At 64.2% G+C, this 54,633-nt stretch carries 59 protein-coding genes and 1 pseudogene (2 of these 60 cut by a window edge); 40 read left to right on the top strand and 20 right to left on the bottom strand.

What is annotated here, in order from left to right:
- The 16 genes from CV_RS10480 to CV_RS10415 all read left to right on the top strand — a co-directional run.
- Positions 1 to 197, top strand: partial view of a DUF3486 family protein gene (locus CV_RS10480; RefSeq protein ID WP_011135689.1) — the 3' portion only. 373 nt of this gene lie to the left of the window's left edge; the window shows 197 of its 570 coding nt (coding positions 374–570); the start codon falls outside the window, past its left edge; its stop codon occupies positions 195 to 197.
- Complete coding sequence (locus CV_RS10475) at positions 194 to 1,798, top strand: hypothetical protein (protein ID WP_227590080.1); 1,605 nt, start codon at positions 194 to 196, stop codon at positions 1,796 to 1,798. The genes CV_RS10480 and CV_RS10475 overlap by 4 nt, the downstream gene beginning before the upstream one ends.
- The gene (locus CV_RS10470; protein ID WP_011135687.1) at positions 1,795 to 3,261 is read left to right on the top strand and encodes a DUF935 domain-containing protein; all 1,467 of its coding nucleotides are present in this window, start codon (positions 1,795 to 1,797) and stop codon (positions 3,259 to 3,261) included. The genes CV_RS10475 and CV_RS10470 overlap by 4 nt, the downstream gene beginning before the upstream one ends.
- Positions 3,254 to 4,090 (top strand): phage head morphogenesis protein, encoded by an 837-nt coding sequence (locus CV_RS10465; protein WP_011135686.1) that lies wholly within the window; start codon positions 3,254 to 3,256, stop codon positions 4,088 to 4,090. The genes CV_RS10470 and CV_RS10465 overlap by 8 nt, the downstream gene beginning before the upstream one ends.
- Positions 4,087 to 4,545, top strand: a complete 459-nt coding sequence (locus CV_RS10460; protein ID WP_011135685.1) for a phage virion morphogenesis protein — start codon at positions 4,087 to 4,089, stop codon at positions 4,543 to 4,545. The genes CV_RS10465 and CV_RS10460 overlap by 4 nt, the downstream gene beginning before the upstream one ends.
- Before the next feature lie 82 nt (positions 4,546 to 4,627).
- Positions 4,628 to 4,750, top strand: a complete 123-nt coding sequence (locus CV_RS24245; protein WP_256595639.1) for a hypothetical protein — start codon at positions 4,628 to 4,630, stop codon at positions 4,748 to 4,750.
- Between the two features lie 191 nt (positions 4,751 to 4,941).
- Positions 4,942 to 5,541, top strand: a complete 600-nt coding sequence (locus CV_RS23495; protein ID WP_011135684.1) for a hypothetical protein — start codon at positions 4,942 to 4,944, stop codon at positions 5,539 to 5,541.
- A 74-nt stretch (positions 5,542 to 5,615) separates the two neighbouring features.
- Positions 5,616 to 6,746, top strand: coding sequence for a phage protease (locus CV_RS10455; RefSeq protein WP_043597823.1), 1,131 nt, complete (start codon positions 5,616 to 5,618; stop codon positions 6,744 to 6,746).
- Between the two features lie 12 nt (positions 6,747 to 6,758).
- Positions 6,759 to 7,685: a hypothetical protein gene (locus CV_RS10450; RefSeq protein ID WP_011135682.1), complete on the top strand. Its 927-nt coding sequence runs from the start codon at positions 6,759 to 6,761 to the stop codon at positions 7,683 to 7,685.
- A 10-nt stretch (positions 7,686 to 7,695) separates the two neighbouring features.
- Positions 7,696 to 7,941: a hypothetical protein gene (locus CV_RS10445; RefSeq protein WP_011135681.1), complete on the top strand. Its 246-nt coding sequence runs from the start codon at positions 7,696 to 7,698 to the stop codon at positions 7,939 to 7,941.
- Complete coding sequence (locus tag CV_RS10440) at positions 7,938 to 8,270, top strand: capsid cement protein (RefSeq protein ID WP_011135680.1); 333 nt, start codon at positions 7,938 to 7,940, stop codon at positions 8,268 to 8,270. Before CV_RS10445 ends, CV_RS10440 begins: the two co-directional genes overlap by 4 nt.
- Position 8,271: 1 nt before the next feature.
- The gene (locus CV_RS10435; RefSeq protein WP_011135679.1) at positions 8,272 to 8,721 is read left to right on the top strand and encodes a gp436 family protein; all 450 of its coding nucleotides are present in this window, start codon (positions 8,272 to 8,274) and stop codon (positions 8,719 to 8,721) included.
- Positions 8,721 to 9,185 carry a Gp37 family protein gene (locus CV_RS10430; RefSeq protein WP_011135678.1) on the top strand — a complete coding sequence of 155 codons (465 nt, stop codon included), beginning with the start codon at positions 8,721 to 8,723 and terminating at the stop codon, positions 9,183 to 9,185. The genes CV_RS10435 and CV_RS10430 overlap by 1 nt, the downstream gene beginning before the upstream one ends.
- Entirely contained in the window at positions 9,182 to 9,490 is a 309-nt protein-coding gene (locus CV_RS10425) for a hypothetical protein (RefSeq protein ID WP_210562989.1), read from the top strand. Before CV_RS10430 ends, CV_RS10425 begins: the two co-directional genes overlap by 4 nt.
- A gap of 1 nt (position 9,491) precedes the next feature.
- Positions 9,492 to 10,922 carry a phage tail sheath subtilisin-like domain-containing protein gene (locus CV_RS10420; protein WP_011135676.1) on the top strand — a complete coding sequence of 477 codons (1,431 nt, stop codon included), beginning with the start codon at positions 9,492 to 9,494 and terminating at the stop codon, positions 10,920 to 10,922.
- A 2-nt stretch (positions 10,923 to 10,924) separates the two neighbouring features.
- Positions 10,925 to 11,449 (top strand): phage major tail tube protein, encoded by a 525-nt coding sequence (locus CV_RS10415; protein ID WP_011135675.1) that lies wholly within the window; start codon positions 10,925 to 10,927, stop codon positions 11,447 to 11,449.
- Positions 11,450 to 11,514: 65 nt separating this feature from the next.
- Here CV_RS10415 and CV_RS10410 read toward each other — a convergent pair whose 3' ends face one another.
- From CV_RS10410 to CV_RS22860, 3 genes are read right to left on the bottom strand one after another with little or no spacing between them, the layout of a single operon-like run.
- Positions 11,515 to 12,171, bottom strand: coding sequence for a hypothetical protein (locus tag CV_RS10410; RefSeq protein ID WP_011135674.1), 657 nt, complete (start codon positions 12,169 to 12,171; stop codon positions 11,515 to 11,517).
- Entirely contained in the window at positions 12,168 to 12,776 is a 609-nt protein-coding gene (locus CV_RS10405; RefSeq protein ID WP_011135673.1) for a hypothetical protein, read from the bottom strand. Before CV_RS10405 ends, CV_RS10410 begins: the two co-directional genes overlap by 4 nt.
- The gene (locus CV_RS22860) at positions 12,773 to 13,291 is read right to left on the bottom strand and encodes a PAAR domain-containing protein (protein ID WP_080508978.1); all 519 of its coding nucleotides are present in this window, start codon (positions 13,289 to 13,291) and stop codon (positions 12,773 to 12,775) included. Before CV_RS22860 ends, CV_RS10405 begins: the two co-directional genes overlap by 4 nt.
- 144 nt (positions 13,292 to 13,435) lie before the next feature.
- Between CV_RS22860 and CV_RS10395 the strand changes: the two genes are divergently transcribed.
- Positions 13,436 to 13,705 (top strand): phage tail assembly protein, encoded by a 270-nt coding sequence (locus CV_RS10395; RefSeq protein ID WP_011135671.1) that lies wholly within the window; start codon positions 13,436 to 13,438, stop codon positions 13,703 to 13,705.
- A gap of 95 nt (positions 13,706 to 13,800) precedes the next feature.
- Here the strand turns inward: CV_RS10395 and CV_RS10385 are convergent, their stop codons facing one another.
- A complete protein-coding gene (locus CV_RS10385) occupies positions 13,801 to 14,052 on the bottom strand; it encodes a hypothetical protein (protein WP_011135670.1) in 252 nt (83 codons plus the stop codon).
- A 29-nt stretch (positions 14,053 to 14,081) separates the two neighbouring features.
- Between CV_RS10385 and CV_RS10380 the strand changes: the two genes are divergently transcribed.
- The 13 genes from CV_RS10380 to CV_RS10320 all read left to right on the top strand — a co-directional run bounded on the left by CV_RS10380 (position 14,082) and on the right by CV_RS10320 (position 24,818).
- Positions 14,082 to 16,877 carry a phage tail tape measure protein gene (locus CV_RS10380; RefSeq protein ID WP_011135669.1) on the top strand — a complete coding sequence of 932 codons (2,796 nt, stop codon included), beginning with the start codon at positions 14,082 to 14,084 and terminating at the stop codon, positions 16,875 to 16,877.
- On the top strand, positions 16,877 to 17,770 hold the full coding sequence (locus tag CV_RS10375) for a phage tail protein (protein WP_011135668.1): 894 nt from the start codon (positions 16,877 to 16,879) through the stop codon (positions 17,768 to 17,770). The genes CV_RS10380 and CV_RS10375 overlap by 1 nt, the downstream gene beginning before the upstream one ends.
- Positions 17,770 to 17,976, top strand: coding sequence for a tail protein X (locus CV_RS10370; protein WP_011135667.1), 207 nt, complete (start codon positions 17,770 to 17,772; stop codon positions 17,974 to 17,976). The genes CV_RS10375 and CV_RS10370 overlap by 1 nt, the downstream gene beginning before the upstream one ends.
- Positions 17,964 to 19,136 carry a phage late control D family protein gene (locus CV_RS10365; protein ID WP_011135666.1) on the top strand — a complete coding sequence of 391 codons (1,173 nt, stop codon included), beginning with the start codon at positions 17,964 to 17,966 and terminating at the stop codon, positions 19,134 to 19,136. Before CV_RS10370 ends, CV_RS10365 begins: the two co-directional genes overlap by 13 nt.
- Positions 19,133 to 19,741: a phage baseplate assembly protein V gene (locus tag CV_RS10360; protein ID WP_011135665.1), complete on the top strand. Its 609-nt coding sequence runs from the start codon at positions 19,133 to 19,135 to the stop codon at positions 19,739 to 19,741. Before CV_RS10365 ends, CV_RS10360 begins: the two co-directional genes overlap by 4 nt.
- A gap of 31 nt (positions 19,742 to 19,772) precedes the next feature.
- Positions 19,773 to 20,054: a CV_2116 domain-containing protein gene (locus CV_RS24400; protein WP_370448035.1), complete on the top strand. Its 282-nt coding sequence runs from the start codon at positions 19,773 to 19,775 to the stop codon at positions 20,052 to 20,054.
- A 52-nt stretch (positions 20,055 to 20,106) separates the two neighbouring features.
- Positions 20,107 to 20,451 carry a GPW/gp25 family protein gene (locus tag CV_RS10350; protein WP_043596021.1) on the top strand — a complete coding sequence of 115 codons (345 nt, stop codon included), beginning with the start codon at positions 20,107 to 20,109 and terminating at the stop codon, positions 20,449 to 20,451.
- Complete coding sequence (locus tag CV_RS10345) at positions 20,448 to 21,554, top strand: baseplate assembly protein (protein WP_011135663.1); 1,107 nt, start codon at positions 20,448 to 20,450, stop codon at positions 21,552 to 21,554. Before CV_RS10350 ends, CV_RS10345 begins: the two co-directional genes overlap by 4 nt.
- The gene (locus CV_RS22160; RefSeq protein WP_080508977.1) at positions 21,547 to 22,209 is read left to right on the top strand and encodes a phage tail protein I; all 663 of its coding nucleotides are present in this window, start codon (positions 21,547 to 21,549) and stop codon (positions 22,207 to 22,209) included. The genes CV_RS10345 and CV_RS22160 overlap by 8 nt, the downstream gene beginning before the upstream one ends.
- Positions 22,206 to 22,922, top strand: coding sequence for a phage tail protein (locus tag CV_RS10335; RefSeq protein WP_011135662.1), 717 nt, complete (start codon positions 22,206 to 22,208; stop codon positions 22,920 to 22,922). The genes CV_RS22160 and CV_RS10335 overlap by 4 nt, the downstream gene beginning before the upstream one ends.
- The gene (locus CV_RS10330) at positions 22,919 to 23,644 is read left to right on the top strand and encodes a hypothetical protein (RefSeq protein WP_011135661.1); all 726 of its coding nucleotides are present in this window, start codon (positions 22,919 to 22,921) and stop codon (positions 23,642 to 23,644) included. The genes CV_RS10335 and CV_RS10330 overlap by 4 nt, the downstream gene beginning before the upstream one ends.
- Before the next feature lie 9 nt (positions 23,645 to 23,653).
- On the top strand, positions 23,654 to 23,887 hold the full coding sequence (locus tag CV_RS10325; RefSeq protein ID WP_011135660.1) for a hypothetical protein: 234 nt from the start codon (positions 23,654 to 23,656) through the stop codon (positions 23,885 to 23,887).
- Positions 23,888 to 24,041: 154 nt separating this feature from the next.
- Complete coding sequence (locus CV_RS10320) at positions 24,042 to 24,818, top strand: DNA adenine methylase (protein ID WP_011135659.1); 777 nt, start codon at positions 24,042 to 24,044, stop codon at positions 24,816 to 24,818.
- A 130-nt stretch (positions 24,819 to 24,948) separates the two neighbouring features.
- Here CV_RS10320 and CV_RS10315 read toward each other — a convergent pair.
- From CV_RS10315 to CV_RS10275, 9 genes and pseudogenes are all read right to left on the bottom strand, one after another.
- A pseudogene (locus CV_RS10315) lies at positions 24,949 to 25,197 on the bottom strand (DUF2269 family protein); the annotation flags it as partial.
- Positions 25,194 to 25,562 (bottom strand): DoxX-like family protein, encoded by a 369-nt coding sequence (locus CV_RS10310; protein WP_011135657.1) that lies wholly within the window; start codon positions 25,560 to 25,562, stop codon positions 25,194 to 25,196. The gene CV_RS10310 and the pseudogene CV_RS10315, both read right to left, overlap by 4 nt.
- Complete coding sequence (locus CV_RS23800) at positions 25,559 to 26,392, bottom strand: complex I NDUFA9 subunit family protein (protein WP_011135656.1); 834 nt, start codon at positions 26,390 to 26,392, stop codon at positions 25,559 to 25,561. The genes CV_RS10310 and CV_RS23800 overlap by 4 nt, the downstream gene beginning before the upstream one ends.
- Complete coding sequence (locus tag CV_RS23795) at positions 26,389 to 26,757, bottom strand: hypothetical protein (RefSeq protein WP_011135655.1); 369 nt, start codon at positions 26,755 to 26,757, stop codon at positions 26,389 to 26,391. Before CV_RS23795 ends, CV_RS23800 begins: the two co-directional genes overlap by 4 nt.
- Positions 26,758 to 26,891: 134 nt before the next feature.
- Complete coding sequence (locus CV_RS10295) at positions 26,892 to 27,434, bottom strand: GbsR/MarR family transcriptional regulator (RefSeq protein ID WP_043596020.1); 543 nt, start codon at positions 27,432 to 27,434, stop codon at positions 26,892 to 26,894.
- 87 nt (positions 27,435 to 27,521) lie between these two features.
- Positions 27,522 to 28,598: a sulfotransferase family protein gene (locus CV_RS10290; RefSeq protein ID WP_011135653.1), complete on the bottom strand. Its 1,077-nt coding sequence runs from the start codon at positions 28,596 to 28,598 to the stop codon at positions 27,522 to 27,524.
- On the bottom strand, positions 28,582 to 29,241 hold the full coding sequence (gene cysC, locus CV_RS10285; protein ID WP_011135652.1) for an adenylyl-sulfate kinase: 660 nt from the start codon (positions 29,239 to 29,241) through the stop codon (positions 28,582 to 28,584). Before cysC ends, CV_RS10290 begins: the two co-directional genes overlap by 17 nt.
- 214 nt (positions 29,242 to 29,455) lie before the next feature.
- The gene (locus tag CV_RS10280; RefSeq protein WP_011135651.1) at positions 29,456 to 31,273 is read right to left on the bottom strand and encodes a DUF1302 domain-containing protein; all 1,818 of its coding nucleotides are present in this window, start codon (positions 31,271 to 31,273) and stop codon (positions 29,456 to 29,458) included.
- Positions 31,274 to 31,330: 57 nt separating this feature from the next.
- A complete protein-coding gene (locus tag CV_RS10275; protein WP_011135650.1) occupies positions 31,331 to 32,509 on the bottom strand; it encodes a M20 aminoacylase family protein in 1,179 nt (392 codons plus the stop codon).
- A 285-nt stretch (positions 32,510 to 32,794) separates the two neighbouring features.
- Here CV_RS10275 and CV_RS10270 point away from each other — a divergent pair, with 285 nt between their 5' ends.
- A complete protein-coding gene (locus tag CV_RS10270; protein WP_011135649.1) occupies positions 32,795 to 33,856 on the top strand; it encodes a GlxA family transcriptional regulator in 1,062 nt (353 codons plus the stop codon).
- Between the two features lie 27 nt (positions 33,857 to 33,883).
- Here the strand turns inward: CV_RS10270 and CV_RS10265 are convergent, their stop codons facing one another.
- From CV_RS10265 to CV_RS10245, 4 genes are all read right to left on the bottom strand, one after another.
- Positions 33,884 to 34,399 (bottom strand): hypothetical protein, encoded by a 516-nt coding sequence (locus tag CV_RS10265; RefSeq protein ID WP_139791256.1) that lies wholly within the window; start codon positions 34,397 to 34,399, stop codon positions 33,884 to 33,886.
- Positions 34,400 to 35,383: 984 nt separating this feature from the next.
- Entirely contained in the window at positions 35,384 to 36,826 is a 1,443-nt protein-coding gene (gene tldD / locus CV_RS10255; protein WP_011135646.1) for a metalloprotease TldD, read from the bottom strand.
- An 8-nt stretch (positions 36,827 to 36,834) separates the two neighbouring features.
- Entirely contained in the window at positions 36,835 to 37,644 is an 810-nt protein-coding gene (locus tag CV_RS10250; protein WP_011135645.1) for a carbon-nitrogen hydrolase family protein, read from the bottom strand.
- On the bottom strand, positions 37,641 to 41,480 hold the full coding sequence (locus tag CV_RS10245; RefSeq protein ID WP_158303313.1) for a YhdP family protein: 3,840 nt from the start codon (positions 41,478 to 41,480) through the stop codon (positions 37,641 to 37,643). Before CV_RS10245 ends, CV_RS10250 begins: the two co-directional genes overlap by 4 nt.
- A gap of 100 nt (positions 41,481 to 41,580) precedes the next feature.
- Between CV_RS10245 and glnE the strand changes: the two genes are divergently transcribed.
- The 6 genes from glnE (at position 41,581) to CV_RS10215 (ending at position 48,062) form a co-directional block, all read left to right on the top strand.
- Entirely contained in the window at positions 41,581 to 44,265 is a 2,685-nt protein-coding gene (gene glnE, locus CV_RS10240; RefSeq protein ID WP_011135643.1) for a bifunctional [glutamate--ammonia ligase]-adenylyl-L-tyrosine phosphorylase/[glutamate--ammonia-ligase] adenylyltransferase, read from the top strand.
- A 111-nt stretch (positions 44,266 to 44,376) separates the two neighbouring features.
- Positions 44,377 to 45,300 (top strand): branched-chain amino acid transaminase, encoded by a 924-nt coding sequence (locus tag CV_RS10235; protein ID WP_011135642.1) that lies wholly within the window; start codon positions 44,377 to 44,379, stop codon positions 45,298 to 45,300.
- 97 nt (positions 45,301 to 45,397) lie between these two features.
- Positions 45,398 to 45,598, top strand: coding sequence for a zinc-finger domain-containing protein (locus CV_RS10230; RefSeq protein WP_043596019.1), 201 nt, complete (start codon positions 45,398 to 45,400; stop codon positions 45,596 to 45,598).
- A 117-nt stretch (positions 45,599 to 45,715) separates the two neighbouring features.
- Positions 45,716 to 46,753 (top strand): lipopolysaccharide heptosyltransferase II, encoded by a 1,038-nt coding sequence (gene waaF, locus CV_RS10225; RefSeq protein ID WP_011135640.1) that lies wholly within the window; start codon positions 45,716 to 45,718, stop codon positions 46,751 to 46,753.
- 1 nt (position 46,754) lies between these two features.
- On the top strand, positions 46,755 to 47,345 hold the full coding sequence (locus tag CV_RS10220; RefSeq protein ID WP_043596016.1) for a TetR/AcrR family transcriptional regulator: 591 nt from the start codon (positions 46,755 to 46,757) through the stop codon (positions 47,343 to 47,345).
- A 72-nt stretch (positions 47,346 to 47,417) separates the two neighbouring features.
- Positions 47,418 to 48,062, top strand: coding sequence for a hypothetical protein (locus tag CV_RS10215; RefSeq protein WP_011135638.1), 645 nt, complete (start codon positions 47,418 to 47,420; stop codon positions 48,060 to 48,062).
- 257 nt (positions 48,063 to 48,319) lie between these two features.
- Here CV_RS10215 and CV_RS10210 read toward each other — a convergent pair whose 3' ends face one another.
- The 3 genes from CV_RS10210 to CV_RS10200 all read right to left on the bottom strand — a co-directional run bounded on the left by CV_RS10210 (position 48,320) and on the right by CV_RS10200 (position 52,029).
- The gene (locus tag CV_RS10210; protein ID WP_043596007.1) at positions 48,320 to 50,269 is read right to left on the bottom strand and encodes a helicase-related protein; all 1,950 of its coding nucleotides are present in this window, start codon (positions 50,267 to 50,269) and stop codon (positions 48,320 to 48,322) included.
- 168 nt (positions 50,270 to 50,437) lie between these two features.
- A complete protein-coding gene (locus CV_RS10205) occupies positions 50,438 to 51,622 on the bottom strand; it encodes an acetyl-CoA C-acyltransferase (RefSeq protein WP_011135636.1) in 1,185 nt (394 codons plus the stop codon).
- Positions 51,622 to 52,029, bottom strand: coding sequence for a MerR family transcriptional regulator (locus CV_RS10200; RefSeq protein ID WP_011135635.1), 408 nt, complete (start codon positions 52,027 to 52,029; stop codon positions 51,622 to 51,624). The genes CV_RS10205 and CV_RS10200 overlap by 1 nt, the downstream gene beginning before the upstream one ends.
- 135 nt (positions 52,030 to 52,164) lie before the next feature.
- Between CV_RS10200 and CV_RS10195 the strand changes: the two genes are divergently transcribed.
- The 3 genes from CV_RS10195 to CV_RS10185 all read left to right on the top strand — a co-directional run.
- Positions 52,165 to 53,013, top strand: a complete 849-nt coding sequence (locus CV_RS10195; RefSeq protein WP_011135634.1) for a 3-hydroxybutyryl-CoA dehydrogenase — start codon at positions 52,165 to 52,167, stop codon at positions 53,011 to 53,013.
- A gap of 39 nt (positions 53,014 to 53,052) precedes the next feature.
- Complete coding sequence (locus CV_RS10190) at positions 53,053 to 54,555, top strand: CoA-acylating methylmalonate-semialdehyde dehydrogenase (protein WP_011135633.1); 1,503 nt, start codon at positions 53,053 to 53,055, stop codon at positions 54,553 to 54,555.
- 70 nt (positions 54,556 to 54,625) lie between these two features.
- Positions 54,626 to 54,633: the beginning of an acyl-CoA dehydrogenase family protein gene (locus CV_RS10185; RefSeq protein WP_011135632.1), read on the top strand. 1,153 nt of this gene lie beyond the right edge of the window; the window shows 8 of its 1,161 coding nt (coding positions 1–8); it begins with the start codon at positions 54,626 to 54,628; its stop codon lies off the right edge, out of view.

Raw genomic sequence — 54,633 nt, 5'->3', positions numbered from 1 at the left:
AGAACATCGCCACGCTCGCCCGCGCCAGCGTCAACCAGAAGAAATTCCGTCTGGACGAGCAGGCCCGCATTGAGCGCGAAGTCCGCGCCAAGCTGCTGGCCGAACAGGAAGAAAAGCTGGAAGAACTTCGCGGTGCCGATGGCATGAGCGAGCAGATGGAATCCCGTATTCGTCGCATCCTGCTGGGGAAAGAATGATGGCCCAGCCACCGCTCAAGCCGCTGGGCGCGCCGCGCAAGATCGACCTGGCCGAAGAGATGGAGCTGGCCGGCGTGGTGGTGCCGCAGGACGTGGCCGATGCCATCCCGGCCGAACAGCCGGTGTTTCTGCCGTACCAGCAGCGCTGGTTCGAGGACGAAGCCCAGATCATGTTCGCGGAGAAGAGCCGCCGCACCGGCCTTACCTGGGCGGAGGCCGGCCGCAACGTGGTCAAGGCCGCCCGGCCGCGCCGGCGCCAGGGCTGCAATACCTTTTACGTGGGCAGCAAGAAGGAAATGGCGCTGGAGTACATCGCCGCCTGCGCACTGTTCGCCAAGGCCTTCAACGAGCTGGCCCAGGCCGATGTCTACGAGCAAAGCTTTTGGGACGAAGGCAAGCAGGAGGAAATCCTCACCTACATGATTCGCTTCCCCAAGAGCGGTTTCAAAATCCAGGCGCTGTCCAGCCGGCCGTCCAATCTGCGCGGCCTGCAGGGCGATGTGGTGATCGACGAGGCGGCTTTCCACGACTCGCTGGAGGAACTGCTCAAAGCGGCGCTGGCGCTGACCATGTGGGGCAACAAGGTGCGGCTGATCAGCACCCACAACGGCGTCGAAAACCTGTTCAACCAGTACATTCAGGAAGCGCGCGAGGGGCGCAAGGACTACAGCATTCACCGCATCACCCTGGATGACGCCATCGCCGATGGCCTGTACCAGCGCATCTGCTACGTCACTGGCCAGATCTGGTCGCCGGAGGCGGAAAAGAAATGGCGCGACGACCTGTACCGCAATGCGCCGAATAGGGAGTCGGCCGACGAAGAATATGGCTGCATCCCCAAGCACAGCGGCGGCGCCTGGCTGTCCAGAGCACTGATCGAATCCCGCATGTCAGCCGATACGCCGGTATTGCGCTATGCCTGCCCGAATGGCTTCGAGCTGCTGTCTGACCATGTCCGCCATGCCGAGTGCAGCGACTGGCTGGAGGTCAACTTGGCGCCCTTGCTGACCCAACTGCCTGTCGACGCCATCAGCTTCAACGGCGAAGACTTCGGCCGCACCGGCGACCTGTCGGTGCATGTGCCGCTGATCCAGCAGCAGAACCTGGTGCGCCGGGTGCCGTTCATCCTGGAGCTGCGCAATGTGCCGTTCCGCCAGCAAGAGCAGATCGCCTTTTACCTACTGGACCGCCTGCCGCGCTTCATGGGCGGCGCCTTCGACGCCCGCGGCAACGGTCACGCCTTGGCTGAGTTCGCCATGCAACGCTACGGCGCCAGCCGCATCCAGCAAGTGATGTTGACCGAGAGCTGGTACCGCGAGCATATGCCGCCGCTGAAGGCGGCGCTGGAAGATGGCGACCTGGTAGACCTGCCCAGGGACGCCGACATCCTGGCTGACCTGCGCGCCGTCCAGGTCATCAAGGGCGTGCCGCGCATCCCGGATGTGCGCACAACTGGCGAAGACCAGGGCAAGCGCCACGGCGACGCCGCGGTGGCGCTTGCCCTGGCGTACTACGCCAGCCGTGAACTCAACAAAGGCCCGGTGTCGGTGAAGTCACGCCGCCGCCGCACCGCCACCCGCATCACACAGGGGTACGCATGAAAGCAAAGGGCATGTGGGTCAGCCCCACCGAGTTCGTCCAGTTCGGCGAATCGAGCTCCAGCCTGTCCAGCCAGATCGCCACCCGCTCCAGGAGCATCGACTTCTACGGCCTGGGCATGTATCTCCCCAACCCGGACCCGGTGCTGAAAGCGTTGGGCAAGGATATCAAGGTCTACCGCGAGCTGCGCGCCGACGCGCATGTGGGCGGCTGCATCCGGCGCCGCAAGGCGGCGGTGAAGGCGTTGGAATGGGGGCTGGATCGTGACCAGGCCAAGAGCCGGGTAGCCAAGTCTGTGGCGTCTATCTTCAACGACCTGAACCTGTCACGCATCATCGGCGAGATGCTGGACGCCATGCTCTACGGCTACCAGCCGATGGAGATCATGTGGGGCAAGGTGGGCAGCTACCTGGTGCCGGTGGACATCGTAGGCAAGCCGGCCGACTGGTTCATCTACGACGAGGGCAACCAGCTGCGCCTGCGCACCAAGCAAGCCCCGCTGAAGGGCGAGGAATTGCCCGCGCGCAAGTTCCTGGTACCGCGCCAGGACGCCAGTTACGACAACCCCTACGGCTTCCCCGATTTGTCCATGTGCTTCTGGCCCACCACTTTCAAAAAAGGCGGCCTCAAGTTCTGGGTGCAGTTCACCGAGAAGTACGGTTCGCCCTGGCTGGTCGGCAAACACCCGCGTTCGGCATCGACACAGGAAACCGACCTGCTGCTGGATAGCCTGGAAGCCATGGTCCAGGACGCCGTGGCGGTCGTCCCGGACGACTCCAGCGTGGAGATCAAAGAGGCCGCCAACGGTGCCAACAATGCCGACGTCTACGAGCGCTTGCTCCATTTCTGCCGCTCCGAGGTCTCCATCGCGCTGCTGGGCCAGAACCAGACCACCGAGGCCAGCGCCAACCGCGCCTCGGCCCAGGCCGGGCTGGAGGTGACCCGCGACATCCGCGACGGCGACAAAGAGGTGATCGAGGAGGCGCTGAACCAGCTGGTGCGCTGGGTCTGCGAGCTGAACTTCAACGGCGGCGACCGCCCGCGGTTCGAGATGTGGGAACAGGAGCAAGTGGACGAAGTCCAGGCAGGCCGCGACGAGAAGCTGACCCGCGCCGGCGCCACGTTCACCCCGGCCTATTTCAAGCGCGCCTACAACCTGCAGGACGGTGACCTGGTGGAGACCGCCAAGCCAGAGACCAGCGCCGAGTTTGCCGAAGCCGACGAAGAAGCGCCGGACCAGGACGCGCTGGACGCGGCGCTGGATGCGCTGTCGGCCGACGAGCTGCAGGCGGACGCCGCCGCCATGCTGCAGCCCTTGTTCGACCGCATCCAGGCCGGCGCGCAGCCGGACGAGCTGCTGGGCAGCCTGGCCGAGCTATACCCGGACATGGGCGCCAGCGGCCTGCAGGAGCGCCTGGCGCGCGCCATCTTCACCGCCAAGGTCTGGGGACGGCTGCATGGCTAAGGTCGATCTCGCCTACTGCATGAAATTGCCCCCAGAGCAGGCCATCCGTTACCTCAAAGCCAAAGGATTCGCCATCACCTGGGACTGGGAGGAGCTATGGCAGGACGCCCAGGCCCAGGCGTTCACAGTGGCCAAGGTGACGCGGCTGGACATCCTGCAGGACATCCGCGACGCCGTGGAGAAGGCGCTGGCCGAAGGCAAAACGGTTGCCTGGTTCAAGAAAGAGCTGACACCGGTCCTCAAGGCCAAGGGCTGGTGGGGGAAACAGGAAGTGCTGGACGAAGACACTGGCGAAGTGCGCGAGGTGCAGCTGGGCAGCCCCAGGCGGCTGGAAACCATCTACCGCACCAACCTGCAGACCGCGTACATGGCAGGCCGTTGGCAGATCCAGATGGAGAACGTGGCCGACCGGCCGTACTGGATGTATGTCGCCATCCGGGACAGCAAGACCCGCCCCAGCCATCGCGCTTTGCATGGCCGCGTGTTTCGCTACGACGACCCGTTCTGGCAATCCTATTACACGCCGAACGGCTGGGGCTGCCGTTGCCGGACTATCGCGCTGTCGGCCGACGATCTGGAAGCGCGCGGCATTCAGGTTGAGTCCTCGGCCGGCCGGCTGGGCACCGCGCTGCGCACGGTATCCGAGCGAACCGGCGAACAGCGAGAGGTGGCCACCTTCCGCACCATAGACCCGCTTACCCGGCGCGAAGTCAGCATCTCACCCGATGTGGGCTGGAGCTACAACCCCGGCGCAGCGGCCTGGACGCCGGACCTGTCGCGCTATACCGGAGACCTGGCCAAGCTGGCCGGAAGGGAACTGAGGTCATGAGCGACTTTGTCAGCATCGTCATCCAGGACGACCAGGTGCAACGCGCGCTGCGCCGGCTGGAGTCATCGGTGGCCGACATGACGCCGGCCATGCGCGCCATCGCCGCCTCGTTGGCGTTCATCACCGAGGAAAACTTCGAAGCGGAGGGCCGGCCGAGCTGGACGCCCAGCCAGCGCGCCACCAACGATGGCGGCGTCACGCTGCAGCACCGTGGCCAACTGGCGGCCTCGGTGGTGACTGCCTACGACGCCTACTCGTCGCAGATCGGCAGCAACCTGGACTACGCCCGCATTCACCAGCTGGGCGGCCACGCTGGCCGCAACCAGGCGGTGGAGCTGGAGCCGCGGCCCTACCTGCCGATGAATGAGGACGGAGAGCTGCAGCCGGAGGCTGGCGAGGCTGTCATCGGCGCGGTGATGCGCCACCTGCAGCGGGCCGCAGGTACTGGCATGTGATAGTTCTTACACGAAGCTGTTGTGCATCGCCCTATACGAGGTCATGGGGCATTCCGCCCTGACTCGCAAATAGGAGATGCACATGAAGTGCGTAGTAGCAGTAACTGGCGGTGTGGTGGCATTGGCTGCGTTGACCAAGTGGCGCTGGCTCTGGGTGTTGGCTGCGTTGCTGTGGCTCGGACTGCTGGCGATGGCGCCAGATTAAGTCAAACCGCCTCTGCGGTGTAAAAGCCGCAGGGGCGGTTTTTTATTTTCCTGCGCCCGATGATGGCCCACAGCTGGCGCAGTGAAGGTGTAAAGCTTTATAAAGGCTTTACTGATTGGAGATGAGGCCCACGGTTTCCTACAAGTGAGGCCGACCACGATAGTGCTTCACAACTAAGGAGGTGAGCCATCATGAGCAAGACAGACCAGGTCTTTGTCGAGACAAAAAAAGAACGACAGATGATCATGTATGCAGAGCTTTGGCATGCAAGCGATTGCGTATTGGAAAAAGCGCGGCAGAGCCCTGAGGGCTCTTCGTGGCAATTTCTCTCATCAATATTGTTGACAGCCTTTGCCTTTGAGGCCTACCAAAATCATATAGGACCGAGACTGTTCGCTCATTGGGACCACCTGGATCGACTTCCACCCCTTGCCAAATTTGACCTGATCATTGACCGGCTTGAAATTGATGTTCCAAATGCAAAGAGCGGACGTCCTTGGCAAACGCTGCGTAATCTATTCGAATTCAGAAATACGATTGCGCATGGCCGATCCAAGAACCTCAAAAGAGTGACCAGGAAAACCAAAAACGCTTATCAGGAAGCCTTTCATGATTTGCGGGATGATTGGGAGTTACGTATCAAAGATGACAAGTTTGCACTGCGCTGCCGTGAGGATGTCGAAGCGGTGCTTCGCATCATTCATGCACAGTTGCCAGGAAAGCCAGAAGGGTTATTTACATTTGGGCTGGGTTCCTTTTCAGTAACCACCCTACCTCAAGCTCCGCGTTGACTCATTCGTATCTCGCCAAAAACTTTAAAGCCGATTAAACGTCCCACCCGCTGACGCCGTTCACCATGAACGGCATGAACGCGACCAAACCCCTGCACGTATTCAAGTCCGGCCGCCAGACAGCGATGTCTGGCGCCGTGCTGGACTTCTCCGAGTCCGATCTCGCGGCCTGCGCCCGCGCCTACGATCCGGCCCTGCATGAAGCGCCTATCGTCATCGGTCATCCCAAGCACGACGCGCCGGCCTATGGCTGGGTGAAGTCTCTCGCCGCCCGCGACATTGGCCTATTGGCCGAACCGCGCCAGGTGGACCCGGCCTTCGCCGAGCTGGTGGAAGCCGGCCGCTACAAGAAAATCTCCGCTTCCTTCTACCGTCCCGACTCGCCGAACAACCCGGTGCCTGGCGTCTACTACCTGCGCCATGTCGGCTTCCTGGGCGCGCAACCGCCTGCCGTGAAAGGGCTGCGTCCGGTGGAGTTCGGCGAGGCCGACGACGACGTGGTCGAGTTTGGCGACTGGAGCGACGTCCAGAACGCCAGCCTCTGGCGCCGCATGCGCGAGTGGCTGATCAGCCAGTTCGGCCTCGATGCCGCCGACAAAGTTATTCCCGATTACGCCGTGGCCAGCCTGGAGGACGACGCCCGCCAGGACAACTCCCCATCTTTTGCCGATCCGGCAGACCGTTCCGAACCTCAACCCAAGGAGACCCCTGAAGTGACCCCTGAACAGCAAGCCGCCCTGGAGGCGGAAAACGCCAAGCTGAAGCAGCAGCTGGCGACGGCCGCGGCCGAGAAGAAGGCCACGGCCGCCGCGGCGCGCCACAGCGAACACCTGGCCTATGCCGAGCAGTTGATCGGCGAAGGCAAGCTGGCACCCAAGCACAAGGACGCCGTGGTGGCTTTCCTGGATTTTGCGGACGGCGAAACCTCGGTCGAATTCGGCGAGGGCGACGCCAAGCAACCGCTGGCCAGCGCGTTCAAAGGCTTCCTGGGCGACATGCCGAAGGTGATCGACTTCGGTGAGACCGCCACCAAGGACAAGACCAACCAGGGCGATCAGTGGACTCAGGACGGCTCGCTGGAGTTTGGCGAGCATGCCGATCCGGAGCGGCTGCAGTTGCACAACCGCGCTACCGCCCTGGCCGCCGAGAAGGGCGTTCCCTACGAGCAGGCCGTGCGCCAGCTGCTGAAATCCCGTTCCAACTGATAAGGAGCCGCCATGAGCGACCGTTTGAAGAAACTCCGGGTAGTCGACCCGGTACTGACCAGCCTGGCGCGCGGCTATCGCAACGCGCAATACATCGGCGAGAGCCTGTTTCCGATTGCGCCGATGGACAAGGAGGCCGGCATCATCCCGCAGTTCGGCAAGGAGGCCTTCTTGTTGTGGGAAACCGAGCGGGCCATCCGCGGCAAGACGAATGTGATGACTGCCGACGACGCCAACACCATGGACGTGGTGCTGCGCGAGCATGACCTGGCCTATCCGGTGGACTATCGCGAGCAAGCCGAATCGATGTTCAACGAAGAGGCCAAGGCCGCCAAACGAGTCAAAGATGCCATCGACCAGCGCCGTGAAGTCGCTGCGGCTGTCTTGGCGCAAAACCCCAAGACTTACCTACCCGGTGCCAAGGTAGCGCTGTCCGGCACCAGCAAATGGATAAGCGGCGGCGGCGATCCGATCAAGGATGTGGAGGACGGTAAAGAGGTGGTGCGCCAGCGTACTGGCATGCGTCCCAACACCGCCGTCATCGGGGCATCCGCCTACGCCACGCTGAAGTTCCACCCCAAGCTGGCCAACGCCCTCGGCACTCAAGAGCGCAAGCTGATCACGCTAGAACATTTGAAGGCGTTGTGGGGTGTAGAAGACATTTACATCGGCGAAGCGCTGGCAGCGGATGGCCGCGGCGCGATGGGCGACATTTGGGGCGACAACGTGGTACTGGCCTATGTGGCCAAGCCGGCCGCAGGTAGCGAAAACGACTCTGACATCCCGTCCTTCGGCTACACCCTGCGCAAGCGCAACATGCCGGAAACCGACAAGTACGACGGCGAAGGCGGCAAGGTGCGTTACGTGCGGCACACCGACATCTACAAGCTGGTGGTGGTCGGCGCCGATGCTGGCTATCTGATCGCTGACGTGGCGTAACGGGGGATATATGCCGAGCTATCGCATTGGCGGCATCGCCATCAAGCACAACGGGGAGTTGCTGACCGAAGGCCAAACCATTGAGCTGGACGAACTGGAGCCGTCTCCTTGGTTAGGGCTGACTGAGGTGAAAACCGCCCCGGCCAGCGAGCAGAAGGCCGACAGCAAAACCGACCAGCAGACCCACACCGAGAGCGAAGACACGCCGCCTGCAGGCGACACCGCCAAAACGGGCAAGAAAGGAGAAGGCAAATGAAAGGACAAAACGTCGTTTTGACCCTGTCGGTGCTGGCCGTGACTGACCTGCAGGCTCGCCGCTTTGTTGGCCTGGACGGCAAGCCCTGCGGCGACGGCGCCAAGGCCCTGGGCGTGGTGGAAGTGGACACCGAGGCCGACAACATGGCGCCGGCCAACGTGCTGGGCGCCATCCTGGTTGAAGCCGGCGGCGCAATCGCGGCCGGTGCTGACGTGCAGTCGAACGCGGCCGGCCAGGCCGTGGCCAAAGCGGCCGGCCTGTCCAACGGCATCGCCCTGGACGCCGCCACCGCGACCGGCGACGTGATCCGCATCCTGCGGGGCATCTGACATGCGCTACTGCACCCTGGCCGACCTGCAGCTGGCCATCCCGCAGGCCACCCTGACCCAGCTCACCAACGACGTCCCCGCCGATTACAGCGTGGCCCAGGAGCCGAACCTGGCCGTGGTGGAGGAAGCGGTGCGCCAGGCCGAGGAGCTGGTGGACGCGCATCTGCGCGGCCGCTACGTGCTGCCGCTGGTCACGGTGCCGTCGGTGATCAAGGACAACACCGTCAACCTGGCGCGGCACTGGCTGTATGCGCGGCGGCCGGAGGGGAACGAGCTGCCGGACGCTGTCACCCGCACCTACAAGGCGGCGCTGCAGATCCTGGAATCCATCCGCGATGGCAAGCTACATATCGGCGTGCCTACCGGCGAGGCCGCTCCGGAGCCGGGCGAGGTCCGAGTCCGGGCGCGGCGCCAGCTGTTCAGCGCATCGATGCTGGAGCGCTACCGCTGATGGCCGCCACCGTCGAGATCATCGACGCCCTGGTGGCGCGGCTGCAGGCCAGGTTGCCCGGTTTGCAGGTCGAGTATTTCCCGGAACGGCCGGCCGAATATCGGCTCAATCACCCGGCCGGCGCGCTGCTGGTCAGCTACCTGAGCAGCCAATTCGCCGCGCCGGTGGATGCTGGCATCGTGGCCCAGCCGCGCACCCTCAAGCTGTCGGTGACCGTGGTGCTGCGGCAACTGAACGGCCGCACGGGCGCGGTGGCGGTGCTGGACGATGTCCGCCGCGCGCTGGTGGGTTACCGGCTGCCGGATTGCCGCAAGCTGCAGGCCGCGGGCGAGCGCTTCCTGGGGCAGAACAGCAACCTGTGGCAATACGCCACCGACTTCACCGCATTGGCGATGCAGGTCGAGGAGGACGAGGTCGACGCCGATCCGCGGCTCTCCCAAGTCAACCATGAGGAACACCCATGAAAACGAGCAACGCGAGTTTCACCGAGACGCCGACGACGAATGTCGTCATGCCGGCCATAGCCGGCACTGCGCCCAGCGCAGCGCGGTTCGGCCAATACCTGTACTCCGGCCCCGTGAGCGGGGTCACCCTGGCAGACGGCCAGGAAATCATGCTGTTCCCCGGCAAGGAAGTGGAGCTGCCGGTGGAGCACGAATACACCCAGACGCTGCTGGCGCTGCAGTACTTGGTACCGGCCCAGGAGCCGACCAAGACCAAGGCCGCGCGCGCGACTGGCGATGACGCGCCCACCGAGAAAGGAGCCTGACATGGCGGCAAACTACCTGCATGGCGTCGAAACCATTGAAGTGGAGCGCGGCCCGCGCCCGGTGCGCACCGTCAAGTCCGCGGTGATCGGCCTGATCGGCACCGCGCCGGCTGGCGCGGTCAATGTGGCCACCCTGACTTTGTCGGAGAAGGATGCGGCGGCCTTTGGCCCGCAGCTGACCGGCTTCACCATTCCGCAGGCCCTGGACGCGATTTACGACCACGGCGCCGGCACCGTCATTGTGATCAACGTGCTGGACCCGGCGCTGCACAAGAGCCCGGCCAAGGACGAGGCCGTGACCTTGGACCCGGCCACCGGCCGCGGCAGGCTGGCGCGCGGCGCCATCAGCGGGCTGACGCTGAAAAGCGCCGATGGCGGCACCGTGTATACCGAGGGCGCCGACTACACCGTCGACGCCCTGGCCGGCGTGGTGACGCGGCTGGCAGCCGGCAGGATCGCGGTGGGCGCCACGCTCAAGGCAAGCTACGACTACGCCGATCCGGCCAAGGTGACCGCCGCCGACATCATCGGCGCCGTCAATGCGGCCGGCGTGCGCACCGGACTGAAGGCGCTGAAGGACACCTACAATCTGTTCGGCTTCTTCGCCAAGCTGCTGATCGCGCCCGGCTTCTGCACCCAGAACTCGGTGGCGGCCGAGCTGATCGCCATGGCGGACCAGCTGGACGCGGTGGCCTACGTCGATGCGCCCATCGGCACGACCTTCGCCCAGGCGCTGGCCGGCCGCGGCCCGGCTGGCACCATCAACTTCAACACCTCCAGCGACCGCGTCCGCCTGTGCTACCCGCATGTGAAGGTGTATGACTCGGCAACCAACGCCGAGCGCCTGGAGCCGCTGTCCGCCCGCGCGGCCGGCCTGCGCGCCAAGGTGGACAACGACAAGGGCTTCTGGTGGTCCAGCTCCAACCAGGAGCTGGCCAGCGTCATCGGCGTGGAGCGCCAATTGTCGGCGATGATCGACGACCCGAATTGCGAGGTGAACCTGCTCAATGAACAGGGCATCACCACCGTGTTCAGCAGCTACGGCTCGGGCTTCCGCCTGTGGGGCAACCGCACCGCGGCCTGGCCGACCGTCAGCCACATGCGCAACTTCGAGAACGTGCGCCGCACCGGCGACGTGATCAATGAGTCGATCCGCTACTTCAGCCAGCAGTTCATCGACATGCCGCTGAACCAGGCCACCATCGACGCGCTGGTGGAATCGGTGAACGGCTACGGTCGGAAGCTGATTGGCGACGGCGCGCTGCTGGGCTTCAAGGCCTGGTTCGACCCGGCCCGCAACCCGGCCACCGAGCTGTCCGCCGGCCATCTGCTGATCAGCTACAAGTACACAGTGCCGCCGCCGCTGGAGCGCCTGACCTTTGAGACCGAGATCACCTCGGAATACCTGCTCAGCCTGAAGGGAGGTAACTGACCATGGCCGGCAAGATTGAAATCAACCGCATCACCAACGCCAACATCTACATCAACGGCAACTCGCTCTTGGGTCGCGCCGAGGAAATCAAGCTGCCGGACGTGTCCGCCATCATGCAGGAGCACAAGGCGCTGGGCATGGTGGGCAAGATCGAACTGCCGGCCGGCTTCGACAAGCTGGAGGGCGAGATCAAGTGGAACTCGCTGTACAAGGACGTGGCCAAGATCATCGCCAATCCGTTCCAGGCGGTGCAGCTGCAGGCCCGCTCCAGTATCGAGACCTACGGCTCGCAAGGCCGCCTGCAGCAGGTGAGCCTGGTCACCTTCCTGACCGTGATGTTCAAGAAGAACCCGCTGGGCACCTTCAAACAGCACGACAATGCCGAGTTCGCCTCTTCGTTCACTGCCACCTATATCAAGCAGGTAGTGGACGGCGAGGAGATGCTGGAGCTGGACTACATGGCCAACATCTTCCGTGTCGGCGGCGAGGACATGCTTTCCATCTACCGCAGCAACATCGGCGGCTAACCGTCGCTTCCAAGACACAGGCCCGCAGTTGCGGGCCTTTTGCATTCGGCAGTGCGGCGGATGCCTTACGGTCCCAGCGTAAACTTGTAGACATTGCCAGCTTCGACAAAGGCCGCACTGCGCACATTGCCGGCCTCGACATACATGCCGCCCTTGATTGCATACTCGGTAAAAGTCACGCCAGCAGGCTCGTCATTGCCGTCCTGGTAGCGGTATTGCACCTTGTCGAAAGCAGGCAAGCCCGCCTTGATGCGCACGCCCAGGCAGGAGGCAAAAAGGGTCGGCAATTTCCACGCTTGGCGCTTGCGCAGTTGGATGAGATAGACCGACTTGTGGCGCGCGGCAGTGCCGGACGCAGATGGCGGCGTGCCCTCAATGCAGGCCCAGCCAGGGGCGAAATAGGCCTCCGCGCCACGGCCAAGGTCACCCGCATTAACTACCTCGTCTGGAAACGGTTTGACCGAGCGTACCGGAAAGGCCTTTCCATCGATCTTGATTCGTCCGTCGCGCAGCTCCACGGCATGCTGCTGGCCAGCATCGCGCCCCTTCCAGCCATAAATGACGTCCTCGGAACCTTCCCGACTGAACGGTTCCAGCTCATGGCTTCCGCCGCGGAACAGTTGGCCTGGCAGTGAGGTGTAGTAGGCCTCGTAGCCATCGAAAAGGTTGCCGGCCTGCGCCCCAAAGGGCAGACAGAGAGCAATCCAGGCCAGTCTTCTCATCGGTATGCCTTTCCGCCAGTGGCTTTGATGTAGTCCGCGTCGTGCTTCCAGAATATGGTGCTGCCGTAGGCCGCTGTGGATTCCCAGACAAACTGGAACTTGCCCCGAACCTTGGAGTTGACCTCTTTGCCCGTCTTCTTGTCTCTCACCTTCCAGTAGATTGTCGTCGGGTGGGCCACGTCCTTTACATCGAAGATGTTGTGCTTGGGGTCGGTGATATGAAAACCATCCTTCACCTTCGGGTGGTTGTCGAAGTTGCTCTTGAAGTCCTTGCCATCCCACCAGTAAGCACCATTTGACGGATCGTTGCCCGAGTTGGCAAGGGCCGCCTTCGCGCTCTCCACCGCCAGCTTCATGCCTGGATCAGCGGCTATTGCCGCCTCGGTCGCCTTCATCAGCTTGGCGTATCGCTGGTTACCGTCTTTGACGGCGTAGGTATAGTTGGGATCGGCGGCAAGAAGACCATCAACCGTCTTGCCTCCCCAGGCGCGTGCGCGGTTTGCGACAGCCCACGCGATGCCGCCTATCTCGTTTGCGTCATTTGCTCCTGATGCTTCCCCGTAGGCAATCGCAGCGAGCTTTCTTGTTTGTGCGTCCAGGCTCATACCATCGGAATCCAAAACGTTGGCTCGCCAGCCTTGTTCATCGGGAATGCGGAGGTTTTGCCTTCACCGCAAAGCTCCCCCTCATGCAGTTTTTCGTCCCCGCTGTCGATGCGGTAGGCCAGTTTCGCAGGCGAGCCATCGTCACGCTGCGCCACGAAGAAGTATTCCAAGTCCTCGTCCTTGCTCTCGGCCAGCTGGATTGCTGCTGAGGTGCTGGCCGCCGCCCCAACGATTGCCGCGCCGCTCCCCTCATAGCTGCGCATCACAGAGCCGAGCGTGCTGATCAGCTTGGCGCCGCAGCTGACGGCGTGGCCATCCAGCGCCACGCCTTTGCCGCCCACCGTCCAGGTGGGATCGCCTTCCACAATCACGCAATTGGTATGGCCCTGTTGCGGGCAGGTGACCGAATCGCCTACCAAGGCGACAGCCTTGCCGAACATGGTGGTGGTGCTGGAGGCGCTGACCACTTTGCCGCCGTGGCTGGTGGGATCGCCCAATCGAATAACGGGTTTCATGGCCGCGGAAATTACCACGATGCCTTGACGTTTTCGACTGGCCAAATGTGCAAGCCTTTCTTTAAAGCCCTTTAACGGCGTTATGGATCGCCTCTGGCCACAATCCTTTCGTGGTTCCCAATCAATTAAACGGAAGGATGCTCCATGGACAAGATCAAGCTGCAGTACCCGTTCACCAACGCCGCCGGCCAGCACATCGAGGCGCTGGACATCCAGCGCCTGAAGCGTGCGGACCTGAAAGCGGCCAGCCGTCACAGCCCGGATGACGCCGACCAGGAAGACTTCCTGTTTGCCCGCATGACCGGCCTGACGCTGGAAGATATCGACCAGCTGGACATCGCCGACAGCAAGGCATTGTCCGATTGTTTTCGCCAAATGTTGGGCATCGGAGACCAGCCTGCAGCCGCTGGATGAGGTGCTGCTGATTGTGTTGCGGATGCAGCCCTCCGAGATCGACGGGCTGGAGATGGTGGATTACTGGTGGTGGGTGGAGGTGGCCGAGCGGGAGCTCAGGCGCCGGAGTGCGTAGCGCGGCGGTACGCGGCCAGCACGGCCGCTACCAACACGCCAGCCGCAAAGGATGCGCCGGCCGCCAAGGGCGCGCCGGCCATCGCTGCCAGGGGCAATACGATGGCGAACAGGATAACCGCGGCCCACAGCGGCAGATTGGCAAAGCAGACCCAAGCGAGCCAGATGGCTCCGCTGCAGATGACCAGCCAGTAAATGGCTTTGGCGGTAGTGAGGGCGGTTTTTTCAAACATGTTTACAGCATAGCAAAAGGTCGCATGGCATGGCCAATGAACTGCTGATCGGGGTAAAAATCGGCGCGGCGCTGTCCGGCACGTTTCAGTCTGCGTTCGCATCGGCACGCGGAACGGCTGCTCGGCTGGGCCAGGTCGCCGACGAGCTGCGTCTCAAGCACAACCGGCTGGGCGATGCGATGGCGCGGGCGATGTCCCACCCCACGCGCAATGTCGCGGAGCTGAAGCGTCAATATGACCGGCTTGGCCTGACCCTGGATCAACTCCGCAGTAAGCAAGAGCGCCTGACAGCCAGTCTGGCGCGGGGCGAAACGCTCAAGGCAAACCGTTCTGAGTTGCGTGGTCAGGCAATGGAGACGGCAGGAACCGCGTTGGCCTTGATGGCGCCAGTGGTCAAGTCGGGCAACGTGGCGATTGATTTCCAGGACCAACTGCGTGATGTCGCCATTACTGGTGAATTTTCGAAGGCAGAGGAAGCCAAGCTCGGCTCAACGATCCGTGATGCTGCACTCAAGTGGAATCAATTCCAGGATGAGATTGCGCGCGGAACCTCGGTGCTGGTAGCCGGTGGCATCCAGGACGCCAAGGCATTAGAGAAGTACGCGCCGGTGATGGCCAAGGCGGCTACTGCGACCCGAGCCAGCATGGACGACTTGGGCAGCGTGGCCATCGCGTTGAAGGACAACCTCAAGGTAGGTGAAGACGGCTTCGAAGGCGCGCTCAATATGCTGGCTTACGCCGGTAAGCGCGGCCAGTTTGAAATTCGAGACATGGCCAAGTGGTTGCCGGCGCTGTCGCCGTCATTCCAAGCGCTCGGGGTCACTGGCAAGGAAGCCGTGGCAGAGATCGGCGCTGCGTTGCAGATTGCTCGCAAGGGGGCTGGCTCAAACGACGAAGCGGCCAACAACTTCAAGAATTTCCTTCAGAAGATCACCGCTCCAGACACGCTAAAAGACTTTGCCAATGCAGGCATTGATCTGAAAGCCAGCATGATGAATTTGCGCGCACAAGGGCTGTCGCCCGTGCAGTCTATGTTGGCCATCATTACCCAATATATGCAGTCCAAAGGCCCAGAGGCTGCGGGGCAATTTAAACAAGCCATGGCCATTAAAGACGATAAAGAACGAGCAGTAGCGCTTCAGCGTCTGTCTGAGGCTTATAAGCTTGGCGAACTGTTCCAAGACATGCAGGCAATGTCATTTATCCGCCCGGCCATTGCGAATCAGAAAGAAATGAAAGACATCCAGCAGGGTAGCATGGGCGCCGCAGACAAGGGCTTGCTAGACCAGGATTGGAAGAAGCGGATGGAAACCGCGAAGTCCCAGATCGACAAGTTCAAGATTGGTATAACCGAACTGGGACTCACGATAGGCAACACCCTGCTGCCTCCTATTTCTGAGGCGATTGTCGAGATCATGCCGGTTGTGAAGGCATTTGGAGAATGGGCCAAAGCACATCCAGGGGTGATTAAAGGTGTGATCGGCCTAGTAGGCGGCCTCCTCGCCGGCAAGATGGCCTTCATTGGCATCAAGTACGGTATCAATTTGGTCCTGTCGCCGTTCAATGCACTCACCACCTCGATCACTACAGTCTCAGGCAAATGGACTTACTTCAAGGGGCTATGGCAGGCCGGGCGCTTCGCGCCGCTTATTTCTGGACTGCGAAGTGTTGGCGGCGGTGTCATGGCGGTTGGGCGCTTCCTGCTTCCATTTGGCCGTGGTTTGGCGATGGCCTTCGGTTCGCCTTTGCTGCTGGCCGCGCGCGGTGCGCTGGCGCTGGGCCGTGTGCTGAGCGGGGGCTTGCTGGGCGGTATTCGCCTGGTCGGCCAGGCGGTGCTGTGGCTGGGCCGGGCCGCGATGATGAACCCGATAGGCCTCGCCGTGATGGCGATAGCCGGCGCGGCTTACCTGATCTATCGGTATTGGACGCCCATAAAGGAGTTCTTCGTCAAAGTATGGTCTGCAGTGGATGCGGCGTTTACCCGTTATCCCATCCTGAATTACCTGGTGCCCATTATTGGCATCCCGCGGCTGATCATCGCCAACTGGAGCCGCATTAAGTCCTTCTTTACCCAAGCGTGGGCCGGAGTCTCCGCCGCTTTCCAGCGCTACCCGGTGCTGAACTACTTGTTCCTCATCATCGGCATTCCGCGGCTGATCATCGCCAACTGGGGCCGCATCAAGACCTTCTTCAGCGGGCTGTGGGAGAGCGTGAAGCAGTCCATGGCCAGCGCCTGGAGCTGGATGAAAGCCAAGGTGGTCAGCTGGATCGTGTTTTGGTTGCCGGTGTTCAAGTTTGCCGGTGAACTGCCGGGCAAATTCCTGCAGACGGGCAAAGACCTGGTGATGGGGTTGGTGAACGGCATCAAGTCCAAACTCGGCGCAGCCAAGGACGCCATCCTGGGCTTGGCCACGGACGTCAAAGGCTGGTTCGCCAATACCCTCGGCATTAAGTCGCCATCGCGGGTCTTCATGGGATTCGGCGACAACATCGCCCAGGGCGCGGCCATCGGCATAGACCGCAGTGCTGCCCACGCCGCGCGCGCGACCGGCGCCATGGCCCGCGCCGCGACCAACGCCTGGGGCAAACCACAGCTGCGCACGCAGGTTGCGGCCGAGGGGCTGCAGCGCCTGCAAGCGGGTGGCAAAGGCGCGCCTGCAGGCGGCGGAATGGTGATCCACTTCAGTCCGGTCATCAATGTGCCTGCGGGAGCGCCGGAGGCTGTCAAGGCCGCTGTCCAGTCCGGGCTGCAGCTGTCGATGCATGAGCTGGAGCAGATGATGCGCCGCGTCTGGGCGCAGCAGGAACGGAGGGCCTTCAAATAATGTTTGCGCTCCTGGGCGAGGTCCAATTCGACCTCATCACCTATTTCGACGGCTTCGAGTCGCAGTTCGGCGCCGACTATGCCGAGCACGCGCTGATTGAGGGTAAGCCGCGGCTGCAGTGGATGGCGGACAAGCTGGATGAAATCCGCATCCAGTTATCGTTCCACAGCCAGTTCTGCGATCCGGAAGCCGAGCTGCTGAAGCTGCGCCAGGCGCAGGCAGACCACAAGGCCATGGCGCTGGTGCTGGGCAACGGTGACTACAAGGGCTGGTTTGTCCTGACCGATTTGCAGGCCACCAGCAAGCAAACCGACAAGGCCGGCACGCTGCTGGCCCTGGAGGCCAGCATCACCTTGCGCGAGTACGTGGGCGACAAGAAGAAGCCGCTGCCGCCCGCAGTGCAGCCGGCGCAGCCACCGGCCGCGGCCGTCGCCTCTCCGGTGGGCCAGGCCGCCGGTAAGCTGAAGACAGCCACCTCGTCGGTGCGGGACAACATCCGCCAGGCGGTGGCCTATGCCAACCAGGGCCAGGCCGCCATCCGCCTGGCGCGCGACTCGGCCCAGCTGGCCCGGCAGATGGCCAGCAATCCGCAAGCCGCCCTCGGCCGGATGTCCGGCTTGCTGGCCGATGCCCAGCGCGCGGCAACGCCGCTGCAGCAACTGGCCGAGGTGAGCGGCAAGCTGCCCGAGGCCGCCGGCATCGCCCGCGCCGGCGCCAATGCCCTGGCCGCGGTGCGCAGCGCGCAGAACACCCTGGGCTCGGTCAACGCCGGCAATCTGGCCGGCAAGCTGGATATCTACGCGGGCTACCTGGGCGCGGCCGGCAGCGTGCTGGATGCCGCGTCGCCGGCCATCAGCAAGCTGGCTGCCAAGGTCATCACGAGGGCCATCTGATGTTCCTGAACCACATTACCCGCGAGGGCGAGCGCTGGGACCAGATCGCCTGGCACTACTACGGCGACGCACTGGCCTACGAGCAGATCATCGCCGCCAATCCGCACGCGCCGCTGGGCGTGGCGCTGCCGGCCGGGCTGACCCTGTCCATCCCGGTGATTGAACAAGCCGATCTGGCCGAGGAGCTGCCGCTATGGATGCGCTGAATACGGTGCCGCACCCGGTGTTCCAGCTGGCCTATGGCCAGCACAACATCACCAGCGACATCACGCCCTACGTGCTGTCGGTGACGTATACCGACTATCTGTCCGGCCAGTCTGACGAGCTGGAGGTGGCGCTGGAGGACAGCGACGGGCGCTGGATCAACGTCTGGTATCCGCGCCAGGGCGACAAGCTGAAGCTGAAGATCGGCTATGCCGGCGAGCCGCTGCTGCCCTGCGGCGAGTTCGAGATCGACGAGGTCGAGTTTGCGTTCCCGCCGTCCACGGTGTCGATCAAAGCGCTGGCGGCCGGCGTGAAGAAGTCGGTACGCACACGCGTCGGCCGGGCCTACGAGAACACCACGCTGGCGGCCATCGCCCTGCGCATTGCCAAGCGCAACCACCTGGTGCTGGTCGGCAAAATCCGCGACATCCGCATCGACCGGGTGACGCAGTACCAGGAGCGTGACGTGGCGTTCCTGGTGCGCCTGGCGCGGGAGTTCGGCTACGTGTTCAAGATCACCGGCAACAAGATGGTGTTCAGCGAGCTGGCCGACCTGCGCGACGGCGCGGCGGTGCTGACGCTGCAACGGACCGATCTGACCTCGGTCCACCTGCGCGACAAGATCAAGGAGGTCTACCAGGAGGCCAAGCTCAAGCGCCACAACCCCAAGACCAAGAAGCTGGTGGTGTACGGGATGAAGGCTGGCCAGGTGGCTGAGGTCGGCCATACCACCCAGACCAACAAGAAAGGCGGCCATACGCCCAGCACCAGCGGCGACACGCTGAAGATGGCCGGCCGCGCCTCATCCAGGGCGACGGCCCATGCCAAGGTGAAAGCGGCGATGGACAAGAGCAATTTGGAGCAGACTTCCGGCAACCTGGCGCTGCCAGGCCAGCCAAAGCTGGTGGCGGGGACTACGTTCGACCTGGCCGGCCTGGGCAAGCTGGACGGCCGTTACCTGGTGGAATCCGCCCGCCACCGCATCGACCGCAGCAGTGGGTATTCCACCGAGCTGGAAGTGAAGCGCGCCAGCCTGCCGGTGCAGAAAGGCTCCGGCCGCACCGGCAAGAAGGCTGCCGGCAAAGGGCTGAAGGTCTACGGCATGAAGAATGGCCAAGTCGACGTGGTCGGCACCACGCCGCAGAAAGGCAAGAAGAAATGAACGAGACCCTGGACGAATTTGGCGCCACCATCAAGTACGGCACCGTCAGCGCCAGCAAACCTGGCTTCGCCCGCGTGCGCCTGCCGGACATGGACAATATGCGCACCATGTGGCTGCCCATCGCCTACCCGAAAACCCAGGACGACCAAGCTTGTTGGTCCTACGACAACGGCGAGCAAGTGGCGGTGCTGCTGGATGCCCACGGCGAGGATGGCGTGATCCTGGGCGCGATCTACTCCGAAGCCGACCCGCCGCCGACCACCAGCCGCGACAAGTTCATGGTGCGGTTCAAGGACGGCGCGCTGCTGGAATACGACCGCGGCAGCCACACCCTGACCGTGTCCGGCGTACAGAAGGTGGTGATGCAGGCCAGCGCGGACATCCAGCTGCAGGCCGGGGGCAAAGTGACGGTGGACGCGCCGGATTCCGAGTTCTCCGGCAACGTCCTGGTGAAAGGCAAACTGGTGGGGCAAGGCGGGATGGCGATGTCTGGTGGGGCCGGTTCGGCGGCGGTGATCAGCGGGAATGTGCAGGTGGATGGCAATGTGAGCGCCAGCGGCTCCGTGATGGACGCTGGCGGGAACTCAAACCATCACTCTCACTAATCATCACTTTTGGTCGTGACAACATAATGGGATGGTTTCCAACCCGACTCAAAAGGAGTCAAAAATGAATGTTGCTCACTACCGAGGGTACGAAATTGAACCCGGCCACCAATACCGCGACGATATTCGGAAATACGTCCCCTATGCCTTGATCCGGAAAGTTGGCGTTCCTGATCGGACGCCAATCCCTGCTACTTATCCGGAATTTTACGATCTGGAGGCGGACGCTGAAAGGGTAAGCATCGCGTGTGCCAAAATCATAATAGATAGCCACCTCGACAGGCATGATCAAGGGCTAGCTGACCTGGGGTAAGCATTAAACCCCTTTAAAGTTCACCTTCCGGTTCGTGCGGCAACATAGTCGCATGAACCGGCTATCTGACTCCCTTCACTGGCAACCCGCGCTAAATCGCCCCTATCTGGTCGAGGCCGAGGCGGACATCAACCAGTGCATCCGCATCATCCTGACCACACCCAAGGGCGGCGATCCGCATCGCCCGGAATTCGGTTCCGACATCCATCTGTATATCGACCACCCGGTCAGCCAAGCCGTGCCGCATGTGGTGCGCGAGGCGGTGGAGGCTATTCGGCAATGGGAGCCGCGCTGCCAGCTGGTGAAGGTGACGCCGTTGATCGACGGCGCCCGCATCATCCTCCGCGTGACCTGGCGCATAGCCGCAGGCGTGCGGGAAACGGAGGTGCGGCTGTGACACTGCCCGAACCCGACTTCATCGCGCGCGACCCTGCAGTCATCACGGCCGAGCTCATCGCTCAGTACGAGCAGATGAGCGGTAAGACGCTGTACCCGGCCCAGGTGGAGCGGCTGCTGATCGACCTGATGGCCTACCGCGAAACGCTGGTCCGTGTAGGCATTCAGGAAGCGGCCAAGCAGAACCTGGTGGCCTACGCCCGCGCGCCGATGCTGGACTACCTTGGCCAACTGGTGGGCGTCACCCGCCTACCGGCCCAGCCCGCCCGAGCTACGCTGCGTTTTACCTTGGATGCGCCGCTGGCCAGTCCGTTACCAATCCCGGCCGGCACCCGAGTGGAAAGCGGCGACGGTGTCGTGGCCTTCGCCACCGACGAGGCGGCAACGCTGCCTGCCGGCCGCACATCGCTTGAGATCGCCGCCACCTGCCAGGATGCCGGCAGCGCTGGCAACGGCTGGCAGCCTGGCCAGATCGTCAACCTGATGGACGACCTGGGCGACATGGACGTGGTGGTGACCAACACCGCGGTGACGGCAGGTGGCGTGGACGAAGAGGACGACGAACGGTTGCGCGAGCGCATCATGCTGGCGCCGGAGTCATTCTCCAATGCCGGCAGCCGCCAAGCCTACCGTTTCCACGCGCTGCGCGCGCACCAGAGCATTGTCGACGTGGCTGTACTGTCGCCCACGCCTGGCGTGGTCCAGCTCTACCCGCTGCTGAAAACCGGCTTGCCGGACGCCAACATGCTCGCTCTGGTGCAAGCCACCTGCTCGGCCGAGCGAGTACGGCCGCTGACTGATTATGTGGAGGCACTGGCGCCAACGGCTATCGACTACGCCATCGATGTCCGCCTAACGGTATACCCGGATGTGGATGGCAAGGCAGTGAAGACGCAAGCCCAGGAGCGGCTGCAGGCGTATGCCGCAGAGCGCGCTGGCGCGCTGGGACGCGATATTGTCCCCAGCCAGATCATTGCAGCCGTCCAGGTGCCAGGCGTGTACCAGGCAACAGTGGCCAGCCCTGGCTTGCAGCAGGTACCGGAGCATGGCTGGGCACGTTGCACGGGTGTCAGCGTGACGCTAGAGGGGGTGAGCCATGGTTGATCTGCCGCTGCCGCCCGCACTGGCCGGCGACGAGAGGATGCGCACACTTGCAGCATTGAGCGCCCGCATCAGCGCGGTCGAGCTGTCGCCGTTGCTGGTCTATCTGATCGACCAGGTCAGCCGCTCGGCGCTGCCCGTGCTGGCAGAGCAGTTTCATATGCAAGGCGATGAAGGCTGGCTGTTGGCTGCGGATGATGAACAACGGCGCCAGCTGCTCAAGCGCGCCATTGAATGGCATCGCTATAAAGGCACACGCTGGGCTTTGGATGAAATCTTCCGAGTGCTGGGCATAAACGTCGAACTGGTGGAGTGGTGGCAGCAAAAAAAGCCATCGGTAGTGCATACCTTCCGCCTGATCGCCTGGGCGAACGACAACCGCCGGTCGGGCCAGCCGCTCTTGAATGCCGAAATGTATCGCCGCCTGCAGCGCATGGTAGATCACACCAAACCAGGACGCAGCCATTACGAATTCCGGCTGGGCGCGGCATTTGACCAGGTGATGGTGATGGCCAGCGCCGGGCAGTCCCAGGCGGTGAAGCGGGACACGGCGCAATGCCAAGCCGCCCCCGCACAACCCATCAACCACCCCGTGCAGTTCGCCAGCGCTAACCGCGCCCAGGCCATGCTGCGCCTCACCCTGGAGGGCAAACGATGAGCGCCACACTCATCCCTCAAATGCTGGACGTGGGTCTGGCCGCGATTCAACTGGCCAGTTGCGACGGTGTTCGGCTGCGCGTTACTCACGTCGCACTGGGCGACGCCGGCTACACCCCCACGGCAGACCAAGTCGGCCTGCGTCACGAAATCGTCCGCTATCCCATCGCGGACGGCAAAACCGTCGGCCCCCGCCAGTTGCATCTAACGGCGCTGGCTGACGACAGCGCCGAGTTCTGGGTCCGCGAGGTCGGTTTCGTGCTGGAGAACGGCGCATTCCTGGCTGTATGGAGTGATCCGGCGCGCGCGCTGGCCTACAAGCAGGCAGGGCTGGAGCTCTTACTGGCCTACGACCTGACCCTGGCTGGCGTACCGCCAGATAGCGTGGTCGTGCAATCGACCGGCGCCGGGCTGAATCTGCATCTGGCCGAAGAACTGGCCAGCCTGGCCAGTGCCGTTGTCGCCGGCATGCAAGCCGATCTGCATCAGGACGCGCAGCTGACCGAGCACAACCGGGCTCTATCTGCGCTGCGCACCGATCTGGCCAAGCTGGGCGTGTACGCAGGTCGGCTGGACACCCAAACGGCACAGCGCTTCGAGCAACTGGCCGGCCAGCAGGCGGCCAAGCACGACAGTCTGCTGGAGATTCAGGTCGCCAGCGCGGCGGCCATCGTCGATTTGCAAAACTATTACCTGAAAGGAGCAGCTGTATGAGCCTGGAATCGAGTATCGCCGATCTTATCCGCGCCTCGACCGACCTGACCGGCACCGTGCGCGGCAAAAGCGCTGAGATCGACGGCAAAGTCGTGGCAAAGATCAATGAGATGGAGACATGGAAAGCCGACGCCCGCGGTGAGTATCCGGTTATCAACGTGTTCGAGAATAATCTGCTCTGGAACGGTGCGGCAGCCGGCGTCGAGAGTGGTAAGGCTGGCATGAGTGGTGTGGTGCCGGCGGGCTTTTATGCCTGGATCGCCAATGCCGAGATAGTTATCCAGGGAACGCGCCAGCTTGTGCCGGGTGAAAATGGCTTTACCTTGCCATTTTATTGCCCGGGACCAACTGTGCTGAGGATGAAATACATCCCTAAGCCCAATTCGATGGACATGAATAATGGGATGCCATATGCACCACTACCATTTGCGTGGGGCTATCCCATGCCGATTGCCGGGAATTATGTGACGCATGTTTTCTACGCTCGCCTGGTATCCGGTGCAGCCTCCGTAACCATTTCCAACGGCCAGGTCATCGATGACAAATGGCGCAAGATCATCGCCCGGCATGATGGAAACGATGGGCAGCGCGCGCACTGGTCTCCTGTCATGAACGACTTTACTACCACGCGTGAGTTGGAGTTCATGCTGCCGCACACCTATCTGGGCTGGATTCCGGACACATCTCTGCCGGTGTATGCCAGAGCCATCAAAGTACTCTAGGGAGACATCATGGACATTCAAATTACCGAAAAAATGCAAATGGATTTGAGTGCTGATCACGCTCGTGAACTGTGCACGCATCGTATTCGCGCCTATTACCCCGAGCACGTTCAACTCAACACCCTTATGTCTGGAAGTGACGCGGATCGCGCCAAAATGGCGGCATTCGTTTCTGCCTGCCGAGCCTGGAGCAACGGCGAGAAGCCCGACCCGGCCGAGCTCGAGAAGATCAAGCCGCAGTAATGGTAGACGACAGCGACCGGGCGAGTGCTACGAACACTCGCCCGGTCAGCTGACCCGCAGACGAGACCTGCAAGCCAACCCGAGGCTGCCTACCGTAGGCCTACGGTACTTACAAGCCTATCGGGATATTCCGCAATAGAAAAGAGCCTTGCAGATGTTACAAATCCCAGCATCTCCCATCGTGCCCTGGATTGGCGGCAAGCGCCGCTTGGCAAAACATATCCTGCCGCTGTTTCCTGAACACACGTGCTACGTGGAACCATTCTGTGGTGCCGCGGCGTTGTACTTCCTGAAGGAGCCTGCAAAAGCCGAAGTGCTGAACGACGTGAACGGGGAGCTCGTCAATCTGTACAGGGTTGTACGCCATCACTTAGAAGAGTTTGTGCGGCAGTTCAAATGGGCGCTCTCGTCACGGCAAATTTTCAAGTGGCTCCAGATCACACCGGAAGAGACGCTGACGGATATCCAAAGAGCTGCCAGGTTCTTTTACCTTCAACGGTTAGCGTTTGGAGGCAAGGTCGAGGGACAGACGCTCGGCACGTCGACCACCAGCCCGCCCCGGTTAAACCTGCTGCGCATGGAGGAAGACTTGTCGGCTGCGCATTTGAGGTTGTCCCGGACATATATCGAAAACCTGGACTGGGCAGACTGCATCAAGAAGTACGACCGTGAGCACACGCTGGTCTACTGCGATCCTCCGTATTGGGGTACCGAAGGATATGGTGTTGAGTTCGGACTGCATCAGTACCAGCGAATGGCTGAGTTGGCCAGGAGCATGAAGGGGAACATGATCATTTCGGTCAACGACATCCCGGAAATGCGACAGGCGTTCGATGGGCTGGCCATCGATAGGGTGGACATAAACTACAGCGTTGGAGGTGGCGGCCGCAGCAAGGAGAGGAAGGGCGAGCTGATCATCCGCAACTGGTGACAAGCTTCGTGAAACAGCAAAGGGGCCAAGAGGCCCCTTAAAATGCAATTCTGTTGCAGATGCTGCAAAATTGACCAATCCAATTTATCGCGCAAAATGGCGCTCAGTTTTCGCGCCGCGCTTCACAAACAATCCAGGATTGGCTCAATGGCCACCCCCCCTGATGCGCCAGCCACAAGCCAGACAAGGGCTGGAAAATCACCGCCGGCGTGGTGAACCACCAATCGGCCCGCACCACCAAGCGGGCCACCTCTGCCTGCGCCGCCACCTTGCCGCCGCGGTTGGCGAAGAACATGTAAAAGGCGGAGCCGAGTCCGGTGCCCACCATCAGTGTGGCGGACAGAATGTGCAGGGTCTTGACGATCAAATAGGCACTCATGATTTTTCCTCCCGATTGGCGCCCAGCCACAGCAGCATCGCCAGAATGGGCAAATTCTTGACCAGCGGCGCGAACGGATGCAGCCAGTTCTCCGGCAAGGCCACCGCCACCGCTGCGCTGTAAAACAACACGGTCAGCGCCTGCAGCCGCCACCCCAACGCCGAGGGCCGCCAGACGATCCAGACCGCGTACGCGACATCCAGCGCGCAGGAAAGCAGGAACAACGGCGCCAGCGCAGCCTGCGGCAAACCCAGCCGCGCCAACATGGCGATCGATTCGCTCCAAACCGTCAACGGCGGCTGCAAGCCGCTCCACAGCCACAGCGCGGCCAGGGACAGCTCCACCATTCGCCGCGAAACTTTCATGCGACCTCCCCGAATTGCCTGAACGACAGCGGCTGGCGGCCAAGCAGCGCGGCGAAAGCGGCCGGGTCCGCTGTCGAGCCCTGGCGCAGCATGCGCAAGCTGTCTCGATTCAACAGACTGCCGGGCCAGCATCCGCAAGCGGCGGCCAATCCGGCCGCCAGCCAAGCCGGCACAGGGCATAACCAGGCTGCGCCACCCACGCCCTGCAAACGCCTCAATTGCCGCAGATAATCGGCCAGAGACGCTTCCGCCGCTCCGACGAAGTCGATCACGCCGCGCGCATCGCCTTCGATCAAGCGCTGCAGCCCCTCGGCCACGTCGGCCGCCGCTACCGGCTGGATGCGTTGTCCGCCGCCTTCCGGCAACAGCCAGAATGGCAGGCGAGCCAGACGCAACAACAAGCGGCTGCTGGCGCCGTCCGCGCCGTATATCAACGAGGGCCGGGCGACGACAGCCTCCATGCCACAATCCAGCAGAGCGGCATCGCCTCTGCCCTTGCTGGACAGGAACGGCGCGCCGGCATGCGCTGCGGCGCCCAAGGCCGACAACTGCACCCAACGCCGGACGCCATGCGCCCTCGCCAATGCAGCCAGGCGCAATGGGCCGGCATGGTGAATGGCTTCGAACCCGCCGGCTCGCCCCTGCCGGAACGCGCCGGCCAGATTGGCGACGGCATCCACTCCATCCACCCAAGCCGCCCAGTCCTGATTCGGACGCGCCAGATCCAATTCGACGCGGGACGGGGCCGACAGCTCATGTCCCGCCTCGATCAGCCTGGCGGCCAGCCTCCGGCCGATAAACCCGTTGCCGCCCAGTAGCAATATCTTCATTGCGGCGCTCCGGCATGATCGGCGATGGCGGTTCCCGCCGCCTTGGGCCGGCTGAAAGCCACCTGGCGCCACACCAGCCGCACCAGCACCAACAGCTGCGCCACCACGCCGATCAGCGCCCACTTCAAGATTTCGCGTATATCCAGCCACAGGGAGGCCGACGCGTGCTCGGGCGCCAGCAGCAACACGGTCAACAATGGCGTGGCCAGTATCAGCAACAGAAAAGCCCGGCTCCAGAACGGCGTACCCTCTCCGCTCTCGCACAAGGCTAGCGTGACTTGCCGCAAGGGATCGGCCAGCAAAAACCAGCACAACAAGCCGCACAGCGCCGGCACCAGAATCATGACGATGATGAATCCGCTCATGGCAATCTCCTTTATTTCTGAAATTTCTGTCAAAACAGAAATTAATGGTCAAAAAAATCCTCATGCCAGCCAAGACGGCTGGCCATCGTTCGCATCCGCGCCAGCGCCCTCTCGGAACCCTGCACCTCAGCAGCTCACTCGTCGGCATCCGGCTTGCCCCGGCCCAGCAGCTTCTGGATGCCGGCGCCCATTTTCAGCACCTTGCTCAGCGTAGCCGTGGACAGGCGCAGCATTTCCCGCGTCCACGCGGTCAAGGTGTCCATGAATTGCCAGGTATTACGTATCCTTTGCTGCGCCAGCGGGCTCTCCAGCTTGAACTCAGGACTCTCCATGCATTCGCGCAGCACCTGCAGCGTCGGTTCGATCTCGCGCCGCTGCCGCTCGGCGACGATGATGCGGAACAGCTCCCACACGTCTCCCGAGGTTTCGAAATGATCGCGGCGGTCGCCGAGCACATGGACATTGCGGATCAGTTTCCAGCCTTGCAGCTCCTTCAGACTGTTGCTGACATTGGAGCGGGCGACGTTCAGCGTCTCCGCCAGCTCTTCCGCGCACATCGCGCGGCCGCTGATGAACAGTAAGGCGTGAATCTGGGCGACGGTGCGGTTGACGCCCCAGCGGGTGCCCATCTCGCCCCAGTGCAGTACGAATCTTTGGCTTACAGGTGTCAGTTCCATGATCTGGAAGATAGTAATTTCCGAAATTTCTGTCAATAGAGAAATTTACAAACAAAACAGGCCGTGCCCCCGCCATGCCCCCTTTCCCTAGCCGGCCAGCGCCACCTGCCTGGGCGCCCCGGCCAGCGGCTCTCTCTGCAGGCGCTGCCGCAGGCCGGCCAGGTAGTCCGCCCGGCATTGCCGCAGAATGTAGTCGCGATAATTCCGTTGCTTCAGATCATCCCACGCCTGCTGACGGCCTTGCCGCGAGCGCGCCTCCGCCTCGACGACCATGTTCTCGTCCAGCGGCAGCGCAGCCTCCGTCAGCAGCGTGTAGCCGTAGCGCTCCATATAAGGCCGGCAGGCGGTTTCTATGATCTCGATCTCGCGCATGGACAGCTGCTGCTTGAACTTGTCGGCATGAGCGATGATGGGTGGGAAGTGGTTGGACGACCACAGCGCCGAGCGTTGCGCGATCTGCGCCGCTTCGGCTGAGCTGCGGATGTCGAGCATCTGCGGCATGAAGGCGATGCCGAAGAAATCGCACACCTGGCGCAGCACCATCTGTTGATCGGTCAGGAAATCCTCGTAACGTATGGTCAGCACCTTGTCCGGATGCTCGGCCAGCAGACGGTCCGCCGCCTGGTAGGCGGCCAGCCAGGTGCGCGCGTTGAGGATGGTGTCGAAGTCATGGATGATGGCGCGGTTGATCGACGCCACCTGGGCGCGCGGATCACGCACCACGTTGAGGAAGCGCATCTGCGGAAACAGATCCAGCAGGTCCGCCGCGTAGTGGACATTGTCCAGCGACTTGTCCATCACCACCCGGGCGCGGTGGCGCTCGCCCGCTCGCAACAGAAGCTCCCAGGCCACCTTGTGCACGCTGCGCGGCTGGCCCGCCAGCGCTTCTAAGATTTCCACCGGATCGAATACCACGTCCGGCCACTTCACCATGCTGACCGCCTGCAACCCTACTACGTCCACTACCAGCTGAAAATAGTTGCGGTCTTCGGACAGGTCGCCGTAGAGCGGAAGCAAGGGCATGAAATCGACGATGTGCAGCGGATACGGCGAATAGAAGTCGGTATTGAAATTGAGCCGAAGCCTCAGCGCGTGGCTGCCGCAGCGCCGCAGCGGAATCATCAGCGCCGGCACAGGCCGGCTTTCCTCAGATATGGTATTCATGGCCGATGCCTCCCTCCATCGCCGCCGGGCTGCAACAGCGCAGCACCATGCCGAACAGCCTGTCCACGCATTCATCCACGCTCAGCGCGCTGGTGTCCAGCGCCAGCGCGGCCTGCTCGGGCGCTTCGTACGGCGAGGACACGCCGGTGAAATGGGCGATCTGTCCCGAGCGCGCCTTCGCGTACAGACCCTTGCAATCGCGCTGCTCGCACACCGCCAGCGGCGTGCTGACGTAAACCTCGGCGAAATGGCGTTCGCCGACGATGTCGCGCGCCATTTCGCGGTCGATGCGCAGCGGAGAAATGCAGGAACAGATCACGATCAGCCCGGCATCGTTCATCAGCCTCGCCACCTCGGCCACCCGGCGCAGATTTTCCCGGCGGTCGGCATCGGTGAAACCCAGGTTGCGGTTGATGCCGTGGCGCAGATTGTCCCCGTCCAGCACCACGGCGGAGAAACCGCCGCGCACCAGCCTCGCCTCCAGTTCATAGGCGATGGTGGACTTGCCCGCGCCGCTCAGCCCGGTCAGCCAGATGGTCACCGCCGCATGGCCGAAAAGCCGCTGCCGGTCCACCAGGCGGATCCGCCCTCCGGTGCGAAAAACATTGGCGGGCACGCCCGCCTGAATGGAAACCTCGCCCATCTGCCGCCCTCCCCGGTGATCGCGCTCGCGCGCCCAAGGGAACCCCCGGCGCCGCGGCAATCACATATCCGGACAATCTGGTCATAGCGCCTAACAGAGGGTGGAATCCAGCATAAAAAACCGGCCTAGTATTTGCACGGATCATTCAATGCATATTGAAGATAAGCTGACCATTCAATTTGATTAACTTGCAGGCCTGCCTGAATCTGGCGCATCAGAACTTGATGCCGGCGCTGACCATCGCCAGGCTGCGGTCCTGCAGGGTGTTGTAATCGCCCCCGGCCGTTTTCAGATACAGCAGCTCGAACTGATAGCGCTTCCTGTATTCCGCCTGCAGCCGCCACAGCGCGCTGCGCCGCCCCTCCATGAACTGCCCATCGTGGGAATAGCCCTTGACGTCGTAGGCCAGCGCCAGCGACGGCATCAAATCCAGACCGGGCAGCGCGCCGTAATAATGCTGTTCCAGCTTGGCGCGCCAGCCCCAGGCGTTGGCGGTCACGAAGCCGTCCAGCGCGCAGCTCGGACCCGAGCCGTTACAGGAGGGAGAGGACGCGCTGGGCGCCTGGCCGAAACCGACGCGGCCGTAGCGCATCGCGTAGGCGTCCGGCAGCCCGGACAGATGCTTGACGGCCGCCTCGGCCGACAGCCTGGCCTCCCCGCCCAACCAGCGTCCCAGCGCCTTGGACGCGCCCAGGTTGAACTGGCTGCTGCCGAAGGTGTCGTAGCCGCGCGCCAGATAGCCGGACGGCGTCGCGGCCAGATACCCCAGCGGTCCGGTTCCGGCCAGCACGCCGTACAGGAAGTCGGCGCCGTTCCACGCCACCGGCTGGTTGGGCCGATAGGTGAACTCGCTGTACACCCCGGTGCCATCCGGCAAACGGGTGCGGAAATTCACCCCGTACATGTGGATATTGTCCGGATAAGCGCGCAAGAACTGGCCGGCGATGCCGACAGGAATGGCCTTGCCCTGATTGGCCGCGGCAGGCAGGAAAATTCCGGGACCGGAGCGCATCATCTGGTTGAAGCTCATCATGCTGGTCTGGTTGGAATAGAACAGTCCCAGCAGGCCGATATTGTCGAACAGATAACTGAGGCTGAATCCGAACTCGCCGCCATACGGCCTGTCGTCCGGCGCCCGCCGGATGTAGTCCAGCGGATTCGCAAGCGACTGCTGGTCGGTGGTGACGACATTGCGTCGAAGCAACTTGCTGAGCAGCGTGCCGTTCAGCGTCAGCGCGTCGCAGCCGGGCTGGGCGTAGTCGCTGCCGGAATAGAAAGTGCCGCAGGCCGGATAGGCGTTGGGCGCGAACTTGAACTGGTAATACCCATCCACCGTCAGCTTGGGCGTGGCCTTCAGCTTGGCATAGAAGGCCGGCGTCGGAATATTGACCATTTCCGGGATGGTGCCGGAGCGGCCCAGCGCGTTGAAATCCATCGCATTCACCTGCTGGATGCCGCCCAGTATCGTGGTGGGCGTGATCCAGGGGATCACTTGCTGTCCCATCCGCAGCAGCAGCGAGGCATCGCCCAGGCGGTAATCGCCGTAGACGTAGGCATCGTCCAGCGCCGCGCCGCTGAAGCGCCCCAGCTGGGTGAACTTGTCGTCGCTCAGCGGCGCGCCTGGGACGTAGCGGTTGGGCGCGTGTCCGTGCGGCACCGGGCGGTGGATCAGGCCGTAGTCGTACCAGGCCTTGGCGCTGACGAACACGCCGCCGTCTCCGCGACGCAGGTCGCCCTGCGCATAGCCCTGCCACGATTCGGACACCAGGTCGCCGCGCCGGTAGTTGAGATCGCCGTCGTTCTGAGCATCCATCGCATTGGCATGGCTGGTGAACGCGTCGTTGGGATTTTCCGTCCGGTACACGCTGCCTATCGCCATCGCCCCCTTGGTCTCCAGCTTCCAGCTACCCAGATCGAAACGGTGCCCGTCTCCCAAGCCGGAAGGCAGGGTGCTGACCGTGATCTCCCCCGCGTGTCCTGCGCCGGCCAGCAGCATCAGCAGCAGAGGTTCGCATCTGCGGATCTTCTTCATCTGACCATCTCCCCATTCTTATCATCGTCGCGGCGCCCCCGGCGCCGCGCTGCCCTGCTAACGCAGAAATGCTTCGGCCAGCTTTACCCAGTAACTGGCCCCGAGACTGAGGATCTCGTCGTTGAAGTCGTACCCGGGGTTATGAATCATGCAGCCGCCCTTGCTGCCCACGCCATTGCCCAGCACCACGTAGCAGCCAGGCACCTTTTCCAGCATCCAGGAGAAATCGTCTCCTCCCATCGCGCCGGCCGGCAGCGGCACGATGGCCTGCGCTCCGACCATGCCCTCCGCCACCTCCCTGGCGATGCGCGTTTCTTCCGGCGTATTGACCAGCACCCGCGTCACCGGCGTCCATTCGATCTCAGCCCCCACGCCGAAGCTCTGCGCCTGCAGGCTGACCAACTCGCGCAGCCGGCCTTCTATCTGCTGCTGGATGGCGGGGCTGTAGGTACGCACCGTCAGCTCCAGCCGAGCGCAGTCGGGAATCACGTTGCTGGCGCTGCCCGCCTGCGCGGAGCCGATGGAGACCACCGCCGGCTGGTCCGGCGGCAGGTTACGCGACACGATGGTCTGCAAAGACAGGATGATGGAGGCCATCGCCACGATGGGATCTACGCAGGTGTGAGGCATGCCGCCATGGCCACCCTTGCCGGTCAACTTGATGCTGACGATGTCGGCCGATGCCGCCAGCACGCCTGGCTGGACGATGAAGCTGCCTACCGGCAGCGTGGGACCGTTGTGCAATGCGAACACCGCGTCGCAGGGAAAGCGTTCGAACAGGCCCTCGGCCATCATGCGCGCCGCGCCGCCCTGTCCTTCTTCCGCCGGCTGGAAAATGAGATTCAGCGTGCCGTCGAACTGCCGGGTCTCCGCCAGATGGCGCGCCGCCGCCAGCAGGATGGCGGTATGGCCATCGTGGCCGCAGGCGTGCATCTTGCCAGGCAGCTTGCTGGCGTAAGGCAACCCGGTTTCCTCATGTATCGGCAAAGCATCCATGTCGGCGCGTATGCCCAGCCGGCGCTCGCCCGTACCGCAACGCAGCCGTCCCACCACGCCGGTGCCTCCGATTCCAGCGGCTACCTCATAACCCCAGGCCCGCAACGACTCTGCCACCAGCTTGCTGGTGGAAACCTCCTCGAAACCCAGCTCGGGGTGCGCGTGGATGCTGTGCCGGATGGCGATGAACTGCTCTTCGTGCTGTTGGATGGCGGGGATGACCCCTGGCAGATTGGACATGCGTCGGCTCCGTTTCCATGCGGTGGGAAGGACGGCGTCGCAACGGGCTGACCAGTCGGGACGCCGCTTTGATCCCAGTCTATGAAGGACGGACGCGGCGATAAGGAGCGAGAATCGCCATTCGCCAAGCCGATTTGGCCAGGCATCGAATCGAGCGGACTTGACAAACATCAAGACGCCGAAAAGACATTCGGCATAGTAAATCAAAATATGAAATGCATTTGAACTTGATTTTACGAGCCGATTTCGCCAAGGTTAAAGCGGATACCGCCAGGGCAGACTGCCATGAACGCCTGCATAGACCTGCTTTGCCTGCCGAATTGCCTCGCCGGAACGCTGTTTTCCGCGATAGACGTGCTGCATGCCGCCAACAAACTGTGGCATCTGCGCCACCCTCGCAGCAAAACTCCGCCATTCAGCTGGCGGCTGCTGGACAGCGACGGCGAGGAGCTGCCCCTGCCGGCATGGCTGCCCGCCTCCCCCGCTCGTCCTCAGGCCGCGCTCTCCGCGCTGCTGGTGCCCGGCCTGGACATGGATAGCGTTCCTCAGTTGAAGCAACTGCTGGATCAATCCGGCAAAGCGCAGCAAATGATCGCCCGCCGCCATGCCGCGGGCGACGTCATCGCCACCAATTACAACGGCGCGGCCTTGCTGGCCCGCGCCGGCATCCTGGACGGACGCAACGCCACCATCAGCTGGATGATCGCCGGCTGGTTCTCCAGCAATCATCCGCGAGTGCATCTGCTGATGGACAGGCCGGTCACCCAGGATCACGGCATCTATTGCAGCGGCGCGCCAGCCTCCTCCACCGAGCTGCTGCTGGAGTTGGTCCGACATTTTGCCGGAGACGAGCTGGCGCAGCGCTGTACCAACGGCCTGTTGTACCTGCCGGCGCGTTTCGAACAATCGGCGCAGACGCTGCCGGCGCTGAGCACGCCAACCCGCGACAGCGTGGTGTTCAAGGCCCGCCGTTGGCTGGAACAGCATGTCGCCGAACCTTACAGCCTGGATCTGGCAGCCGCGGCGGCGGCCGTCAGCAGCCGTACCCTGCTGCGCCATTTCCGCGAGGTGGCGGACATGACGCCGCTGGATTATCTGCACAAGCTGAGGGTGGAGCGCGCCAAACTGCTGCTGGAAGTCACCACGCTCGATCTGGCCGGCATCATGGAGCAGTGCGGCTACGACGACCCAAGCGCCTTCCGCCGGCTGTTCCGAAGGCAGACCGGGCTGACGCCCACCGCCTACCGCCGCGCATACGCGCTGCGCGCCTCGCGCCAGCGCTGGCGCGCGCACGACTCGATACCGCAACAGCCGGAGGCTCGCCAAAGCGGCGCCGCATGCGCCTGACGCCGCTGGAATACTCCTGGATTGCGCTCAGGGCGTCACATGCATGTACGGGGTGGTCGTCAGCGTGGCGGAAATCGCGCAGCCGCCGGCCAGCGGCGCGGCGGACAGGGAGATCGTGGTCTCGCTGCCGCTGTCGGCTATCTGTCCGCCCACCAGGCTCGGGCCGCACTGCCCGCCCAGAATGGGCGTGTTGACGTTGACCATCACCTGGTCGATCGTCAGCCGGTTGAGCGAGGTCACTTTCCCCACCCACGGGGTAGCCGGCGTGGCGCTGGCCTTGATCATCCGGCACACCGGAATGCCTTTGAACGCGGCGCTGGTGATCAGGATGTTGCCGGCGCCGTCCACCGTGCCGCTGAACACCGCGGTGCAATCGACGTCCACGCCCGACTTGCCGACCACAGCCGGCCCCACCGCGGAGAAGGGGATCGGCGCGCCGCCAGCGCCTGGCGGCGTGATGGTGACCGCGCCCGCGGTCGAGGGTATGCCCAATGCCAGCGCGCACGCGCCGGCCGCCAGAATCATGTTATGCATCTTGCTCATCACGTAGTCCAATCTTGTTTTGGTTGAGACGCGGCCCTTCTGCTGCCAAAGCCGCCCGATCAGCCTAAGATGACGAGATCATCATTTTTTTGACCAGGATCAGATTCGCCCCCTCCTGGCCGAACAAGCCTGTCTTTAAGAATGAATCGATTCAAAGCTTGCCCCCCATGCCCGGCCACAAGAATGCCGAAAGCATGAAGATTTTCCAAAACCATCGCCACCGCGGCCTGCCCAAAGGAGCCGCAAGGCGCCTTATTTCATTTGTCGCGCGCTCAGCGCCTATCCAGAAAGGAAAGCAATGAACATGATCCGAGACACCGACATCGTCAGCGGCCGCGAGGCCGCCGCTCTTCGTCAACTGGAGAGCCGTTTCCGGAGCCGGCTTCATTGACGCGGGCGCGTAAGAAGCCATTCTCCCCGCTTATGGGGACAGGACACTTTCGGCTCCAAGGCCGGCGGCAGCGGGATACTGGGGCAGATGTGGGCTTTCCCTGACCGCCAGGGCCGCGCCTGCTGCCTGATGCCGGAAGCCAGCGCGCTGTTTCAGGGAAGAGCCACTGAATTTCTGGATGGCCGGCGCGAAGCCAAATTCTTCTACGTCGCGCGCGGTTACCGTTATGAGCGGCCGCAAGCCGGCCGTTATCGGGAATTCACCCCACTGGGCTTCGAATATCTGAGTGATGACCTGGCTGCCGGCCAGCCGCATGAGCCGGCAGCTCTGCCAGGGTTTTCTGGACAGCCTGGGGCTGCGCTATCCGCTCGACAGCGCGGCTCGGCGCGGACTCAGCTGCTACCTGAACGGCGAGGGATTCGAAATGCGCGTGCCGGAAATGGGCGCGCAGAAACAGGGATGGGCGGCGGCGCCTACGCGAAGGCGCGGGCTTCGGCATTGGCCTGGACAGGCTGGCGCTCGCGCTCGAGACGCAAGGCATCCCGCTTTGATGTGAAACGGCCGGGCTGCTGCCCGGCCGCGGCAGACAACAATCAGCCGCCCGTGCCGCCGACGGTCAGCCCGCCGTCTATGCGCAGCGTCGGCTGGCCGACGCCGACCGGCACGCTTTGCCCTTCCTTGCCGCACACGCCCACGCCCTGGTCCAGGGCCAGGTCGTTGCCTATCATCGACACGTAGTTCAGCACCTCGGGGCCGCTGCCGATCAGCGTGGCGCCCTTGACCGGGTAGGTCAGCTTGCCATTTTCGATGCGCCAGGCTTCCGACGCCGAGAACACGAACTTGCCGCTGGTGATGTCCACCTGCCCGCCGCCGAAATTCACCGCGTACAGGCCATCCTTGACCGAGGCGATGATTTCCTGCGGATCGCGCTCGCCGGCCAGCATGTAGGTATTGGTCATCCGCGGCATCGGAATGCTGGCGTACGACTCGCGGCGGCCGTTACCGGTGGGCGCCACCTGCATCAGCCGCGAATTCATCGCGTCCTGCATATAGCCCTTGAGGATGCCGTCCTCGATCAGCACGGTGCGCTGGGTGGCGTTGCCCTCGTCGTCGATGGCCAGCGCGCCGCGGCGGCCGCCCATCACGCCATCGTCCACCACCGTCACGCCCGGCGCCGCCACGCGTTCGCCCATCTTGCCGGAGAAGGCCGAGGTGCCCTTGCGGTTGAAATCGCCTTCCAGGCCATGGCCGATCGCCTCGTGCAGCAGCACGCCCGGCCAGCCCGGCCCCAGCACCACGGTCATCTGGCCCGCCGGCGCCGGGCGGGATTCCAGATTCACCAGCGCCTGCTTGACCGCCTCGCGCACATAGCGTTCCACCACCGCGTCGTCGAAATAGGCGAGGTCGAAGCGGCCGCCGCCGCCGGACGCGCCCTGCTCGCGGCGGCCGTTCTGTTCGGCGATCACCGACACCGACATCCGCACCAGCGGCCTCACGTCGGCGGCGCGCACGCCGTCATGGCGCGCGACGTAGACCACGTCGTACTCCATCGCCAGGCCGGCCATCACCTGAATCACGCGCGGGTCTATCGCCTTGGCCAGCTTTTCCACCTTTTCCAGCAGCGCCACCTTGGCGGCGGCCTCCAGGCTGTGACAGGGGTCGATGGCCGGGTACAGCGACTGCGGCCTGCGCTTTTCCACCGCGCCGGCGCTGCCGTCGCCGCCGGCATTGCCGATCGCGCGCACCGCCTCGGCCGCGCGGGTGAGCGCATCCTGGTTGATGGCGTCGGAATAGGCGAAGGCCGTCTTGTCTCCGGCGACGGCGCGCACGCCGACACCCTGATCGATGCTGAAGCTGCCGGACTTGACGATGCCCTCTTCCAGATGCCAGCCCTCGTTGCGGGTGTACTGGAAGTAAAGGTCGGCGTAGTCAACGGCGTGATGGCGCATATGCGACAGCGTGCGCTCCAGCGCGGCCTCGTCCAGGCCGTAGGGCTTGAGCAGCAGTTCGTCTGCGATGGTGAAGGCGTCTTGCATATTCTCTTTCAGCGTATGACCCGGTGCGCCAGAGCCGGCAGGCGGCTCCGCACCGAATCCGTCCATTCGGGATCGATCTCGGCGGTGATGACGCCCTCGCCGCTCGGCAGTTCGGCGAGAATGCGCCCCCACGGGTCGATGATCATCGAGTGGCCGTGCGTCTGCCGGCCGTTTTCATGCCTTCCGCCCTGCGCGGAGGCAATCAGGTAACACTGGTTTTCTATTGCCCGGGCCCGCAGCAGCGGCTCCCAGTGCGCTTCGCCGGTGGTGGCGGTGAAGGCCGCCGGCAAGATCAGCAGGTCGACCGGCGCCAGCATGCGGAACAGCTCCGGGAAGCGCAGGTCGTAGCAGATGCCGAAAGCGATGTCGCCCAGCGGCGTTTCCGCCTTGGTCGGCGTCACGCCCGGGCGTATGGTGTTGGACTCGCAATAACTTTCTCCCTGGCCGGTGAAACCGAACAGGTGGATCTTGTCGTAGCGGGCCGCCACCTCTCCCTGCGGATTGTAGAGCAGGCTGCTGTTGAACACCTTGCCCTCTTCCTCGCAGACAAGCGGCACGGTGCCGCCCAGCAGCCACAGGCCATGGCGGCGCGCCATCTCCGACAGCGCCTGCTGGATGGGGCCGCCGCCGAACGGTTCGCGGATGGCTACCTTGTCGGTTTCCTTCGCGCCCATCAGGCAAAAATACTCCGGCAACACCGCCAGGCCGGCGCCGCGCGCGGCGGCCTCTCCCAGCAGCTGGTCGGCGCGGGCCAGGTTGGCCTCCAGGCCGCAACCGGAAACCATCTGCACGGCTGCGGCGACAAACTTCTGCTTCATGGCTTCTTCCCCTTGATCTGGACCGGATCGCCGACGTTCACCCGCTTCACCTGCGGATCCTTCAACGAACCGCTCACCTCGTACTCAAGCGACAATATCTTGCCCACCGGGTCTTGCAGCACTTTCTGCGCGGCCAGCGTGGCGATGCCCACCACCGGATTGAGCAGAGCCGCGCCCGCCGCCAGCGCCACGCTCTCGGCCACGTGCGGCACCACTTTCACCTTCAGCGCCTGCGTCTCGCTCGCCAGGTCCACGCTGCCTGCGATATTGACCTCGGCCGACGGACTCTTCATCTCCACCCTGTCAGACCGGAAGACGCCATCATGCACGCTGGCCTTCCCCTGCAGGGTATCAAAGGCGAAGCCGTCGCTGAAGACGTCGGTGAAATCCAGACGTATCCGACGAGGCAAGGATTGCAAGCTGAGCGCGCCCAGCAGCCGCGCCGCGCCGGGGTCCACCTTGGCGAAACGGCCGTTCTTGAAATCGAGCTCCATCTGTCCGGACAGATGGGCGGCGTCCAGATCGCTCAAGCCGCCCGGCCAGCTCAGCTGCCCCGACAGCCGGCCCTGCCCGTTGCGGAACACGTCGCCCTGCCCGAAACGGGCCAGCAGCTTGCCGGCATTGGCCACGTCCAGCGAGAAGCGGCTGTCGACGCGGCCGGCGCCCTGCTCGTCCACCTGCACGCTGCCGGTCAGCGTGCCCTCCGGCGCGGCCAGCTTCAGCGGATCCATGCGCCAGACGCTGCCGCTGCGGCGCGCCATCATGTCCACCTGGCCGATGCTGCGGTTTTGCAGCAGCAACTCGCCGATATGCACCTTCATCGCCGGCAGTTGCTGTTTCAGCGACGATGGCGCCGACCCGCCTTCCGCGCGCAGCGGCCAGCTGAGCGCCAGCCGGCTCAGGTCGGCTTGCAGTTGGCCGGCGCCGTCTGCCAGGTAGTCGATCTGCCCTATCGCCTCGCGCGAACGCAGCTGCGCGCTCCATTGCGCGCCTTGTCCTCTATGTGACACCTTGGCGCTGACTTGGTGCAGCGAGAAGCCCGCGGCGGACAATTCCGGCGTATCCACATCCACCGTCAATGGCGCGTTGCCATGCGCCCCATCCTTGCCGCCATCCAGCCGCGAGACCCAGGGCAGCCACTCGTCGAGATCGATGCGCGGCTGCTGCAGCCGCAAGGCCAGCCCGTTCGCGGGAAGCTCGCCGGGCTGGCGCCCGATGCCCAAAGCGCCGGATTGCAGCTCGCCGTCCTCGCCCAGCCGCAGGCGCCCGGCCAGCGCATCCGCCAGCTGGAATTCCAGCCTCATCGCGCCGGGAAAGCGCGGCGGCGCCGGCCTCAGCTGCAACTGCAGCGGCTGAGCGGCGGCGGCCGGCTTGCCGAACGGCTTGGGCGCGTCCAGCGACAAACCCTGCAGGCTGGACGACAGCAGCAGGCTCTCCAGCCCGTCCCGGATCACGAACTGCCCTTCGAAACGGGAATGCCCGCCGGCCAGGGGGGCGAGCGGCGGCAGGTATTGCTGCAGCAGCGTCCTGCCGTCCGCGTCGCCGGAAACATCGAAGCGCATTCTCTTGTCGGCGCCGGTATGGGCGGTCAGGCGGAAGGGGCCGCCGAAAGCCTTCAGCTGCAAGCCCTTGCTGTCCACGCCGCGCTCGGTGAAAGTCAGCCGGCCCTGCACCGCATCCAGCTCCGGCAAGGGCAAGCCGCCCAGTCTCAACACATTGCGCTGGAAATCCAGATCGCCGCGCACACGGGTGGAATCCTTGCCAGCCAGCGGCACCTCCAGCTTCAGCTTCAAGGACGCCGGGCCGCCGGCGCGGATGCGCCCGGTGAAGCCGCCCAGCATGCCATCCACGGGACTCTTGACGGTGAACGCCAGCATCCGGTCCAGCCTGTCCTCTACCTGGCCGTCTATCTTCAGCCAGGGCACGTCGGCGCCCAGCTGGTCGATAACCGCCGTCACCTGCCTCAAGGGCACGCCCACCGTGCTCGCCCGCTGCGCCAGCACCTGCATGCCCTCATTGTGGAAGCGCAGCCTGGCGTCGATGTCGTCTATCGTGGGCCAGCCTTGCTGATACGACAGCCGCGCTTTTTCGATGTCGGCCTCGACCAGGAACTCGCCGTCCTTGCCGCCGGGAAAGGGGAATTGGTCCAGATTGCCCGCCAGCTTCATTCTCACGTTGCGCGCGATGCCGTCCTGCAGCCCCTGCCGCAGCCAGCTGGAGGTATGTTCGCCGACATGGCGCGGCAGATAGGCCGCCACGCGGGCCGCCTTGATCTGCGCGATGCCGGCGCTCAGGTCCACGCTGCCCGCGCCTTCTCCCGAACGGCGGTAACTGCCGCTCAGCTCCCCGCTCAAATCGGCATTGGCGAACGCCACCTTGCGCAACGCGATGTCCAGTTTCGATCCCTGCTGCTTCCAGCTTACGTCTGCAGACAGATGGTCAAAGGGCAGCGCCTGGGCGAAAACCGCCGGATAAACGACCTCGGCCTTGCCGGTATCCAGCGCCAGCCGTCCGCCGGTCTCGCTGAACTCGATGCGCCCGGCGGCGCCGGCGACGCCGGGCAGATCGGCGAACGGCTGCCAGCCCAGCGCCTCGAAACGGCTCTTCACGGAAAAGCTGGCTGGCGACTCCACCGGCCCCTTCCAGGCCAGGGTCACGTCGTGCAGCGCCCCGCGCGGCGAAAAGCGCGCGAACAGCGGATTGGCATCCACGCCCAGCGCGTGGATGAAGGGCGTCAAGTGGCCGACATCGACGTTGTCCAGCGTCAGTTCCCCGCCGCCCTTGGCTCCTGGCTGCCATTGCCCCTTGATCGACGATTTGTCGAAGGCGAGGCCGGTCGAACTGGCCAAGGTCAGCTCGCTGGCGGCTATCTTGTAGCTGCCGCTGAACTGCCTGTCCAGCTGCAGCTTGCCCTGCAGCTGCGGCAGCACCAGTTCGCGCGCGCTGGGCGGCGTATAGGCGGCGTCGCGCACGCTGACGTCGGCCTGCAGGCTGCTGACGCTGCCGTCGGAGAATGACATCTCCAGCGTGCCGTCGCCCTCCCCCCGATGCAGCACGCCCATTTCGCGCATATAGCGCGACCAGATGTCGGCGCGCGCGCCGTTGAGCGCCACCTTGACCGAGCCCGACCATTGCGGCCAGCCGTTGATATCGTCGCCGCGCCAGTTGGCGCTCAACTGGAAGCCCTTGCCCAGCGTGGCCGCCGGCACGCCGGACAGCTGCACTCTGTGCCCAAGCAGATTGCGCTCCAGCGTCAGCGATCCCTGCCGCAAGTCCAGCCGCGGCAGGCCCAGCCTCTCGTCCTCCCAGCTCAAGCGCGCATTGCGGATCTCCAGCGAGGGTTGCCGCAGCAGCCAGTTGCCCAGGGCGTTGTCGCTCGACGGGCCGCTGGTCAGATCGAAACCGTTCAGATAGATGGTGCCGCCCACGCTGCGGCGCAGCTCCACCGCCGGGCCGTCGACGCGCATGGCCAGACGCACCTCCCAGGACCACAGCGAAGTCCAGGACGGCTGCACCGTGACGCGGCTGAGCGTCAGCGCCTGCCCCGACACGGGATTGGCGATGGATACGCCTGACAGCTCGAATTGGGGCGCCACATCCTGCCAGTGGCCGCTCAGGCGGCTGATGCTGACGCGGTGGCCGAGCGCGCCGGACAGGCTCTGCTCCAGCCGCGGGCGGTATTGATCGAGATTGGGCAGCAGCCAGAACGTGAAGGCCGCGAACGCGGCGGACACCAGCGCGCAGGCCGTGAACAGCGACACGGCCAGCACCAGCAGGCTGCGCTTGAGCACGCGCAGGACGTGGATATGGGACAACGGCGACGAGGGCTTTTTCAACAATGGCAAACCGTTACAATGGCGTTAGGAAAAACACGGCGCGAAACCGGCCGCAGCCGCCCCCGGCGCGGTGGGCCGCGCCAAGCCGTCCGGAGCTATTATGCCAGCAAACACGAGCGCTGCCATTGCCCGCAGTTGCGAGTTTTCCCAATACTTGCACCGTCTCTTGACCGCGCGTCCCGAGGAGCGGCAGCGGCTGGAGCAATCCCTTCATCATCCCTTTTCGCTTGAGGATATGCAGGCATTCGCCGACTGGCCGGCGCTGGATGCGCCCGAAGCGCTGGCGCCGGCCCTGCGCCGCCTGCGGCAAGCGGTGGTGGCGCGGCTGATCTGCCGCGACCTGGAAAGCCTGGCGACGCTGGACGAGGTGGTGTCCACCATCAGCCAGCTGGCCGAATTCGCCGTACGCCAGGCGCTGGCCTGCGCCGCCGCGTCACTGCCGCAATACGGCCGGCCGATAGGCGAGGACAGCGGCGAGCCGCAGCAGCTGATCGTGATCGGGATGGGCAAGCTGGGCGGCGGCGAACTCAACGTCAGCTCCGATATCGACCTGATCTTCATCTACCCTGAAGGCGGCGAAACCGACGGCGCGCGCAAGATCAGCAACCACGAGTACTTCACCCAGGTGGGCAAGCGGCTGATCGCCCTGCTCAACGACGCCACCGCCGACGGCCAGGTATTCCGGGTCGACATGCGGCTGCGCCCCTACGGCGATTCCGGCCCGCTGGTGATGAGCTTCGCCGCGCTGGAGAATTACCTGCTCAGCCAGGGGCGGGAATGGGAACGCTACGCCTGGATCAAGGCCAAGGCCATCACCGGCGACGCCGACGGCCTGGCGCAACTGGTCCGCCCTTTCGTCTACCGCAAATACCTCGACTACAACGCCTACGGCGCGATGCGCGGACTGCACGCGCAGATCCGCCGCGAGGTGGCGCGTCGCGACATGGCCGACAACATCAAGCTGGGCCCCGGCGGCATTCGTGAAGCCGAGTTCATCGCCCAGGTGTTCCAGCTGATCCGCGGCGGCCGCGACCGCACCTTGCAGCTGCGCGGCACCCGCGCCACGCTGGAGCGGCTGGCCGCGCTGCGGCTGCTGGAGCCGGCCGCGGTGGCCGAGCTGCAAGCGTCCTACGCCTTCCTGCGCAATCTGGAGCACCGGCTGCAGTACCTGGACGACCAGCAGACGCAAACCCTGCCGGAAGCGCCGGAAACACGGCAAAAAATCGCAGCCAGCATGGGCCACGCCGACTGGCCGGCCTTTCTCGACGCGCTGAACGAGGTGCGGCGCAAGGTCAGCCGCCACTTCGAGCAGGTGTTCATCCTGCCCAGCGAGGACAGCGCCAGCCACCCCTTGTCCGAGCTCTGGCTGGACGTGGCGGAACAGAGTCCCGAAACCCGGCTGGCGGAGCTCGGCTACGCCGATCCGGCCGCCGTCGCCCGCCAGCTCACCGGGCTGGCACAAAGCCAGCGCTACCTGCAGATGCCGCTGGCCGGCCGCAAGCAACTGGATGCGCTGATGCCGGCGCTGATCGAAGTGGCCGCGCGCTTTCCCAACGCCGACGACACGCTGTCGCGCATCATCGGCCTGATGGAAGCGATCAGCCGGCGGGCCTCCTACCTGGCGCTGCTCACCGAATACCCGCAGACGCTGCAGCGGCTGGCCTCGTTGTACTCGTCCAGCGCCTGGGTGTCGGCCTACCTCAGCCGACACCCCATCCTGCTGGACGAACTGCTGGACGCGCGCATGCTGTACGCCGCGCCCGACTGGCCGCTGCTGGCCGCCCAACTGGAGACGCAGCTGGCGCAGGCCGACGGCGACGTCGAGGCCAAGATGGACGCGCTGCGGCACTTCCAGCACGCGCAGACCTTCCGCCTGGTCGCCCAGGACCTGGCCGGCATGTGGACGCTGGAAGCGCTGTCCGACGAACTGTCGCGGCTGGCCGACCTGGTCCTGGCCGCGGCCGTGCGCCATGCCTGGCGGGACATCCCGTCGCGCCATTGCGAGACGCCCCGTTTCGCGGTGATAGGCTACGGCAAGCTGGGCGGCAAGGAGCTGGGCTACGCGTCCGACCTGGACATCATCTTCCTCTACGACGACGAGCACCCCGACGCCCCCGATCTGTATTCCCGGCTGGCGCGCAAGCTGTCCACCTGGCTGACCAGCGCCACCGCGGCCGGCGTGCTGTACGACATCGACCTGCGGCTGCGGCCCAACGGCTCCAGCGGCCTCTTGGTCAGCTCCATCTCCGCCTTCCGCCAGTACCAGGAAAACCAGGCCTGGGTCTGGGAGCACCAGGCGCTGACCCGCGCCCGCTTCGTCGCCGGCGACGCCGGCATCGGCTCGCAATTCGAGGCCGAACGCCACGCCATCCTGACGCTGGAACGCGATCCGGCCAAGCTGCGCGATGAAGTGATGGCGATGCGCCAGCGCATGCTGGACTCGCATCCTGCCCACGACGGCGACGTGAAAAACGCCCGCGGCGGCATCATAGACATCGAATTCATCGTCCAGTACCTGATCCTGGCCCACGCCAAGACCTTGCCCGCCCTCACCGGCAACACCGGCAACATCGCGCTGCTGGCGGTGGCGGCCGAGGCTGGGCTGATAGACCGCCGACTGGCCGAAGACGCCCGCGCCGCCTACCGGCTGTACCGCCGGCTGCAGCATTCTGCGCGTCTCAACGACAGGAAAACCGTGGAAGTCGACGAATCGCTGCGGACGGCCTATGCGCGCGGCCGCGAGTTGTGGCGACAAGTTTTCGAGCAAGCGCTCGATTTTTCCTGATCCCGGGTTCACAAGTCCGCCGGCCGCGGTATACACTGGTCCATCAACACGGCGGCGGGCGCCTTGCCGCGCACCGCCGCCACACCAAGCACAACACAGGAGAAGACCGAGATGTCGATGGCTGATCGCGACGGATATATCTGGTATGACGGCAAGCTGGTGGACTGGCGCGACGCCACCACTCATGTGCTGACCCACACCCTGCACTACGGCATGGGCGTGTTCGAAGGCGTGCGCGCCTACGAAACGCCGAAGGGTCCGGCCATCTTCCGCCTGCAGGACCATACCGAGCGCCTGTTCCGCTCCGCCAAGATTCTGGGCATCGCCCTGCCCTTCACTCCGGAAGACATCAACCAGGCCCACCTGGACGTGGTCAAGGCCAACGGCCTGAAATCCTGCTACTTCCGTCCGATGGCCTTCTACGGCTCCGGCAAGCTGGGCGTGGCGCCGATGAAGAACGACGTGCGCGTGATCGTGGCTGCCTGGCCCTGGGGCGCCTACCTGGGCGAAGAAGGCCTGGAGAAAGGCATCCGCGTGAAGACCAGCTCCTTCACCCGCCACCACGTCAACATCACCATGTGCAAGGCCAAGGCCAACGGCAACTACATGAACTCCATCCTGGCCAACAACGAGGCCACCGCCGACGGCTACGACGAGGCGCTGCTGCTGGACGTGGACGGCTTCGTCGCCGAAGGCTCGGGCGAAAACATCTTCATCGTGCGCAAGGGCAAGCTTTATACTCCGGACCTGACCAGCGCGCTGGAAGGCATCACCCGCGACACCGTGGTGCAGATCGCCAAGGAGATGGGCCTGGAGCTGATCGAGAAGCGCATCACCCGCGACGAGGTCTACAGCGCCGACGAGGCCTTCTTCACCGGCACCGCCGCCGAGGTGACCCCGATCCGCGAGCTGGACCGCCGCCCGATCGGCGCCGGCAGCCGCGGCCCGATCACCGCGGAAATCCAGAAGCGCTACTTCAATATCGTCAAGGGTCTGGACGCCGAACACGAACACTGGCTCACATACGTGAAATAAAACGGGTAATATCCGCACTGCGCGCCAGCAGCGACCGGTTCCGCCGGCCTGCTGGCAATGCATTTCGGACACCCGCTTGCCGCAACAAGGAATGACCATGGCAGAACAGAAAGAAAACACCGAACGCTATATCGAAGTCACCCAGCACGACCTGCCGCTGCACTGCCCGATGCCGGACATGAAAGCGTGGAACTCCCACCCGCGCGTCTACCTGCCGGTGCACAAGACCGGCGAGTCCCTCTGCCCGTACTGCGGCACCAAGTACAAGCTGGTCGGCCCCGTCGGCCACCATCACTGATCCCGCGGCCGGCCGCGACGGCAAAGGGTGTGGCGCGGGCCACACCTTTTTTGATTCCCGCAGCCAAACCCAAGCCGCGCTGGCCAGCCGGCTTGGGTTTGGAACCGGAAATACCCAATGAAGAAGAAAATCCTGGTCATCGGCCCCTCCTGGGTCGGTGACAGCGTGATGGCCCAGCCGCTGTACCGCCGCCTGCACCAGCGCCACCCCGGACTGGAACTGCACGTGTTCGCGCCGGCGTGGACCCTGCCGCTGCTGGCCCGGATGCCGGAAGTGGCCCAGTCCCACCTCAACCCCTTCGGCCACGGCGCGCTGCGCCTGGTCGAGCGCTGGAAAGTGGCCCGCCACCTGGCGCGCGAACGTTTCGACCAGGTGATCGTGCTGCCCAACTCGCTGAAGTCGGCGCTGATTCCGCTGTTCGCCCGCATTCCGCTGCGCACCGGCTTTCTCGGCGAATCCCGCTATGGCCTGCTCAACGATGCCCGCGAGCTGGACGAGCAGGAACTGCCGATGATGGTGGAGCGCTTCTGCGCGCTGGCGGAAGACCGCAAGCAGCCGCTGCCGCGCCCCATTCCCAACCCGCAGCTGATCGCCACCCCGGCGGTCCAGCGACAGGCTGCGGCCAAGCTGGGCCTGGATGTCTCGCGCCCCATCGTCGCCTTCTGCCCCGGCGCGGAATACGGCCCGGCCAAGCGCTGGCCCGCCCGCCACTTCGCCGAGCTGGCCAAGCGCTTCCAGGCCGCCGGCTATGCGGTGTGGCTGTTCGGCTCGCCCAAGGACAAGCAGATCGGCGACGACATCGCTCGGCTGGCCGGCGACGCCGCCGTCAATCTGTGCGGCGCCACCGGGCTGGACGAAGCGATAGACCTGATGGGCCTGGCCAAGCTGGCCGTATGCAACGATTCGGGACTGATGCACGTCGCCGCCGCGCTCGACAAACCGTTGGTGGCCCTGTACGGCTCCTCCAGCCCCGACTTCACTCCGCCGCTGTCGCAACGGGCAGAGATCGTGTCGCTGAATCTGGATTGCAGCCCCTGTTTCGAGCGCAGCTGCCCGTACGGCCACACCGACTGCCTGGAAAAAATGCAGCCGGAGTTAGTGTGGCAGGCCGCGCAACGACTACTCCCCTCGCTTGTCCCCATCGCACAGGATTGACATGAGCCCAGTGGAACCCACCCGCCCCCCCGAGGAAAATGGCCGGCGCATGGAGCTGGTCCGCGCCGCCGCCATCCTGTTCCGCGACCAGGGCTACGAACGCACCACCGTGCGCGACCTGGGCAACGCCGTCGGCATGCAGTCCGGCAGCCTGTTCTACCATTTCCGCACCAAGGAAGAAATCCTGGTGGCGGTGATGGCGCTGGGCATCACCAGCACCACCGAGCAGCTCGCCGCCGCGCTGGACGCCGCGCCCGACATCCGCGACAAGCTCGCCGCCCTGTTCCGCGTTCATCTGAACTCCCTGCTGGGAGACAACCAGGCGGCGCTGGAAGTGATGCTGTACGAATGGCGCAGCGTGTCGGAATCCGCCAAACCCGGACTGGTGGTGCTGCGCGACCGCTACGAGACGCTGTGGCAGCAGGTGCTGGACGAGGCCGCCGACGCCGGCCTGGTCAAGCGGGACACCCGTTTGCTGCGCCGCACGCTGCTGGGCAGCCTGCACTGGACCGTGCAATGGTATCGACGCGACGGCGAGCTCGACGTGGATGCGCTGGCCCAGCGCATGTTGCAACTGGTACTGTTCGACTAGACAGGAAAAAACCTTATCAAAAGGGGAAAAATGTTCTAATATCAGCGATATAGGAACATTGGGACCCTAGCCATGGCAAATATCGCGAGCGTAGGCTACCCCGCCGCGCAAACGCTCTATGCCGGGCAAAACACCCGGCAGGTGCAGACTTCGCTGGAAAACGGCCAGGCCGCCGTCCAGAAAGCTGCCAGCGAGCCCCAGACCCAGATCGCCGTCCGGCAAAATCCGGACGCGGCCCGGGTCGAGCAGCAGTTGCAGCAGCAACTGAACAGCAGCCAGACCCGGCAAGCCGCTCGACAGGCGACAGACCAGCAACAGGCGGCAGCGGCCTCCGCGGCTCCTCCCGCTCCGGAAAACAAGGCTGCGCTGGCCACCGCCCCGCGGCCCGAAGTCGCGGCAGCGGCATCGCCTGCCGTCAACGGCAATGCCGCGCCGGCAAAGAACGGCAACGCGAACCAGGCCTCAAATGACAGGGCTGCCGCCAACAATGTGACGGCCCGGGCACCGGCAGCGGCAACGCAACAGCAGCAGTCCGCCCAAGCCACCCCGCCGACCCCGGCGCAAACCGCTACCGCGTCCGCCGCCCAGAACACTCAGGCGGTGGAGCAGGAACAGCGCCGCAACGGCAGCGGCCGCCTCGCCGTGTCGCAGTACCAGGCCAACCAGTCGTTGCTGCAGCCCAGCGTGTCCAGCACCAATATCTCCACCACGGCCTGACAACGGGCCTGGAAAATGGATAAGAGCGGCTAACAAAATTCCGTTCCACGGCTGAGACAAGGCATGCCGCCACGGACAGCACAAGCCACATGGCAAGTCGGTGCCACGCAGCATCAGGATTTTTGTTAGCGGCCCCAAAGACAAGCCCCGCCAAATCGGCGGGGCTTTTCATTGCTGGCGACGACAGAAACTGGCTGCCAGCATGTCGAACGGCCGCCGCGACATGCGCGCGGCGGCGCGCCGGTTTGTCATCCGCGTCAACGCCGCCGCCCGCCGCCGGCCCCGCGGCGCGCCGGTTCGCTCCCGCGCCTGCCCTTGCGCTTCTGGGCGTTCTGCACCTGCAGCAGTCCGTCTATGCGCTCCGAGGTCGACAGCATCAGCATCTGGGCCATTTCGCCGTCGGGGAAGGTTTCCGGCATTCGGTAGCCCAGCCAGGCATAGGCAGCGTACAACTTGCAGCTGTCCTCGAGGTATTGCAGCTCGTTGCGGCCGCCAGTCCCCATCATCCTGAGCAGCGGAGCGGCCTTGCCGCGCGCGCGCTGCTCGGCCCAATCGTGCAGCGCGTTTTCCAGCATCGGGATCTTGGTCGAAATCGGGCACAGGCTGAAAGTGTAGCGGTCGGCCAGGCTCAGCGGCAGCGCGTCCAGCCACTCCGCCTTTTCCATCTGATCCGACAGATTGGCCGGCAGGAAAAACTCGTCGTGCACATTGATATGCTTGGTGAACAGGCTAAGCAACTGCTTGAGCCTGATCTCGCCGGTGGCCTGGGAAATCGCTTCCAGATACTTGAGGCTGGGCGCGACGAAAAAGCCGTTGTTCGGCAGCGCCTCGGGCTTCTGCCTGAGCAGCGCGCCTATGGTCTTGTGGGTGAGGCCGTCGAAACCGGCGACATAGCCGGTCTCGTGCTTGCCGAAGCGGCCGGCGCGGCCGGCGATCTGCTTGGCCAGCGGCGCGGCGATGACGCCCTCGGCGTAGCCGTCCCACTTGCTGGCGGTGGTGAAGATGATGCGCCGCGCCGGCGTGTTCAGCCCCATGCCAATGGCGTCGGTGGCCACCACCACCTGGGTTTCGCCGGCGACGAAGCGCTCGGCCTGCGCCTGGCGCACTTCCGGCGACAAGTTGCCGTAGATGGCCGACACGCTCAGCCCCTGCTCGATCACCTTGTCGCGCCAGTTCAGCACCTCGCGCCGCGAGAAGGCGATCAGCACATCGCCCGGCTTCAGGTTCTTCAGCGACAGCAACGGCGCCTTGTCCATCTGCAGCGCGGTCTTGCGCTCCAGCGTGCGCACTTCCAGCGTGCCGCCGACGCGCGCCACCAGCGACTCGATCGCCTCGCGCGACTCCGGCGCGCCGACGAGATAAATCGTCTGCGCCGGCACGCCGCACACGGCCGCGGTCCAGGCCGCGCCGCGGTCCGGGTCGTCCAGCAATTGAATCTCGTCTATCACCGCCACTTCCACCTGCCGCTCGGGATTCAGCATTTCCACCGTGCTGGCAACGTGGGTGGCGTCCGGATGCAGCTTGCGCTGCTCGCCGGTGATCAGGCTGACGGCGACGCCGGCCTGTTGCAGCCGGGTGTAGTTTTCCAGCGCCAGCAAGCGCAGCGGCGCCAGGTAGACGCCGCTCTTGGCCTTTTGCAGATGCTCCATCGCCGCGTGGGTCTTGCCGGAATTGGTCGGCCCCAGCACCGCGATGAAGTGGCGCTGCATCGCGTAGGCGGTGGCGAAGGACTCCGGGTAGCGCGACAGGTTGACCGCGTCGCGGGTCTTGGCGGCAGCCTTGTCGGCGCTTTGCCGGCTGCGCGCGGCGGCCACCCGGTCCAGCGCGATGGTGCAGCGCACCCTGGCGCGTTCGTACTTGGCCATGAAGGCGCTGAGCGCGCGCAGCGGGTCGACGCCGTCCACCGCGAACACCTCGCGCGCGCAGGCGGCGAGCTGGCTTTCCAGCTTTTGCCGCGCGGCCTCGTTCCAGCGTTCCTTGACCAGATCCAGCCGGGCCTCCGCATCCAGCTTGCGCCATTTGCCGCTCTTGCCGAGGAAGCCCTCGTCCGGCACCAGGTGGTACGGTATCCGGTGGCCGTCCAGCTCCAGCTCGCCATGCACCGACACCGCATGGCTGCCCTCGGTGGTGACGATGGTGGCGTTGTGCGCGGCCAGGTAGTCGTCGAGCTGGATCTCGGGCGGCAATGCTTCAACGGTGTCGGTCATGACGGCTTTCGTTACGGTGCTAAAGGCGGGCGATGATAAAGCAGCCGGCGGCGGCGCGCCAGCATGGTGCGACTCTATCAAAATCCGCCATCGCCGACGACAAGGCAAGTTACAAAACAAACGAGCCGCAGGAATGCCCTGCGGCTCGTCGGCCGGCGCGGCAAGCGCTTAGATCAGCTCGACCGCCAGCGCGGTGGCTTCGCCGCCGCCTATGCACAGGCTGGCCACGCCGCGCTTGCCGCCGCGCTGTTTCAGCGCGGACAGCAGCGAGATCACGATGCGGGCGCCGGACGCGCCGATCGGATGGCCCAGCGCGCAAGCGCCGCCATGCACGTTCACCTTGTCGTGCGGCAGCTTCAGGTCGTGCATCGCCGCCATCGTCACCACGGCGAAGGCTTCGTTGATCTCGTACAGATCGACCTCGCCGGCCCTCCAGCCGGTCTTGGCCAGCAGCTTTTCAATGGCGTGCACCGGGGCGGTGGTGAACCAGCCCGGCTCGTGGGCGAAGCTGCTGTGGCCGACCACGCGGGCGATGGGCTTCAGGCCGCGTTTGGCCGCCTCGGCCGCCGTCATCAACACCAGCGCGGCGCCGCCGTCGGAGATGGAGCTGGAGTTGGCCGGGGTCACGGTGCCGTCCTTCTTGAATGCCGGCTTCAAGGTCGGGATCTTGTCCAGATTGGCCTTCAGCGGCTGCTCGTCGGTGTCCACCACCGTGTCGCCGCCGCGGCCCGGCACCGTGACAGCGGCGATCTCGTCCTTGAACTGGCCGCCCTTGATCGCCTGCTGGGCGCGGGTCAGCGAGGCGATGGCGAACTCATCCTGGTCCTGGCGGCTGAAGCCGTATTTCTCGGCGCACTGCTCGGCGAACACCCCCATCAGCGTGCCCTTCTGATAAGCATCCTCCAGGCCGTCCAGGAACATGTGGTCCTTGATTTCGCCATGACCCAGGCGCAGGCCGCCGCGGGCCTTGGGCATCAGATAGGGCGCGTTGCTCATGCTCTCCATGCCGCCGGCCACCACAACGCCGCCGTTGCCGGCCAGCAATTGGTCATGCGCCATCATCAGCGCCTTCATGCCGGAGCCGCACATCTTGTTGATGGTGGTGCACGGCGTGGACTGCGGCAAGCCACCGCCCAGGGCCGCCTGGCGCGCCGGGGCCTGGCCCTGGCCGGCCGGCAGCACGCAGCCCATGATCACTTCGTCCACATCGCCGGCGGAGACGCCTGCGCGCTCCACCGCGGCGCGGATCGCGGCCGCGCCCAGCTGGCTGGCGGTCAGACCGGACAGCGCGCCCTGGAAGCCGCCCATGGCGGTGCGCGCCATGCCCACGATCACGATTTCCTGTTGTTGCATCACAGCTCCTTTGCTTGGTTGTGGCCGTTGGCGCGCTTGCCCAGCGATTTCTCGCACTGGCCGCGCAACTGGCCGATTTCGGTCAGCACCACCTTGATGTCTTCCATCTGCGCCAAAAGCTGCTGCTCCTTGCGCGCCAGGATGCGGATGAATTCCTGCAGCTGCGGCGCGTCGTCGTGCGCCGCGTCGTACAGCGCGAACAGCTCGCGTATCTCCTGCAAGGACAAGCCGATACGCTTGCCGCGCAGGATCAGCATCAGCCGCACGCGGTCGCGCCGGTTGTAGATGCGCCGCTGCCCCGCCCGCTCCGGCTCCAGCAGGCCCTGGTCCTCGTAAAAGCGGATGGCGCGGGTGGTGATGTCGAACTCCTGCGCGAGTTCGGTGATGTTGAAAACCTGTTCGCCCATGCGTCTGTCCCTTTATCTTCCCGCTGCGGCCACGCGCGCCACAGTCGGGTGCTTTTGCATTCATTGTCTGTTGACGTTGACGTAAACGTCAAGTTATCGTGATCGAAAGTAGAGCAAACAGTCCAGGAGAAGCAGATGAGCCAGAAAATCGGCGTGGTGGGCGCGGGCACGATGGGCAACGGCATCGCCCAGGTCTTCGCGATGAAGGGTTTCGACGTGGTATTGGCCGACGTCAGCGACGCGGCCCTGGTCAAGGGCACAGCCAACATCAACATCAGCCTGCAGCGGATGGCGAAGAAGGAGCTGATCGCCGAAGCCAACATCCCCGGCATCCTCGCCCACATCCGCGCCACCACCAAACTGGCCGAGCTGGCCGGCTGCGACGTGGTGGTGGAAGCCGCCACCGAAAACGCCGAGATCAAGGAAAAAATCTTCCGCGAACTGGACGCCGCCGTCGGCGAGAAATGCGTGCTGGCGTCCAATACCTCGTCCATCTCCCTCACCCGCATCGCCAGCTGGGTCAGCCACCCGGAACGGGTGGTGGGCATGCACTTCATGAATCCGGTGCCGCTGATGCAGCTGGTGGAGATCATCCGCGCGCTGCAAACCGGCGACGAGGCCTACCACACCGTGTTCCACCTGACGCAGGCGCTGGGCAAGACCCCGGTGACGGTGAAGGACGGCGCCGGCTTCGTCTCCAACCGCGTGCTGATGCCGATGATCAACGAGGCCGCCTTCGCGCTGTACGAGAACCTGGCCACCGCCGAGGACATCGACACCGTGATGAAGCTGGGCATGAATCACCCTATCGGTCCGCTGGCCCTGGCCGACCTGATCGGCCTGGACACCTGCCTGTCCATCATGGACATCCTGCACCGCGAGTTCCGCGACAGCAAATACCGCGCCTGCCCGCTGCTCGCGCAGCTGGTGCAGGCCGGCCATCTGGGCCGCAAGAGCGGCAAAGGCTTCTACAGCTACAACTGAGCAGCGCCATCAGCCCGAACAATTAGAGGAGGCAGTGCCATGAGCCAGTCGGTACCCAACATCAAGCTGTTGATAGGCGGCGAATTCGTCGAGTCCCAAACCACGGAATGGCGCGACATCGTCAACCCGGCCACCCAGGAAGTGCTGGCGCGCGTGCCGCTGGCCACTGCCGACGAGGTGAACGCCGCCGTCGCCGCCGCCAAGGAAGCGTTCAAGACCTGGAAGAAAACGCCGATCGGCACCCGCGCCCGCATTTTCCTGAAATACCAGCAGTTGATCCGCGAAAACATGAAGGAGCTGGCCGCCATCCTCACCGCCGAACAGGGCAAGACCCTGGCCGATGCCGAAGGCGACATCTTCCGCGGCCTGGAGGTGGTGGAGCACGCCGCCAACATCGGCACGCTGCAGATGGGCGAATACGCCGAAAACGTGGCCGGCGGCGTGGACACCTACACCGTGCAGCAACCCTTGGGCGTGTGCGCCGGCATCACCCCGTTCAACTTCCCGGCGATGATCCCGCTGTGGATGTTCCCGATGGCAATCGCCACCGGCAACACCTTCGTGCTGAAGCCGTCCGAGCAAGACCCGATGGTGACGATGCGCCTGGTCGAGCTGGCGCTGGAAGCCGGCATTCCCAAGGGCGTGCTCAACGTGGTTCACGGCGCGGCATCGGTCGTCGACGCCATCTGCGACCACCCCGACATCAAAGCGGTGTCCTTCGTCGGCTCCACCAAGGTGGGCACCCACGTCTACCAGCGCGCCACCCTCAGCGGCAAGCGCGCCCAATGCATGATGGGCGCCAAGAACCACGCCATCGTACTGCCCGACGCCAACAAGGAGCAGGCGCTGAACCAGCTGACCGGCGCGGCCTTCGGCGCCGCCGGCCAGCGCTGCATGGCGCTCAGCGTGGCGGTGCTGGTCGGCGAGGCCCAGCAGTGGATTCCGGAACTGGTGGCCAAGGCCAAGGGGCTGAAAGTGGGCCCCGGCAAGGACAACCCCGACCTCGGCCCGGTGATCTCCTGCGCCGCGCTGGACCGCGTCAAAAGCCTGATCGCCCGCGGCGTCGAGGAAGGCGCCAAGCTGGAGCTGGACGGCCGCGGCGTGAAAGTGGCCGGCTTCGAGAGCGGCAACTTCGTCGGCCCCACCATCTTCTCCGGCGTCAAGCCCGAAATGGCGATCTACCACCAGGAAATCTTCGGCCCGGTGCTGTGCCTGATGGCCGCCGACACGCTGGACGAAGCCATCGCGATCATCAACGCAAACCCCAACGGCAACGGCACCGCGGTGTTCACCCAGAGCGGCGCGGCGGCGCGCAAGTTCCAGGAAGAGATCGACGTCGGCCAGGTGGGCATCAACGTGCCGATCCCGGTGCCGGTGCCGCTGTTCAGCTTCACCGGCAGCCGCGCGTCCAAGCTGGGCGACCTCGGCCCCTACGGCAAGCAGGTGGTGGCCTTCTACACCCAGACCAAGACCGTCACCAGCCGCTGGTTCGACGACGAGGCCAGCAGCGGCAAGGTGCACACCACCATCTCGCTGCGCTGATTGTCGCGTAGGGCGGATGCCCCGTTAAGCGGGGCGATCCGCCTGCTCCGTCTCAATAGGAACACAGAACATGAATTT

Origin of the sequence: Chromobacterium violaceum ATCC 12472 (genome assembly GCF_000007705.1) — a bacterium.
Taxonomy (GTDB): Bacteria; Pseudomonadota; Gammaproteobacteria; order Burkholderiales; family Chromobacteriaceae; genus Chromobacterium; species Chromobacterium violaceum.
Note: the sequence above shows the minus strand (reverse complement) of the source record. Positions and strands in the feature narration are given on the sequence as shown.

What these genes read in the sequence shown, in the direction of transcription:
- CV_RS10320 (WP_011135659.1), top strand. Translation starts at nt 24,042, where the DNA reads ATGTTACAAATCCCAGCATCTCCCATCGTGCCCTGGATTGGCGGCAAG.
- CV_RS10220 (WP_043596016.1), top strand. Translation starts at nt 46,755, where the DNA reads ATGAGCCCAGTGGAACCCACCCGCCCCCCCGAGGAAAATGGCCGGCGC.
- CV_RS10215 (WP_011135638.1), top strand. Translation starts at nt 47,418, where the DNA reads ATGGCAAATATCGCGAGCGTAGGCTACCCCGCCGCGCAAACGCTCTAT.
- CV_RS10405 (WP_011135673.1), bottom strand. Translation starts at nt 12,776, where the DNA reads ATGAGCCTGGACGCACAAACAAGAAAGCTCGCTGCGATTGCCTACGGG.
- CV_RS24245 (WP_256595639.1), top strand. Translation starts at nt 4,628, where the DNA reads ATGAAGTGCGTAGTAGCAGTAACTGGCGGTGTGGTGGCATTGGCTGCG.
- CV_RS10195 (WP_011135634.1), top strand. Translation starts at nt 52,165, where the DNA reads ATGAGCCAGAAAATCGGCGTGGTGGGCGCGGGCACGATGGGCAACGGC.
- CV_RS10395 (WP_011135671.1), top strand. Translation starts at nt 13,436, where the DNA reads ATGGACAAGATCAAGCTGCAGTACCCGTTCACCAACGCCGCCGGCCAG.
- CV_RS23795 (WP_011135655.1), bottom strand. Translation starts at nt 26,757, where the DNA reads ATGAGCGGATTCATCATCGTCATGATTCTGGTGCCGGCGCTGTGCGGC.
- CV_RS10365 (WP_011135666.1), top strand. Translation starts at nt 17,964, where the DNA reads ATGGATGCGCTGAATACGGTGCCGCACCCGGTGTTCCAGCTGGCCTAT.
- CV_RS10265 (WP_139791256.1), bottom strand. Translation starts at nt 34,399, where the DNA reads ATGAGCAAGATGCATAACATGATTCTGGCGGCCGGCGCGTGCGCGCTG.
- CV_RS22160 (WP_080508977.1), top strand. Translation starts at nt 21,547, where the DNA reads ATGGTTGATCTGCCGCTGCCGCCCGCACTGGCCGGCGACGAGAGGATG.
- CV_RS10415 (WP_011135675.1), top strand. Translation starts at nt 10,925, where the DNA reads ATGGCCGGCAAGATTGAAATCAACCGCATCACCAACGCCAACATCTAC.
- waaF (WP_011135640.1), top strand. Translation starts at nt 45,716, where the DNA reads ATGAAGAAGAAAATCCTGGTCATCGGCCCCTCCTGGGTCGGTGACAGC.
- CV_RS10385 (WP_011135670.1), bottom strand. Translation starts at nt 14,052, where the DNA reads ATGTTTGAAAAAACCGCCCTCACTACCGCCAAAGCCATTTACTGGCTG.
- CV_RS10310 (WP_011135657.1), bottom strand. Translation starts at nt 25,562, where the DNA reads ATGAAAGTTTCGCGGCGAATGGTGGAGCTGTCCCTGGCCGCGCTGTGG.
- CV_RS10210 (WP_043596007.1), bottom strand. Translation starts at nt 50,269, where the DNA reads ATGACCGACACCGTTGAAGCATTGCCGCCCGAGATCCAGCTCGACGAC.
- cysC (WP_011135652.1), bottom strand. Translation starts at nt 29,241, where the DNA reads ATGGGCGAGGTTTCCATTCAGGCGGGCGTGCCCGCCAATGTTTTTCGC.
- tldD (WP_011135646.1), bottom strand. Translation starts at nt 36,826, where the DNA reads ATGCAAGACGCCTTCACCATCGCAGACGAACTGCTGCTCAAGCCCTAC.
- CV_RS10350 (WP_043596021.1), top strand. Translation starts at nt 20,107, where the DNA reads ATGAACCGGCTATCTGACTCCCTTCACTGGCAACCCGCGCTAAATCGC.
- CV_RS10450 (WP_011135682.1), top strand. Translation starts at nt 6,759, where the DNA reads ATGAGCGACCGTTTGAAGAAACTCCGGGTAGTCGACCCGGTACTGACC.
- CV_RS10455 (WP_043597823.1), top strand. Translation starts at nt 5,616, where the DNA reads ATGAACGCGACCAAACCCCTGCACGTATTCAAGTCCGGCCGCCAGACA.
- CV_RS23800 (WP_011135656.1), bottom strand. Translation starts at nt 26,392, where the DNA reads ATGAAGATATTGCTACTGGGCGGCAACGGGTTTATCGGCCGGAGGCTG.
- CV_RS10250 (WP_011135645.1), bottom strand. Translation starts at nt 37,644, where the DNA reads ATGAAGCAGAAGTTTGTCGCCGCAGCCGTGCAGATGGTTTCCGGTTGC.
- CV_RS10360 (WP_011135665.1), top strand. Translation starts at nt 19,133, where the DNA reads ATGAACGAGACCCTGGACGAATTTGGCGCCACCATCAAGTACGGCACC.
- CV_RS10380 (WP_011135669.1), top strand. Translation starts at nt 14,082, where the DNA reads ATGGCCAATGAACTGCTGATCGGGGTAAAAATCGGCGCGGCGCTGTCC.
- CV_RS10410 (WP_011135674.1), bottom strand. Translation starts at nt 12,171, where the DNA reads ATGAGAAGACTGGCCTGGATTGCTCTCTGTCTGCCCTTTGGGGCGCAG.
- CV_RS10290 (WP_011135653.1), bottom strand. Translation starts at nt 28,598, where the DNA reads ATGAATACCATATCTGAGGAAAGCCGGCCTGTGCCGGCGCTGATGATT.
- CV_RS10430 (WP_011135678.1), top strand. Translation starts at nt 8,721, where the DNA reads ATGGCCGCCACCGTCGAGATCATCGACGCCCTGGTGGCGCGGCTGCAG.
- CV_RS10190 (WP_011135633.1), top strand. Translation starts at nt 53,053, where the DNA reads ATGAGCCAGTCGGTACCCAACATCAAGCTGTTGATAGGCGGCGAATTC.
- CV_RS10440 (WP_011135680.1), top strand. Translation starts at nt 7,938, where the DNA reads ATGAAAGGACAAAACGTCGTTTTGACCCTGTCGGTGCTGGCCGTGACT.
- CV_RS10420 (WP_011135676.1), top strand. Translation starts at nt 9,492, where the DNA reads ATGGCGGCAAACTACCTGCATGGCGTCGAAACCATTGAAGTGGAGCGC.
- CV_RS10230 (WP_043596019.1), top strand. Translation starts at nt 45,398, where the DNA reads ATGGCAGAACAGAAAGAAAACACCGAACGCTATATCGAAGTCACCCAG.
- CV_RS10270 (WP_011135649.1), top strand. Translation starts at nt 32,795, where the DNA reads ATGAACGCCTGCATAGACCTGCTTTGCCTGCCGAATTGCCTCGCCGGA.
- CV_RS10205 (WP_011135636.1), bottom strand. Translation starts at nt 51,622, where the DNA reads ATGCAACAACAGGAAATCGTGATCGTGGGCATGGCGCGCACCGCCATG.
- CV_RS10370 (WP_011135667.1), top strand. Translation starts at nt 17,770, where the DNA reads ATGTTCCTGAACCACATTACCCGCGAGGGCGAGCGCTGGGACCAGATC.
- CV_RS10200 (WP_011135635.1), bottom strand. Translation starts at nt 52,029, where the DNA reads ATGGGCGAACAGGTTTTCAACATCACCGAACTCGCGCAGGAGTTCGAC.
- CV_RS22860 (WP_080508978.1), bottom strand. Translation starts at nt 13,291, where the DNA reads ATGAAACCCGTTATTCGATTGGGCGATCCCACCAGCCACGGCGGCAAA.
- CV_RS10470 (WP_011135687.1), top strand. Translation starts at nt 1,795, where the DNA reads ATGAAAGCAAAGGGCATGTGGGTCAGCCCCACCGAGTTCGTCCAGTTC.
- CV_RS10375 (WP_011135668.1), top strand. Translation starts at nt 16,877, where the DNA reads ATGTTTGCGCTCCTGGGCGAGGTCCAATTCGACCTCATCACCTATTTC.
- CV_RS10425 (WP_210562989.1), top strand. Translation starts at nt 9,182, where the DNA reads ATGAAAACGAGCAACGCGAGTTTCACCGAGACGCCGACGACGAATGTC.
- CV_RS23495 (WP_011135684.1), top strand. Translation starts at nt 4,942, where the DNA reads ATGAGCAAGACAGACCAGGTCTTTGTCGAGACAAAAAAAGAACGACAG.
- CV_RS10330 (WP_011135661.1), top strand. Translation starts at nt 22,919, where the DNA reads ATGAGCCTGGAATCGAGTATCGCCGATCTTATCCGCGCCTCGACCGAC.
- CV_RS10235 (WP_011135642.1), top strand. Translation starts at nt 44,377, where the DNA reads ATGTCGATGGCTGATCGCGACGGATATATCTGGTATGACGGCAAGCTG.
- CV_RS10445 (WP_011135681.1), top strand. Translation starts at nt 7,696, where the DNA reads ATGCCGAGCTATCGCATTGGCGGCATCGCCATCAAGCACAACGGGGAG.
- CV_RS10465 (WP_011135686.1), top strand. Translation starts at nt 3,254, where the DNA reads ATGGCTAAGGTCGATCTCGCCTACTGCATGAAATTGCCCCCAGAGCAG.
- CV_RS10475 (WP_227590080.1), top strand. Translation starts at nt 194, where the DNA reads ATGATGGCCCAGCCACCGCTCAAGCCGCTGGGCGCGCCGCGCAAGATC.
- CV_RS10295 (WP_043596020.1), bottom strand. Translation starts at nt 27,434, where the DNA reads ATGGAACTGACACCTGTAAGCCAAAGATTCGTACTGCACTGGGGCGAG.
- CV_RS10325 (WP_011135660.1), top strand. Translation starts at nt 23,654, where the DNA reads ATGGACATTCAAATTACCGAAAAAATGCAAATGGATTTGAGTGCTGAT.
- CV_RS10280 (WP_011135651.1), bottom strand. Translation starts at nt 31,273, where the DNA reads ATGAAGAAGATCCGCAGATGCGAACCTCTGCTGCTGATGCTGCTGGCC.
- CV_RS10275 (WP_011135650.1), bottom strand. Translation starts at nt 32,509, where the DNA reads ATGTCCAATCTGCCAGGGGTCATCCCCGCCATCCAACAGCACGAAGAG.
- CV_RS10460 (WP_011135685.1), top strand. Translation starts at nt 4,087, where the DNA reads ATGAGCGACTTTGTCAGCATCGTCATCCAGGACGACCAGGTGCAACGC.
- CV_RS10435 (WP_011135679.1), top strand. Translation starts at nt 8,272, where the DNA reads ATGCGCTACTGCACCCTGGCCGACCTGCAGCTGGCCATCCCGCAGGCC.
- CV_RS24400 (WP_370448035.1), top strand. Translation starts at nt 19,773, where the DNA reads ATGGTTTCCAACCCGACTCAAAAGGAGTCAAAAATGAATGTTGCTCAC.
- CV_RS10335 (WP_011135662.1), top strand. Translation starts at nt 22,206, where the DNA reads ATGAGCGCCACACTCATCCCTCAAATGCTGGACGTGGGTCTGGCCGCG.
- glnE (WP_011135643.1), top strand. Translation starts at nt 41,581, where the DNA reads ATGCCAGCAAACACGAGCGCTGCCATTGCCCGCAGTTGCGAGTTTTCC.